This window comes from Megamonas sp. Calf98-2 (genome assembly GCF_900110235.1).
Lineage (GTDB): Bacteria > Bacillota > Negativicutes > Selenomonadales > Selenomonadaceae > Megamonas > Megamonas funiformis.
This window is the reverse complement of sequence record NZ_FOCY01000008.1, coordinates 11,383-68,301: the sequence shown is the minus strand read 5'-3', so window position 1 is coordinate 68,301 and position 56,919 is coordinate 11,383. Positions and strand designations below refer to the sequence as shown.

Sequence of the window (56,919 nt, the reverse complement as noted above, 5' to 3'; positions counted from 1 at the left end):
AGAATATGCTACGCCTATTAATGTAGGGAAAAAAGTGGCTGTAGTAGGTGGCGGTAATGTAGCTATGGATTCTGCTCGAACTGCTTTGCGTTTGGGAGCAGAAAAAGTATATATTGTTTATCGTGGAAGTGAAAAAGAATTACCAGCAAGACGTGAAGAAGTAGAACATGCCAAACAAGAAGGTATAGAATTTAAATTATTGAATAACCCTGTAGCTATCTTAGGAGATGAAAAAGGATATGTAAAAGCCATTCGTTGTATAAAAATGAAATTAGGCGAACTTGATGCTTCAGGTCGTAGACGCCCTGTGGAAATAAGTAATTCAGAATTTGATATTGATGTGGATATTGTGGTTATCGCTATTGGTCAAGGGTCAAATCCATTGATACAATCAACTACTCTAGATATGCAGACAAATAAGAGAGGTAATATCATAGCTGATGAAGAAACAGGAAAAACTACAAAAGAAGGTGTCTTTGCTGGTGGCGATATTGTAACAGGAGCTGCAACTGTTATTTTGGCTATGGGTGCAGGTAAAAAACTGCTAAAGCTATTGATGAATATTTGATAGAAAAACGCAATAAATGATAAATTTAAATAGATTGATTTTAGGGTAAAGATATGTTGAACTAAAATCAATCTATTTTTTTTAGAAAAATTTTTTGTTATAATGCTTTTATATTTGAATAGAATTTTTTTAGAGGTAAAAGATGAGTTTGATGAATTTTACAAGTATAGATTTTGAGACAGCTAATAAAAATCGTGATAGTGCGTGTAGTGTAGCTGTAGTTGTTATTGAAAATGGTAGAATGGTGGATAGTTATAATTCACTTATAAGACCGCCAGAAATGTTTTTTGAAGAAGGTAATATAAAAATACATGGCATTACTCCGCAAATGATAGAAAATGCACCTACTTTTGCAGATATATGGAATGATTTACGTATGTATTTAGATAATCGAATAATTATAGCACATAATGCTTTTTTTGATATGGGCGTATTGCGCAGTTGTATTTGGAAATATAATTTAGCTAAACCACAGTTTAAAACAGCATGTACTGTTCAAATTGCTAGAAAAGTATGGCCACAGTTACCAAATCATAAATTGAATACATTGGGAGAATTTTTTCAGATACAATTTAAACATCATGATGCTTTAGATGATGCAAAAGTTTGTGCAAAAATTCCTTTAGTTGCAGGCAGAACTGTAGGTGTGGATAATATGGATAGTTTATTAAGAAAAATAGGTTTAGAAGCAAAAATATTTAAATCATAAAAATTAAAAAAAAGTGTTGACAAAAAACATTTTATAGTGATATAATAAATCTCGCATTCGACGCGAGTGCCAAATGCGGAAGTGGCGGAATTGGCAGACGCGCTAGACTTAGGATCTAGTGTCTTTCGGCGTGCAGGTTCAAGTCCTGTCTTCCGCACCATTTGAAATTATAGGCTTTACAGATTTTCTGTAAAGCCTTTTTTGTTTTTTATAAATTATAAAGTTATATTAATTTAATAAATGAAATCGCATTTTTGAGGTATTATTGATTATTTTTGATTATAAGCATATAATTTAGATAGGATTTATTTCTAGTAAGAAAGGTTGAATTTCAATGAAAGTTTTATTATTAAATGGTAGTAGACGCGAAAAAGGTTGTACATATACAGCTCTTAGTGAAATAGCACAAACTTTAGAAAAACAAGGTATTCAAGCAGAAATAATTCATGCAGTACCAGAAACAGAAATTATTAAAAGTGTTGCAGAGAAAGTAAAAACTGCAGATGGTTTAGTAGTAGGTTCTCCTGTATATTGGGCATCTCCATCTGGAGAAATCATTTCTTTTATGGATAGATTATCTAGCTTAGCAGGTAAAGATTTATTACACAAACCAGCAGCTGCTATCGCTTCCGCTAGACGTGCTGGTACAACTGCAACTTTAGATGTACTTGCTAAATATTTTACTTATCATCAAATGCCAGTAGTTTCTGCAAATTATTGGAATGTAGTACATGGCAATACACCAGATGAAGTGAAAAAAGATGCAGAAGGTATGCAAATTATGCGTGTTTTAGGTAATAATATGGCATGGATTTTAAAATGCATTGAAGCAGGTAAAAATAATGGTGTACAAATACCAGAAACAGAAGCAAAAATAATGACAAATTTCATTCGTTAAAATAGAGTAAACAGAGTTATAACGATTTTTTATTTCGTTATAACTCTTTTTTTGTGGTAAAATATAAATATAGTAGCCGATAAAGAAGGTGTAAACATGGGGAAAAAATCATTATTGACTAAAGAGGATATTGATATATTAGAGTCTTGGACTGATGGATACTTTTACAAGATTTTTTATTATTTAGAAGATTTTGTTAAAAAAGGTATAGAGCAAAAATTGTTTACTTTGGAAGAAGCAAAGGAAGATTTAAATATTGCTTTATGGTATGCATATGCAGGCAATAATATTGATATATATGAATATTATTACAAAGTGATAAATTGGATGCCTTATTCAGAAAAAAATGCTAAAGGCTCAGGTGCATGGTATTATCGTTATTCAGTGGCTTTGACTTATTGCAGTGATTTGGAAAAAGCATATAGTTATGCACAAAAAGGTGTACAAGAAGAAGCTGATTATCCATGGGGTTGGTTGAATTTAGCAAAATTACAATATCATTTTGGCGAAAAAGAAAAAGCAATGGTTTCCATAGAAAAGGGCTTATCTCTTGTGCCGGATGATTATGAATTTAAAGTTTTACAAGAGGAAATAAAGGCAAATTGTAGCTTAGAAGAAATGCTATGTCATTATATAAAGCCAGAAGATGATGCATTTTTTAAAAATCGACAAATGTATAAACAGCATTTAAAAGAGAAAATGCAAGCTGTAGATGGAGTAATTTGTCATGAGGAGTCTTTGCAGAAGGTAAAAGAATTTTTAAAGGGCAATAAATGGCAAGAAAATAATCCTTATTGTACTTGTATGGTAAAGTTAGATGATATAACAGTAAAAATTGTTTTTACCATGAATAGAGCGATGTTATCAAAGATAAATATGGATTGGTTAATTAAAGAGTATACCGACATAAAAGATAATTTATTGACTTATGATAAATATGATGTTGAATATAAATTGCAGGAAATAGAGATAGATAGAGATTATCAAATAAAATTAACTTATTATAATAAAAAGAAAAAATTATCTTTAGTTTTGGCTAAAGATAGTAATAAAAAAGTTCAAGAAAATCATAATGAACATTTAAAAAATGATAAAGAAGTAGAAAATTTAGCTTTGACATTATATAAAAGAGATGAACAATTTTCTTATGTGGAATGTTGGTTTGAAGATGATAAAATCGTTAAACATTATGGTTTAGTTGGCGATAAGGGAGATATCAAAAAATATGAAAATTGTTCAATTGATGATTATAAATTATACTTAAATATCTTCGTAGGACGATATGAAAAATTAGGTTATATCTCATGGCGAGAATTCACGAAAAAGACTTTATTGATGAAAATCACTATAGAAGATAATGAACAAAATTTATGGAAAGAAGAAAATGAAGCGCCGATATATTTCCTTTATGAAATGGTACAAAAAGCTTTAGAAATTAATGTAGTGGGCTTTTTAAATGATTGGGGCTATAGAAGAAATGAAAAGAAAAATCTGTATGAAATCGACTTTTATTTTGATACAGTTGATAAAGATATAGCAGTGAATTTAGTAAAACATGTCATAGAAGTATTTTCAATGAATGCTAAATCAAAGGTAGAAGAAGTCATAGAATTAGTAGAAGTTAAAAATGGAGTTGTTTAATTTTTCGTTTATAATAGACAATGCCAAAAATATCTGCTAACGCCCAACCGATAGGGATAGACCACCAAATACCGATTACTCCGATAGAAGGTATGCTAGCAAGGTAATAGGCAAGTCCTACACGTGTGCCTAATGAAATAATGGTTAAGATTACAGACATGCTAGGGAAGTTAGTAGCACGATAAAATCCATATAATAAAAATAAAATGCCAATGCCAAAATAGAAGCTACCTTCTATGCGGAGATAATCCACACCGATATTGATAATTTCCGTTTCAGAACTATCAATGAAAATTGTCATTAGAGGGCGAGCAAAGATAAAGACGCCAACAGATATAATTAAACAAAATAGGAATGAGATTTTTATAGCAGATTTAATACCTTGTTGAATTCTATCTGTTTTTTTAGCACCGTAGTTTTGCCCAATGAAAGTAGAAAAAGCATTGCCAAAATCTTGTGCAGGCATATAAGCTAGTGAGTCTATTTTTACAGCAACGGTAAAGGCTGCCATTACTGTTGCACCAAAGCTATTTACAAGATTTTGTACGAGTAAAATTCCAAAATTCATTATAGATTGTTGTGTTGATGTTAATAATGAAGAATTAGAAATATCTTTTATCATGGCTAAATCAAATTTGCAATGTTCTTTTTGCGGAATTAATTCAGGGCATTTTTTTATAGTGTAGATTGTTAGACCTAAGGCACAAAAACCTTGAGCTATTACTGTTCCAAGAGCAGAGCCTGCCACACCCATTTGAAAATTAACGACTAAAATAATGGAAAGAATAATATTAAAAAGGGCAGAACTTGCTAAAAAGATAAGTGGTGTTTTTGAATTGCCAATAGCACGAAGTAGACAAGTGAAATAATTATAAACAAAAGAAAAACTAAATCCAATGAAAATAATATAAAGATATGTATAAGTCAAATCGAAAATTTCGCTAGGGACTTGCATAAAATAAATGATTTCATCAATGTAGATAAAAATAAAAATATTTATTATTATTGTAAGTATTAATATTAAGATGAAAGAAATAAAAATACTAGATTTTAATTTAAAATAATCTTTTTCACCATAAAATATCGAAAATAAAGCTCCGCTACCCATACAAAGACCTAATAATACTGAGGTCAAAAAAATGATTAAGGCATAGCTTGCACCAACAGCAGCTAAGGCATCTGTGCCAATAAAATGACCAACAATTAAAGTATCGGAGATATTATATAACTGTTGCATAAGATTGCCTAAAATCATAGGCAGTGAAAATTTTAACATAGTCATCGAAACAGACCCTGTTGTTAAATCATATTTCATAATAAAAGCACCTCGCTTAGACTATAAAGAAAATATATTGCATAAGTTAGAAAATATTTATATAATAAATATAACTAATTAATTGATTAATTTATATTAATACTTAGAATAATGAAAAAATAATTCAAAAGAAAAGAGGAAAACTAATGGAGGCTTTAGTTACGATTATTAATAAATCAGGAGTTCATGCACGACCAGCAGCAATGCTTGCTCAAATGGGACGTAGATATACGTCTAAAATCACATATACAGCAAAAGGTATCACTGCTGATGGGAAAAATATCATTCCTATAATCAATTTAGGATTATCTTGTGGTACACAAGTGCTTATAACTGCTGAAGGTGATGATGAACAAGAAGCTATTAAAGCTTTGAGTGAACTTGTAAATAATCGTTTTGGTGAGCATCAATAATAATATTTATAACACAAATATATTAAGAAGTTAAGAGTTGTCTTCGCTCTGAAATTATGCTAATATATCTTATACAATTTAATGTTTTGTAAAAGACAATGAAAAAGAGAGTATAGATATAATTGAGTTGTGCAGAGAGAAAATTTATAGCTGAAAAATTTTCCAACCCAGTATCTAGAAAGTAGCTTTGGAGTCCTCATACCGAAATAATATTAAGTATGAGCGCAGATACAGCGTTATGTAATGAAGTTTTATCTGAATTTTATGTAGTTGATTTATAAATTTAGATAAGAAAAATTAGGTGGTACCGCGAAGATATCTCTTTCGTCCTTTTATGAGGAATGAAAGAGATTTTTTTGTGTGATTTTTGCCTGATTTAATTGAATAACTTTAGTTTTTGTGTGAAAAATAGGAGGTATTTTTTGATGGAAGAAACAAATATTCCAAAGGTTTATGACCCGCAATCTTTTGAAAAAAAATGGTATCAATATTGGGAAGAAAATAAATTATTCCATGCAGAAGTAGATGAAACTAAAAAACCATTTAGCATTGTAATGCCACCACCAAATGTAACAGGTCAGCTTCATATGGGACATGCTATGGATAATACTTTGCAAGATATTTTAATTCGTTTTAGAAGAATGCAAGGATACAATACTTTATGGATGCCTGGTACTGACCATGCAGGTATAGCAACTCAAGCAAAAGTAGATGCACAACTTCGTGAACAAGGTGTATCTCGTTATGATATTGGTAGAGAAAAATTCTTAGAACATGCTTGGGCATGGAAAGAAAAATATGGCAATCGCATAAAATATCAAATTCGTACACTTGGTTCTTCTTGTGATTGGGATAGAGAACGTTTCACTATGGATGAAGGTTGCTCTCATGCCGTTCGTGAAGTATTTGTACAATTATATAAAAAAGGTTTAATTTATCAAGGTAAACGCATAACTAACTGGTGCCCACACTGCAATACAGCACTTAGCGATATTGAAGTAGAACATCAAAATGAACAAGGTCATTTATATCATTTAAAATATCAAGTTGAAGGCGAAGATAGATTTGTAGAAATCGCTACAACTCGTCCTGAAACTATGTTTGGTGATACTGGCGTAGCTGTTCACCCTGATGATGAACGCTATAGCGATTTAGTAGGTAAAACTTTAATTTTACCAATCGTTGGTCGTCGTATACCACTTTTTGCTGATAGTTATGTAGACCCACAATTTGGTACTGGTGCAGTAAAAGTAACACCAGCTCATGACCCTAATGACTTTGATATGGGTGCTCGCCATAATTTAGAACAGATTGTAGTAATTAATAATGATGGTACAATGGCAGAAAATACTGGTAAATATGCTGGTCTTGACCGTTATGAATGCCGTAAACAATTAATCGAAGATTTAAAACAACAAGGTTATTTAATCAGCATTGAAGAACATGAACATGCAGTAGGTCATTGTTCTCGTTGCTCAACAACTGTAGAACCACTTGTATCTAAACAGTGGTTTGTAAAAATGGAATCTTTGGCAAAACCTGCAGCTGAAGCTGTAAAATCTGGCAAAATTAAATTTGTTCCAGAAAGATTTTCTAAAATCTATTGCAATTGGTTAGATAATATACGTGATTGGTGTATCTCTCGTCAGCTTTGGTGGGGTCATCGTATTCCAGCATGGTATTGTGATGATTGCGGTGCAACTATCGTAGAAAATGAAGATGTAACAGTTTGTCCTCATTGTGGTAGCAAACATGTTCATCAAGATGAAGATGTACTTGATACATGGTTTAGCTCTGGTCTTTGGCCATTTGAAACTATGGGTTGGCCAGAACAAACAGCAGAATTAAAACAATTCTATCCAACAAGTGTACTTGTTACAGGATATGACATTATTTTCTTCTGGGTAGCTCGTATGGTAATGATGGGCTTAGAATTTGGTAAAGATATTCCATTTAAACATGTATTTATTCATGGTCTTGTACGTGATAGTCAAGGTCGTAAAATGAGTAAATCTTTAGGTAATGGTATTGACCCTGTTGAAGTAATTGAAAAATATGGTGCAGATACACTTCGCTTTATGCTCATCACAGGTAATACACCTGGTAATGATATGCGTTTTTATTGGGAACGTGTAGAATCTGCTCGTAACTTCGCTAATAAATTATGGAATGCTTCTCGTTTCATGCTTATGAATCTTGAAGGTTTTGACAAAACTTTTGTTCCAGAAGCTAGCGACTATACTTTAGCAGATAAATGGATTTTAAGCCGTTATGCTAAAACTTCTATCAGCATTACTGAAAACCTAGAAAAATTTGAATTAGGTGAAGCTGGTCGTTCTTTATATGACTTCATTTGGAATGAATTCTGTGATTGGTATATTGAACTTAGCAAAGCTCGTCTTTACGATAAAGAAAATGTTCGTCCACGTAAAGTAGCTCAATATGTTTTAGGTTATGTACTTGAACATACACTTCGCTTATTACATCCATTTATGCCATTTATTACAGAAGAAATTTGGCAACACATTCCACATGAAGGTAAGAGTATCATGGTAGCTGATTGGCCAACAGGTGAAGAAGCAAAACTTGATGATGCAAGCGAAGTAGAAATGACTACTATCATGGAAACAATCAAAGCTATCCGTAATATGAGAGCTGAAGTAAATGCAGCACCAAGCAAAAAAACAGAAGTAATTCTTCATTTAAGTGATGAAAGCTTAACTGATGTATTTGCTAAAAATAGTGGATATTTAGAAACATTAGCTTCTGCTAAAAATGTAACTATTTTAGCAAAAGATGATGCAAAACCAGAAAATGCAATGACAGCAGTAGTAAATGGTGTAGAAATTTATTTACCTTTAGCAGGTTTAATTGATGTAGAAAAAGAAACTGCTCGTTTAAATAAAGAATTAGCTACATTAGATAAAGAAGTATCACGTCTTGATAAAAAACTTTCTAACGCAGGCTTTATTGCCAAAGCACCTGCTGATATTGTAGAGAAAGAAAAAGAAAAATTAAAAGGTTATGAAGAAAAACGTGAAGCAGTAAAACAACGTTTGGCATATTTAGCAACTCTTTAATTTTAGATTTTTTTATGAAAGGCGTAATAAAATGAATTATCTAGAATCGCTAGAATATCTAGATGAGCTTAGTACCTTTGGTACTAAGCTTGGTCTAGGTCGCATTAAACAATTGGTAACTTATTTAGACAATCCACAAACAAGATATAAAACTATACACATAACAGGAACTAACGGAAAAGGTTCAACAAGTTCTATGTTATCTAGTATTTTAACAACATCTAATATTAAAACAGGTTTGTATATTTCACCTCATTTAGTATCATATACAGAACGTATTCAAATAGACGGAAATCCTATAAGCGAAGAAGATTTTGCTGATTGTATTAGTGCTGTTAAAACTTTTGTGGATAAAATGGTTGAAGATGGCGAAGAGTCACCTACACAGTTTGAAGTTATTACAGCAGCGGCATTTTTGTATTTTGCGATTAATAAAGTAGAATATGCTGTCATCGAAGTAGGATTAGGTGGATTATTAGATTCTACTAATGTGGTAAAACCAGAAGTTAGCGTCATCACAAATGTGGCATTTGAACATGCTCATCTATGTGGGGGAACTTTAGAAGGTATAGCAGAGCATAAAGCAGGTATTATAAAAGATGGTGTACCTGTGGTTACAGCAGCAAAAGATATATCATTAGATATAATCAATCAAACAGCTGAAGAAAAAAATGCTGATATTTTCATAGCAAATAATGATTTTTCAGCTATGTTTGTGAATTTTGATGGGCAGTATCAAGAATTAAAATTTAGTTCTGAATTATTAGGAGTTAATTTCAATTATAAATTGAAATTATTAGGTGACCATCAAATAGAAAATAGTTCTTTAGCTATTATGACCGCTAGTATCTTAGGTAATAATGATGAACGTATTACTAGAGAAAATATCATTGATGGTTTAGCATTAGCAAAATGGCCAGCACGTTTTGAAGTATTTAATTTTGATGGACAGATTTGCATAGTAGATGGCGCTCATAATCCAGCAGGTATGATGATACTTCGTCAAAATTTAGATAAATATTATCCAAATGAAAAAAGAGTTATTCTTTTAGGTATATTAAAAGATAAAGACATAGATACTATGCTTATTGATTTATTGCGTGATGATGATGAAATCGTTATAACTACTCCAAATTCAGAAAGAAAAGCTTCTCCTGAATATATTGCAAGTAAGATATCAAATCATCGTGTAGAGACTTTTAATAATATGCAAGAAGCTTTAACTTTAGCTCGTCAGTGGGCAGGTAAAGATAAAGTTTTATGTATAACAGGTTCTTTATATTTGACAGGTGAACTGAGAAATATTTTAGTCAATGAAGCATGATTTTAGTAAAGGTATTTTTAGCTTTTAGAGTAGTAGGTGTATAGGTGGATATATTTAAAAAAAATAGATTGAATAATGATTGTAAACGATTGATGTTTTACATTGTTATAGCTATGGCAACAATGTTACCTTTTTCCTATGTTATATCAAGTCTATTGTTAGTAGCTGGCTGGGGTGTTTTTGCCTATAAATCATTTAAGGGATTTTTTGAATGGAAACGTACAATACTTGATTTTCCCATTATGATTTTTGTGATTATATCTTTTTTATCCGTTTTAGTATCACCAGATTCAGCATTTAGTTTTTACAATTGCTATAATTTAGTTGGTCGATATGTACTTACATATTACTTAGTTGTGCAAAGTATAGATTTAAAAAATATAGGACAATTAAAAGTATTTTTAAGCTGTATAAGCTTATCTTTATTTATTGTTGTAATATATGGTTTTATGCAAGCATTTTTAGGTATAGGACTAACTTCTGAGCAAATAGTATGGACTGATGGAGCAATGTTTCCTGGATTAAAAACGAGAGTATTTTCCACATGGCAAAATCCTAATTTATTAGGTGGCTACTTTGATTTGATGTTAGGCTTGATGGCTGGAATGTTTTTATTGATAAAACATAAAATCGTTCGCATTGTAATCGCAATTTTATTCTGTTTAACAGCCTTTTGTTTGACCTTGACATATGCTAGAGGGGCTTGTCTAAGTATTGCCTTAGTAATCTTTGTCTATAGTATTTTATATAATCGAAAAGTATTATTAGCATTGATAGGATTAGCTGTCATCTTATTGCTTTCAGATGCAACTTTAGTGGATAGAATGACATCTATTTTTACGAAAATGGATACATCTTCAGAAATGCGTCTTGCTTTTTGGGAAAGTACTATAGCGATGATTTTAGACCACCCATTATTGGGTATAGGTTGGGGTTCATATTTTATGGTTTATCCTAATTATGATTATTATATGCAGGGGAATTTTATAAAAATTGTACATGCACATAATATGTATTTGAATTTTATGGCTGAAATTGGTTTATTTGGTTTTGCAAGTTATATGGTTTGTTTCTTTGGTGTAATTTACAAAGCCTTTAAAGCACACGTTATGAAATTAGATATATTGGTTAAAGCTATGTTTTTAGGCATAGGTTTAGGTTTATCTGCATTGGCATTAAATGGTTTTACAGATTATGTAATGTTTAATACAGAATTATCTATGCTTGTATGGCTATTTTCAGGAATTGTAGTTTCTGGATATAAAAATTAAATTAATAATATTATTTAAACTCAAGCCTTAAAGGAGTGAATGCAGTGAAAGAACAAACTATTTCTAAAGCAACTATTGATAGATTACCACTATATTATAGAACTTTGAGATTGGCTCAAGATGATGGCATGGATATCATCTCATCAGATGAATTAGGCCGTCGATTAGAATTAACACCGGAGCAAATTAGAAAAGATTTAGCTTTATTTGGTCAGTTTGGTAAAAAGGGAGTTGGCTATTATGTCAATGAACTTAAATTTAATGTAGGCAAGATTTTAGGGCTTGATAATCATTGGAATATTGCAATCGTAGGGATTGGTCATTTAGGTGTGGCTTTGGCTAATTATCAAAATTTTATTGCTTTAGGTTTTAATCTAGTAGCATTATTTGATAATGACCCCAATATTATTGGAAAGACAGTAAATCATGTAAAAGTAAAAAGCATTGATGAATTGCAAAGTTGTGCTAAAAATCTGAAGATAGATATTGGGGTTATTGCAGTACCTGCTCAATTTGCACAACAGGTCGCTGATAAATTAGTTAAAGCAAATATAAAAGGAATATGGAACTTTGCTCCTGTAAAAATGAGAGTCCCTGAAGATGTGAAAATTGTTAATGAAGATTTATCTGTGGGACTTAGTAGATTGTCGTATTATATTACAGGAAAATAGCTTTCTTTTCCTATAGTAAAACTTGACGCTTTTCCCTAGTAGTGGTATGCTTTTGTTAGTGATATGCGTTATTATTTATTAAAAGATGGAGTGTTGATTTTTTATAATTTTTATTTATTTTTTATTGAAAAATTATAAATAAAAAAATTTATTTCATAAATGATACAATAATCTTTGATTATCGTATTAGACAATGATATAATGGAACACGACATAATAATGCAACAATATATTTTGGTAAGGAGGAGAATTTTTAATGATTGACATTTTAGATCGTGTGCGTAATAAAGCTTTGCATGCGAAAATTGTCAGTGCACAAGAAGCTGCTGAGTTAATTAAACCAGGCATGAATGTGGGAACTAGTGGATTTACACCATCTGGTTATCCTAAAGCTGTACCTTTGGCTCTTGCTGAACGCATGAAAGAACACCCATTTAAAATTAATTTATATACAGGTGCTTCTGTAGGACCAGAACTTGATGGTGCACTTTGTGAAGTTAATGGTATCGATAAACGTATGCCATATCAAACTAACAAATTATTAAGAAATTTAATAAACTCTGGTGAAATCTCTTATAGCGATTTACATCTTAGTGAATCCGCTCAGTTATTACGTTATGGTTTCTATGGTAAACTAGATGTTGCTATCGTAGAAGCTTGTGCTATTACAGAAGAAGGTAATATTATCCCAACAACATCTATGGGTAATACAGCTTCTTTCGTTCAACAAGCAGATATGGTTATAGTAGAAGTTAATACTAGCCAACCATTAGAACTCGAAGGTATGCATGACGTTTATGTGCCTCTTGATCCACCACATCGTCTTCCAATTCCTATTGTTAAGGCTAACGACCGTATTGGTACACCTTACATACCTTGCACTCCAGATAAAATTAAATGCATTGTTCCTTGTGATATTACAGATAAAACTCGTCCATTTGGCGAAATTAGTGAAGCTGATCACAAAATGTCTGAATATATCATTGAACTTCTTCAAGATGAAGTTAAAAAAGGTCATATGCCTAAAAATCTCTTACCATTACAATCTGGTGTAGGTAATGTAGCAAATGCAGTAATCAGCGGTTTCGTTGATTCTGATTTAAAAGACTTATCTGTATATACAGAAGTTATCCAAGATGGTATGTTTGACTTAATTGATGCTGGTAAATTAAACTTTGCATCTGGTACAGCATTATCTCCATCTCCAGACGGATTAAAACGTTTCTATGAAAATATCAAAGAATATAGAAAACATCTTTTACTTCGTCCACAGGAAATTTCCAATAGCCCAGAAGTTGTAAGAAGAATTGGTGTTATTGCTATGAATACTGCTATTGAATGCGATATTTATGGTAATATAAACTCCACCCATATCATGGGTACAAAAATGATGAATGGTATTGGTGGTTCTGGTGACTTCGCTAGAAACGCTTACCTTACTTGCTTCTTTACAGCATCTACTGCTAAAAACGGTCTTATCTCTTCTATCGTTCCTATGTGCTCTCATGTTGACCATACAGAACATGATGTAGATATCATCGTTACAGAACAAGGTTTAGCTGACTTAAGAGGTCTTGCTCCACGCGAAAGAGCTCGTGAAGTTATTAACAAATGTGCTCATCCAGATTATAAACCTATGTTAATGGATTATTTGGAAAGAGCAGAAGCTGCAACAAAACATGCACAAACTCCACATATTATTAAAGAAGCTTTGTCCTGGCATGAAAAATTCATGGAAACAGGTTCAATGAAATAATAACCTTTTTAGGGAGGAATTTAAAATTATGAGCAATGAAAAAGAAAAAATCCAAGCTGGCTTAGCTGAATATAACGCTAGTGTAGAAAAGACAGTTGCAAGATTCCCAGAACGTGGACATCTTCCAGAACAACGTTTATATACTCCACTTGACATTGAAGGTACTGACTACACAGAAGAAATTGGTTTCCCTGGTATGTATCCTTATACTCGTGGTGTTCAGCCTACTATGTATCGTGGTCGTTTCTGGACAATGCGTATGTATGCAGGTTTCTCCACTGCTGAAGAATCCAACAAACGTTATCGTTATTTAATTGAATCCGGTGCTACAGGTCTTTCTTGTGCATTTGACCTTCCAACTCAGATTGGTTATGACTCTACTGATGATATCTCCGAAGGTGAAGTTGGTAAAGTTGGTGTTGCTATCGACTCCTTAGCAGATATGGAAATTCTCTTCGATCAGATCGATCTTGGTAAAGTTTCCACTTCTATGACTATCAACGCTCCTGCATCCGTACTTTTAGCTATGTACATTGCAGTTGCTGAAAAACAGGGGGTACCTGCTGATCAATTAAAAGGTACAATCCAGAACGATATTCTTAAAGAATATGCTGCTCGTGGAACATATATCTTCCCACCACGTCCATCTATGCGTCTTATCACTAACATCTTTGAATATTGCTCTAAATATGTACCAAAATGGAACACAATCTCCATTTCCGGTTACCATATTCGTGAAGCTGGTTCTACTGCTTCTCAGGAAATCGCATTTACTATTGCTGATGGTATCGCTTACGTTGAAGCAGCTATCAAAGCTGGTCTTGACGTTGATGCTTTCGCAGGTCGTCTCTCCTTCTTCTGGAATGCTCATAACAACGTACTTGAAGAAGTTGCAAAATTCCGTGCTTCCCGTCGTATCTGGGCTAAAGTTATGAAAGAAAGATTTGGCGCTAAAAAAGCTAAATCCATGATGCTTCGTGTTCATACACAAACAGCTGGTTCCATGCTTACAGCTCAACAGCCTAACAACAACATTATCCGTGTTGCTTTACAGACTGCAGCTGCTGTTATGGGTGGTACTCAGTCCCTTCATACAAACTCCCGTGATGAAGCACTTGCTCTTCCTACAGAAGAATCCGTAATGATCGCTTTACGTACTCAACAGATTGTTGCATATGAAAGTGGTTTAGCTGATGTTGTAGATCCACTTGCTGGTTCCTACTATGTTGAAGCTATGACTAACAGAATCGAAAAAGAAGCTTGGGATTACATCAAAAAAATCGACGAAATTGGCGGCGCAGTATCTGCAATTGAAAAAGGCTATATCCAGAAAGAAATTCAGGATAGTGCTTACAAATGGCAAATGGATGTTGAATCTGGTGCTAGAACAATTGTCGGCGTAAACAAATTCCAGATCGAAGAAAAACCAGTTGAAGGTCTTCTCAAAGTTGACGCTTCCGTTGGTGAAAAACAGAAAGCTAAAGTTGAAGCTATGAAAGCTAAACGTGACAACGCTGCTGTAGAAGCTGCTCTTGCTGACTTAGAAGCTGCTTGTAAAGATGAAAACGAAAATCTTATGCCTCATATCCTCGCTGCCGTTAAAACTTATGCAACTCTCGGAGAAATCTGTGGCGTAATGCGTAAAGTATTCGGCGAATATGAAGCACATGTAAATCTTTAATAAGTGAAGATATTTGGAGGTAAATATAATGATTAGAGTATTAGTAGCAAAACCAGGTTTAGATGGTCATGACCGCGGAGCAAAAGTTGTAGCACGTGCTCTTCGCGATGCAGGCTTTGAAGTAATTTATACAGGTCTTCGTCAGACTCCTGAACAGATTGCAGAAGCAGCTTTACAGGAAGACGTTAATGTAGTTGCTATGAGTATCCTTTCTGGTGCTCATCCACATCTTTTCCCTAAAGTTGTAAAACTTGTTAGAGAAAAAGGCATGAACGATGTATTAATCATCGGCGGTGGTGTTATTCCAGAAGGCGATATCCCAGCTCTTAAAGAAGCAGGTGTTGCAGAAGTATTTACTCCTGGTACACCAACAACTGACGTTATTGAATTCATCAAAGCTCATGTAAAAGAAGCTTAATTTTTAACAGTTAACGTTATTAATTAAATAATATAAAGAAAATCATCTTGTCTTTCTTAGTCTCTATAAGGAGACAAGATGATTTTTAATATAAATGTATTTGTGGCTTCTGTGCATAAGGGACAGGAGCTGACATCAAAGGTGGTGCTTATATGGATATAGCTCAAGAATTGTTAAATGGAAATCGTTTAGCATTAACTCGTGCAATCACAGCAATTGAAAATGAAACAGATGTTGCAGTAGAAATCATGAAAAAACTGTATCCACATACTGGGCATGCCTTTGTCCTTGGTATTACTGGCCCACCAGGTGCAGGTAAATCCACTCTTACCGATAGACTCGCAAGAGCTTATCGTAATCAGGGAAAAACAGTTGGTATTATAGCTATTGACCCAACTAGTCCATTCACAGGCGGAGCTATCTTAGGTGACCGTATAAGAATGAACAGCTTAACCCTCGATGAAGGTGTCTTTATCCGTAGTATGGGGACAAGAGGTAGCTTAGGCGGCTTATCTCATAAAACAGCTGATGCAATAAAAGCTATGGATGCTTTTGGCAAAGATGTAATTATTGTAGAAACTGTAGGGGTAGGACAATCTGAGGTTGATATCGTTAAAGCGGCTGATACTACTATGGTTGTAATGGTACCAGGCCTTGGTGATGATATCCAAGCTATAAAAGCAGGAATATTGGAAATTGGTGATATCTTCACTATCAATAAAGCAGATCTTGATGGTGCAGATAAATTATATACAGAGCTTAATATGATGCTAGACCTTGATGGAGAAACACCAGATTGGCGTCCTCCAGTTAAAAAAGTCATGGCTAGTAGAGGCGAAGGTATTAATGAATTAATAGATACAATTACTGAACATCAAAATTATTTAGTAGAAAGTGGAACATTAGCTATTAGACGTCATAAACGTGCTAAAAATGAGTTGTTGGACCGCTTGAGTGCATCTATTGGTTCTTATATAACAAAACATATTGTAGAAACTGGCGAATTAGATGCTTATGTAAAAGATATTGAAACTCGTCAGAATGACCCATATACAGTAGTTAATACTATTATGGATAATATGTTAAAAAAATAATTTAGATATAATATTTATATCAGGAGGGTTTTATCAATGAAAATCAACAGAGTTGACCATATCGGTATTGCTGTACCAAATCTTCAAGAAGCAAAAAAATTCTATGAAGAAGTTTTAGGTATTAAAATCACTAAAGAAGATGAAGTTATCGAAGATCAGAAAGTAAAAGTAAGCTTCGTTCCATGCGGTGAAGTTGAACTCGAACTTTTAGAATCCACAACTGAAGATGGCCCAATTGCAAAATATCTTGCAAAAAATGGTGGCCGTTCTGGTATTCAGCACGTTGCATTAAATGTTGATAACATTGAAGAAGCTATCGCTGAAATGAAAGAAAAAGGCGTTCGTATGATTGATGAACAACCTCGTTACGGCGCTGGCAATTCCAGCATTGCATTCGTTCATCCAAAAGCTAGCGGTATCTTAGTTGAACTTGCTCAGCGTTTAGATGAAACAAAATAATCTATATTAAATTTTTTAATAGATATAGATTTTATTAAGGAGGTATAACTTTGGCTACAGTTCAAGAACGAATTGACCTCATGAATGCCAAAAAGGAACATATTTTACAAGCAGGCGGTCCTAAACGTGTTGCAAAACAACATGCTAAAGGCAAAATGACTGCTCGTGAACGTATTGAAAAACTTTTTGATGAAGGTACATTTGTAGAATTAGATCAGTTTGTAAAACATCGTTGCACTAACTTTGGTCAGGAAAAGAAAGATTTACCTGCTGAAGGTGTAATTACAGGTTATGGTACAGTTGATGGACGTTTAGTATATGCTTACGCTCAAGACTTCACTGTTGAAGGTGGTTCTCTTGGTGAAATGCATGCTAAAAAAATCTGGAAAGTACAAGAAATGTCCTTGAAAATGGGTGCTCCATGCGTTGGTATCAATGACTCTGGTGGGGCTCGTATTCAAGAAGCTGTTGACGCTCTTTCTGGTTACGGCGGAATTTTCCAGAGAAATACAGACGCTTCCGGTGTTGTTCCACAGATTTCTGTAATCATGGGACCATGCGCAGGTGGTGCAGTATATTCTCCAGCTCTTACTGACTTTATCTACATGGTAAAAAATACTAGCCAGATGTTTATCACTGGTCCTGCTGTTATCAAATCTGTTACTGCTGAAGAAGTAACAGCTGAACAGCTCGGTGGTGCTATGACTCATAACACTACTTCTGGTGTTGCTCATTTTGCTGCTGAAAATGAAGATGATTGTATCGAACAAATTCGTTACTTATTAAGCTTCTTACCAAGCAACAACATGGATGATGCTCCAGAAAGACCTACAAATGATGATCCATCCCGTATGGATGAAGAATTAAACACTGTAATTCCAGATAACGCTAACATGCCTTATGACATGAAAGATGTTATTCGTTCCTTAGTAGATGATGGTGAATTCTATGAAGTTCATCAGCATTATGCTACAAATATCATTACATGTTTTGCTCATTTTGATGGACGTTCCGTTGGTATCATTGCAAACCAACCAGCTGTAATGGCAGGTTGCCTTGATATTAATGCTTCTGATAAATCAGCACGTTTCATTCGTTTCTGTGACGCATTTAATATTCCTATCGTTAACCTCGTTGACGTTCCTGGCTTCTTACCAGGTACAGATCAGGAATATGGCGGTATCATTCGTCATGGTGCAAAAATGCTTTATGCTTATTGCGAAGCAACAGTACCAAAAATTACACTTATCACTCGTAAAGCATATGGTGGTTCTTACCTTGCTATGTGCTCTCGTGAACTCGGTGCTGACCAAGTTATGGCTTGGCCTACAGCAGAAATTGCTGTTATGGGTCCTGCTGGTGCAGCAAACATCATCTTCAGAAAAGACCCTGATGTTGCAGCAAAAACAGCTGAATATGTAGCTGAATTCGCTACACCATACAAAGCTGCTGAACGTGGTTACATTGATATGGTAATTGAACCTAAAGAATCCCGCCCTCGTATTATCACTGCATTGAACATGCTTGCAAGCAAACGTGAAGCACGTCCTGCGAAAAAACATGGTAATGTTCCATTATAATAAGAGGAGAGAGTTTTAAGATGGCAAATAATAATGCTCCTATCAGTGAAGAAATAGTAGCTGCTATTACTGCTGCTGTAGAAATGATGGTTGGTCATAAAGTTATGGCTGTTCGTATTAAACGTAGCGATGCATGGGTTATGGCTGGCAGACGCGATGCTGTTTAATAAATCATCAATCAAATAAAAAAGATAATTCTTGGAGGAATACGTCGTGAAAAAATTTAACATCACTGTAAATGGTAACGCTTATGAAGTTGAAATTGAAGAAGTAAAAGCTGCTGCTCCAGTTGCTGCTGCACCAAAAGCTGCTCCAGCTGCTGCACCTGCACCAAAAGCTGCTCCAGCTGCCGCTGCTGCTGCACCTGCTGCTGGTGACAACACTGTTACTGCTCCAATGCCTGGTAAAATTGTAAAATTAGTAGCTTCCGTAGGTCAAGCTGTTAATGCTGGCGATGTTCTTTTAATTCTTGAAGCTATGAAAATGCAGAACGAAATCACAGCTCCAGCTGCTGGTACAGTTAAATCTTTCGCAGTTAACGCTGGCGATAGCGTAAAACCTGGTCAGACTATGGTTGTTATCGGTTAATTTTAATCGATAAATTACAAAGAAAGAACCCATTAGTTAAGCTAATGGGTTCTTTTTGTATTTGTATATAATCTTTATATTTATAAATGGAGAGATTATTATGGATATTGATAAAGTTTATAATCTGTTTTTTAGTCCAACAGATACAACAAAATTCGTATTACAGTTTTTGAGTGAGCAAATAAGTCCTAATTATAAAAACATAAATTTAACATCAAGAAATACAAATTTAGATGATGTATCTTTAGCTGAAAATGATTTAGTATTTTTAGGTGTTCCTTCATATGCAGGTAGAGTGCCTATTACTTTTAAAGAACGTTTTAGCAAAATTAAAGGTAATAATGCATTAGCGATAGTAGTTGTAACCTATGGAAATAGAGCACAAGAAGATACTTTAATAGAATTATTTGATATGGCTAAAGAACAAGGCTTTAGAATTTTAGCAGGTTCAGCAGTTGTAACAGAGCATTCAATAATTCATGACTTTGGCAAGGGTAGACCAGATAGAAAAGATAAATCTGAATTGATAAGTTTTATGCAAAAGGTAAAAAATAAACTTCAAGAAGATGTTTTATTAGTAGATGAAATACCAGGAAATAGACCTTATAAAGAGGTAAAACTAGCACCAATGGCGCCAGATTTTGTAAAAGAAAATTGTGTAGCTTGTGGTAAATGTGCAAGTGAATGTCCTACAGGTGCTATTGATAGTAAAACCTATAAATGTAATAGTGAAAAATGTATTTCTTGCTTACGTTGTGTAAAAGTTTGTCCGATAAATTGTCGTTTTGTGGATAATAGAGTATTGGAAAATTTACGTGTTCATTTGACTCCATTGTGTAGTGAACGTAAAGACAATCAATTTTATTTATAAAAAAATACTCTAGAGCAATATAAGCTCTAGAGTATTTTTGCATTAAAATTGATTAGTGTCAGTGAATACATCGTCCCAGAATGTATAAAGAAAAACTATAACGATTAGAAATAATAAAAATAAATCACCCATGATAAAATCTCCAATATAAAATATATTAAATTTTAATTATTATATTTGAGGATAAAGTAGCGTAAAGGCTTATAAATATTATATAAAATGGCAGCTTTTATCGGTAATAGAAGAACTGATTTTACGATACGCATGATATAAAAAGAAGTAGCAGCATCTTTATACATTAAAGTAAGCCAGATATTGTTGAGAATACAATCAACAAATAAGAAAATAGTTAAATTCATAAGCAATAATTTTTTTAAAGTGATAGTTTTTTTATAAAGAAATTTGCCATAAATAAAACTAGAGGCAATAGCACTTATAGTAAATCCAGGAAAATATAAACCTGGCATAAAAAGATTGCTACCGATAATATCTGCAAGAGCTGACATAATAATAGTTTTTGTTGTGCCAAAACGCATGGCATATAAACAAATCGGAATAAAAGCAAAATCTACGCGAATGAAAGTGGTTTGAATGGCAAAAACATAAGTAAATAAAATTGTTAAAGCCATGAAAATACCACCATAAACGATAGATGATAATGATGAGTTGTTGTACATGAGATTAAACCTCCTTGATATTGCGTTGCCACATAGGAGGAATATTCCTTCATGTAGCAGCGGGATGCGATATTTGTACCGCAAGAAAAACTTTTCGTTCAAATAGCAACTCCCCGTCTATTTGACACTTAACGCACAAATATCTACTCTGCTTATAAAGCTTATTATATAAGGCTTTATAGATTGATATTATTGAATTTGTTGCCTTTTTGTAGCCATTATCGAATTTCTTGCATATATTTAGAAAAAATTTTAGCTGCATTAAGCTTTTCTTTTTCTGTGATATGCAAATAGATTTTTCTAGTGATGATATCACTGCTATGTCCTAATCTTTCTTGAATTATTTCTAAAGGGATACCTGCTTCTGCCAATAAACTAGCATGTGTATGTCTAATTATATGCGGATGTATCATTTTTTTCAAGAGTTTGTGTTTATTTATTCGATAAAATATTGCTTGAATGTTTTTAGGTAATACAGGTATTTCTATATTATTTGTTGGATTGTATTTAGTGAAAACAAAATCTAAATCATCTTTCTTATTTTGTGTACCATATTGTATTCTAATTTCTAATTGTTTTATTTTCCATTCTTTTAGAATTTGTATTAATATATCATCAATTATAATAGTTCTAATACTTTCTTTGGTTTTTGGTGTATTTTGACGAATATATTTAGAATTATTTTCAGCAAATATAGAAGAATTTACATTTATTTTTTTATTTGCAAAATCAATGTTACTCCACAGCAATGAGCAGATTTCTCCTATACGCATTCCTGTATAAGCCAATACTATCAACAAATAATAAAAATATTCACTATTACGCCCATTATAATTTTTAGCATAAGAAATTAATGTATTCAGCTCGTCTTTAGTTAGATAAAGATTTTGAACATCTATTTTTACTTCTTCGTATTTAGGTATTTTTGAATTAGTGGTAGGATTAACTCTAATAATATTATATTGTTCAGCATTTTTAAAAATCATTTTGGCATAAGAGTTTATTATTTTTAAAGTATTTTTAGAGACATTTGTGGATAAATTATTTAAAAATTGTTGATATGTGTATAAGTTAATATCTTTTATTTTCATATTGCCAAAATATTTATTTAATTTAGCAATTATAGCTTGTATATTTCTTTTAGTATATAGCTTTAAACCGATACAATGCCCATTAAACCATTCATCAGCGTATTCACTAAATGTAATATCTGATTCAATAATATTTTCTCCTAATAACAATTTATTAAGTATAGGTTGTGCAGCAGCTCTAGCTTCTTTAGCTGTTTTAAATCCACTCTTAGAAACACGTTTTCTTTTTCCTGTAATAGGGTCGCGACCTGCTTCTAGTCTATATGTGTAAGTAGTACCTTTTTTTCCTTGTCTTTTATAGACCAATATTTTACCTTGTGTTGCCATATTTAACAAGTCCTTTCTATAGATACTTTTGTTTGGTTATTTTCTTTTGGCCATTAATTTTATGTTTACAATAGATTTATAAAATAGATATTTGTTCAATTTAGTGTAATATTTAAATTCGGTTTTCCGAACACAATAGGTAATAAATAAAGGCTATTAAATTAGCCTTTATTTTTATGATTATACTATTTTTTTATTTCATCTATTACTAATATAGGATTAGCTTTTCCCATTCCTTCACGTGGAATAAGTTTCATCTGTTTTGCGTCTTTAGGTACATCAAATATAATTTTTATATTTTGTGCAAATAAAGAAGGTTGAATTTGGGTTAAATACCATGGCAATTGAAAATTATCAATTATATTAGCTTGAAACATTGCTGTTTCATCCATACTATAAATTCTAGCCTTATCATCATAAAGAATAAAGAAATTATTAGCTCCTATTTGACGTTGTGTATTAGCATTATTTTTGGCATTTATATAAACAATTAAAAATATACCATTTGCTTGTTTATTTCCTATAGTAGTTTGAGTTTCAGTATGTGTAACAGAATATTCCCAATTAGCAAAGTTAGTATTAGTGTTAAGAGATATAGTATCTAATGCTGGATATCCATTATCAAAATTACCTTCATAAGTAACTTTATTATTAGAATATTGCTTTCCTTGTCCATTTGGTATACCAGCATTAAAGTCGCCTTCATAATATAATACATTGTTTATAAATAATTTACCTTTAATTGGTACGTTTTTGTTATATTGTTCTACTTCATATTTTGAAGGTTTATCTGTATAAAATGTTGTAGTTCCTTTTTGTAGTTCACCGTTTTTCCAAATACCTTCGAGTGTATATGAAATATTTTCTTGATTAACTGTTTCAAATTTGCCTTGCCCATTTGGTAAATTATTTTCAAGTTCTCCAGTATATTTACCTTGTTTTTGCATCTCTCCTATTGTAATAGTTATATCTTTATTTTCAACTTTTTCACTGCAACCAACAACGAATAAACAACAAAAACATACTAATAATATAAATAATGTACATTGTTTTTTCATATGTAATTACTCCTTATAATAATGTGCTTAAAATTTTATGAACTTCTCTAGGGTCAGGGTCTTTCTCTAAAATCACTTTAGTGATTAAATCAGCATCCAAGTCGCTGGAATGGGAAAGTAAATGTATAGCAAATTGATTTGCTTCTTTTTCCCTACGACTGGGTACATAGTAACTCATATCTGCATGTAGGTAATATCCATATCCTTTATGTAAGATTGCATGTCCTAATTCATGACAAACAACAATCTTTTGCGATTCATATGGCAAATTAGCGTTGAGTGCAATAAATTTTCTACGCAATACTCTAACTAAAAAGCCACGTATTGTATTTGGTAGTTTTAATTGTAGTACATCAATGTTCATATAACATGCAATTTCAAACGGATTACTTGTACCGCATTTTTTTACTAAATTTCTTACCCGTACCTTGTAATTATACATTTATACCGCCTACTTTTTGCGTTTATTTTTCTTCTTGGCTTTATAAAATATAAACTCTAACGCATTTTTTATCTCTTGGCGGTCTTCTTCACTTAGTTTCATTACTTCGCCATCGAACATTATTTCTGATTGATTTAGAAATTTTTCAAGGTCTGCGGGCTTCTTATAGTTTACCTCTTTCTTATTTATTATTTCGACATCAGTGCCTAAAATGTAATCCGCCGATACATTAAATAAGGCACATAATTCTTTTAGTTTTTTTGTAGGTTTTGAATATCCTGTTTCATAGTGAACATATGTTGTACGATTTATTCCTAAAAGTTTAGCTACTTCACTTTGTGATAAACCTTTTTTCTCACGTAATTCACGTATACGTTCTGCTGTTGTTGGCATTATATCACCTCTTTTTATAATTATATGTTAAATTTTTTAACCTGAATAGATGTTAAAAAAATGAACAAAATATATTGACAAGTTCAAAATATTAACATATAATAAAAATGTAGTTAAGATTTATAACAGATTAGGAGATGAAAAAATGTTTAATATAAAAGAATTGAGAAAAAAAAGAGGTATAACACAAAAACAATTAGCTAATAAATTAGGAATTGAACGTAGTAGAGTTTCACAATGGGAAATAGGTTATTGTTCACCAAAAGCTAGTGATTTACCTAAAATTGCAAAAGCTTTAAATTGTAGAATTAATGATTTTTTTAAAAATAAGTGTTAATTTTATGAACATCTAGCGTGTAGCACTGACCCAGCAATAAAAAATTTAATGGCAAAAAAATTACTTTCCCCTAAAAAGTAAATAGTATTGCTGGGTGCGTGGTACACGCTAGGAAAAAAGAAAGGGCGAATAAATATGTTAACTAAAAATTTCAAGAGCAATAAATTTTATGAAGTAACTCGTTACTGGTTTAAATATGGAAATGAAGAAGATGCTTTAGAAAACACAGTAACTGTTTGGGATACTTTTGAAAAAGCTATCGCTTATATAGAAAGATATGCTACTGGCTTAAAATTTGCTAGTGCTTTTATTGAAGAAATAGTCGTTAACAAAGAAATAACCGCTGATGATTATAAACATGGCGATTATGAATATGTATCTACTCAAAAAATTTATGATGTAACTGATGATTGTGTTGAAGATTTTACAAAAGAAAAAATTTGTTACTTTGAAAAGTCTGAACAAGCTGATGAAACGCTAGAACAAGAAACAGAAATAATTAAAACTATGGACGACTGGCAAAAAAGTGATTTAGAATTCAAAGACTTTGCTAAAGTTGGAGATGTAATTGATGAAGGTATAGTAAATTGGTTTGCTGAATGTGTACCACCCATAACGTATAACTCAGATTTAATACAATGTGGGGAAGCTTATGGTCATAGAGATAATCCACGAACAGGTAGATTTGAAGGAACATATATAACATTTGCTAAAACAGGTGATAAATGGATTTATAAAGGACATTGCTTCTTTGGAGAGCAAAAAAATATTGCTTAGTTAATTTTATTATAAGTAAAAAGAAGGTGTAAACAGTGCAATATTCTTTCCATGAATTTATTAAACAATGTAGAATTAATGCAAATTTTTCAGTAGATAAAGCAGCTTTTGAATTAAATATATGTAGACGAACTTTGAATTATTATGAAAATGGTACAGTAGCTGTTCCTGATGATGTTGCTTATTCTATGGCAATTTTATATAAAACACCTGTAATTAAGTATTTATGGTTAAAAAATAGTAAATGTGGAAATGAATTACCAAATATATGGGGCAATAATCTTTCCGAAAAAATATTGAGTTTAGCTGTGAATTTAAAAATTTCAAATGATTGTTTACATGAATTAATGACAATCGGTCTTGATGGTGAAATTAGTATAGAAGAAAAACCGAAGTATAACAAAATAATAAGTAAACTTCGGCTTTTATCAAAAGATATTTTATTATTAAGATTTTTACCAAACAAAAAAGCTGAACCGTTAAATAAACAGTCCAGCTAACAGATAAAACTTTGTAATTAAATTATAACAAATATATTGGTGCGTAGCAAGCCATAGCAGAGTTATCAACATAACAAAAATAATCTAAAGAGCAAATCTTATAACGACAATCTTCTTAACAAATTTTAATCGGCAGGGAGGTTTGCAAGTGGTTCTGCTATGGTGCTTGGTACGCACCAATGAAAGAGAGGTGAGAATATATGGACAATGAAAAAATTATAGCTGGATTAGATAGCAAAGATTTAAAAGATAAAGGTGTTAGTGCTATTGAAGCGTTATTTGCTCAAATAAGAGCAAAAGATAAACGTATTGCAGAATTAGAAGCTATTGTATCTGGTAAAGATGATTATAGCAAGTATTGTTCACCTGCTGGTATATCTACTGCAAAACAAATTGAAGAATTTACAGGTTTAAAACCTAGTATGGTTAGAGAGCTTGGATATCGTGGGGTATTTGAAGAAATAAGAGAAGGCAAAATGGTGCGATACAAATTTAGCAGTGTATTAGCATTTGTTCAAGAAAAACCAAAATTAAAGGTGATTTAGTATGAAATGTTGGCGGTGCGGTAAAAAATTGAATAAAGGGCAGGTGCATATATTGCATTTAATATGCGGTCTTGCTGTTCCAGTATGTGCTGATGACCGTCAATGTTATGCATTTATTCAAAGAATAAAAAGGAGAAGAAAAAAATGAGAATACGTACTGTAAAAAATAATCGAGGCAAGAAAACAAATTTATTTCCATGTAAAGCCAAAGATGTTCTTAAAAACTTATTAGAAATAAATAGTTTATTACTAAAAGAAGGTTATAGCAAAGATTGGCATTATAAAGCTAATGGAGAAGTATTTCCATTTTAAGAGGTGTATACAATGGATAGATTAACAATAAAAGAAGCAATTTCGTTTTGTAAACAAGGTAAAGAGGTAATATTACGTAATGATGATTATGAGGACTTAGTTTTAGTAGATTATGAAGATGGATATTTAAAAGATATTGCAGGTGATTATATAAATCCTTATAAAGATTTATTAAAAGGTGATTATTTTATAAAAAAAGTTGCTTGAAAGACAACAGGTCAAACAAGCAACCACATAAAAAAATATTTGTAATTTAAGTATAACAGAGGAAAGAAAAATGGTCAAAAAAATTGTATTTCCTAAAATTAATAATTTTACTTCTGAAGAAGTTAAACAAAAATTTTTAGAAATTCTAAAAAGTATTAAGTTAAATATTAAATATGTAAGATTAGTAAATATTAGAGAATCATTAACAGGTTTAAGATTTTATATAAAAACTAAAAACTTTTTTGCTATTGGTGAGTATGATTGCATTGCTAATATCACAATGGCTAGTAGACAAAGAATAAATACTAAAAACTATATAAGCTTCTTATATAAAAGAAATGATTTAGTAAATAAATTGTCATATTTTGTAAAGGTGGAATAAAAATGATTAAAAAAGCAAGTGAAATTATAAATACTGATAAAAAAATTAGATTATTAATTGCAGGGTATCCAGGTATAGGCAAGACGACTCTTGCTTTATCTGCACCTAAGCCCTTACTAATTGATGTTGATAGAGGGACTGACAGGGTAGAAGCAAGATATAGAACAGATTTTATTCAACCAAATACCTATGAAGAACTTTTAGAGGACTTAGTACCATTTAATTTAAATGATTATGAAACTCTTGTAATAGATACAGGCGGACAACTTATTAAATTGATGTCTGCATATGTAATAAAACAAAATGCTAAAAATGGTCAAAGGGACGGTTCACTTAGTTTAAAGGGATATGGAGCAGTAGGACGTGAATTTGCAAGATTTGTAGATTATTGTTATTACCAATTAAATAAACATGTGGTAATAGTATTCCATGCTAAAGAGGAAAAAGACGGAGATAATACACGTCTTAGAATTTTAGTAGAAGGACAAACAAAGGATAATGTATGGCAACCAATGGATTTGGGCGGGTTTATGGAAATGCAAAATAATGTTAGAACGATAGGTTTTACTAATTGTGAACGTTATTATGCTAAAGGAACACATGGTATACATGGTGTGCTTACAATACCAGAGTTAAACGGAAATCAAAACGGATTTTTAACAAACTTATTTCATCAAATAAATGAAAATATAAAAGCTGAAGCTAAAGAAGCTGAAAAAGAGAAAAAAGCATATAAAAAAATAATTGATACTATAAAAGAAGCAACAGAAGCAATAACAACACCAAGTGAAGCAATGGAAGTTTTAGATTTAATAAATAATCAAAAACATATATTGACTAGTGAGAAGGAAAGTAAATCTATATTGTTTGATAAAACAAAAGAATTAGGCTTTAAATGGAACAAATTGAAGGGAGAATTTACAGATGAAGTATCTGATGACACAAAGTCTGCTTAGTTCTTATTTATATCAGTTTAATTGTATTGATGATTATGCAGAGGAAGCTCACCAAAGCTTCCTCGATACACTTAATAAAATATATAGTCCACCAAGCGAAGCAATGCAACGTGGAATAGATTTTGAGAAATTAGTATATGAGTATACTAATCCTAAAAATATTATTGATATATCTACTGATGAAATAACTGCTGCTATAAATATTGCAGACTATATACAAGGTGGAAGCTTCCAATATGTAGCTAGTAAAAATATAAATATTAATGGTTTAGATTTAGTTCTATATGGAAGGCTAGACGCTTTAAAAGCTGGTGTTATCTACGATATTAAATACACACAAAAATATAGCGTTGGTAAGTTTATAGATAGTCCACAGCACCCAATGTATCTTGAATTAATACCAGAAGCAAAAGAGTTTATTTATTTAGTAAGTAATGGTAAATGCGTTTGGACTGAAAAATATACAAGAGAGGAAACGCCTTCAATTTATCCTATAATACAAAACTTTTTTGAGTATCTTAATAACATGAATTTAATGCAAGTATATAAGGATAAATGGAAAAGTAGGTATTAATTATGGAAATAATACATGGGAAAATCATAGATATCACACCAGAGGGGCTATTGATAAAAGCCCCTTACACCAATATAGATAGAGCTTGTTTGCGTAAGTATAGCATGGTAGATATTGGACTTAATGACGGTAGATATATAAGTAGTGAGCAAAGAAAAAAAGCTTACGCATTAATGAACGATATATCAGAGTGGAGCGGATATCTTCCCGAATATGTAAAAAGATTGATGAAAACTGAATTTGTAGTAAAACGAATGCAATCGTTAAATAAAGAAATATTCTCGCTGTCAAATTGCGATATGACCACTGCAAAGGAATTTATTACTTACTTAATAGATTTCATTATAGAATACGATATCCCTACTAAACAGCCATTAAGTGAATTATGTGAGGATATTAATAAATATATCTATATGTGTTTACTTCATAAAAAGTGCTGTATATGTGGCATTAAAGCGGAATTACATCATGTAACAGCTATTGGTATGGGTAGGGATAGAACAGAGGTATTTCAAATTGGTATTCCTGTATTGCCGTTATGTAGAAAACACCATACAGAATGGCATACATTAGGTAGTGATACTTTTAATGCTAAATATCATGTAGAGTCCGTTAAATTAACTAAAGAAATTGCTAAAAAATATAATTTAACTAAAAAAAATATGGAGGTAAGAAAAAAATGAGTAATGTAACTATTAATAAGATTAAATATCAGGAAAGTTCAGGTAAATTAACTATTGAATATATGAGGACAAATGAAAATAAAAAGCCATCATATCATACATCTATATTTAATGATGAACCTGCACCAGAATTTTTTACAGCATTAAAAAATTTAACTAAACCAACATTAAATATTTTAGGATTAGGAGCATTACTTATAAAACGTATAAAACCTTATGCAGTAAGTTTCAAGTATGCAGAAGATAAAACAATGTCAGCAGTTATTTCTAGCATGTTTTATGTGCCTTCTGCTGATAGAGAGATAGTAGTAAATACACCTCTTATGAAATGTCCTTCTGATGAGGTAGAAGCAAGTCAAGCTGGGTTCTTTAATCAAGAAGCGGTTGACGCTCTTTGGGCATTTGAACAAGAAGCACGCAAGTATTTAGATGGTAAGAGAAATCAAATTTCCTTATTTGGAGAAGATACTGAAGCTGAAACAATAACTGATGATGTATCTGTAGTTGATGTACCAAAACAAAATAATGTTGTACAAATGCCAACAGTGGCACAATAAATAGGAAAAGGTGCTTGCCATAAAGACAAGCACCTATCCACGAGGTAAAAAATATGGAATTAAAACCTTTATCTTTAATAATTTCTTTTCGTTCTAATTATGCAAAGAAATTAAATAATGATACGCAGGTTTTATATTGGGTATTATGGGATAAGTGGAATTATCTTAGGCGACCTAAAGAATTTAATATAGATAATAATACGTTGATGATAGAAGCTAAATTAAAAAATTATAGTCAGTTAAATGATAGCCGAAAAAAACTTATTGAAGCAGGATTAATAAAATATGTTCCTAGTAAAACAAGAGGTAAAAGTTCAACATATGTTCTAATAAAAAATTATGTTGAAAATGCAACACCAAACCTAAATCAAAACCTAATCCAAAACCCAAAACCAAACCCAAATACAAACCTAAAACAAAACCTAAATGAAACCCAAGAACTCAATAATAATGCGAACTCTTACGACCTCATAACAGAAAATACAAACCTAAAATCAAACCTAACTCAAAACCTAAATACAAACCCAATACCAAACCTAAAACAAAACCCTAATAAGAGTAATAGAGATATAGAGAATAATATATATATATATAATAACGCGCGTGATGATAACATTTCTCCAGCAGAAAGTCAAGTACTTATTTTCTATCAAAATCGAATCTGCTCTAATCTAGGAGGAACACCAGGAGCTAATGAAATAGCCTGTCTTAGAGAATATGCACAAGTTTATGGAGCAGAACAAACTATACAAGCTTTAAAAAAGGCATTGCAAAGCTCTAGAAAATTGCAAGGAATATACTTTGTTAAGTATGTAGGTGGAATATTAAGAGGTTGGGCAAATTTGAAAATAGCAGGTGGTGAATCTAATGGACAATTACAATCTAGCAACCTATCAAGAACTGCAACGCAGGCTCAAAGAAAGACAGGAACAGATATCAATTGGGCAGAGCTTGATTGATGGGAAATTGGTATGTAAAGAACTAGGAATAAAATATATACCATGTGAGTTTTCTAAAAATGAAATGGCATTAGTTGATGCTATGTATAGACAAGAAAAATGTAAGATTTGTAATAAGCATGGTATTGATTGCAAAAATTGTTTTTATGTAAAAGTAGATGAACAAGCTGGTAAATATTTTATAAGCTACAGTAATTGTGAACGCTGGAAAAATTATAAACAGCAAGAAAAAATAAATAGGCTTATGGAGCAAAGCAATGTGGGGAAACTTTTTGAAGGTAAGACCTTTAATAATTTTAAAATATTGCCAGCAACAGAGAATGCTTATAATGATTGTTTAGATTTCTGTACGAATTATATTCCTAAATGTAGGGGATTGAGGTTACACGGTAGATATGGGTGTGGTAAAACACATCTTGCAGCAGCTATATTAAATAATTTATTAAAACAAAATATACCAAGCATGATGATTGTTACAGCAAATTTATTTGATTGTATAAAACAAGGCTTTAATGACAAAGAAAAAGCTTTAATAGCAACGGAATTAGTAAATAAAGCTAAACAAGTTGATGTATTAATTCTTGATGATTTTGGAGCAGAAAAAGATAGAGATAGCAACGGAAATTTAAAAATGGTGGGTAGTTGGGAACGTGAAAATTTATTTTTGTTAATAAACACTAGATATGAAAATAATCTTACAACGATAATAACAACTAATTACAATATGCAAGAACTATTTGAATTATTTGGAGAACGAATAATGAGTAGAATTGCAGAAATGACAATATCTGTTGGAATGAAAGGTGCAGAAAATTATCGTATAAGATTAGCACAGGTGGTATAACTATGAAAAAGATATGTATCTGTGGTAAAGAGTTTGAGAGTAAAACAGGTAAAGCAAGATATTGTTCACAAAAATGCAGGTTTAAGGGATATTATCAAACACATAAAGAGTTATGGCATTTCAATAGCATTAAAAATGAAAATAAAATAGCAAAAAAAGAACAGAAAAAAATAGAAGCAGAGCAAAAAAGGATAGAAGCGGAAAATAAAGCTAAGAGGGAAAAACGTAGAAATGACATTAATCGTTTAATGGCAGAAACAGGATTAAAAAATAAATATGGTTTAGTAGCAAGTTTTTATGATACTAACAACTTAGAAGGACTATATAAATATGCTGATTATCTTAAATCTATAGGTGAGATTAAAGAAGATATAAACGAACCTAAAATAGTTAAATCACATGGTGGGAAAATTACAGGTGGATTTGATTATTTCATGATATCAACAAATTAGGAGCAAATTTCTATGGAAGATTTAGAGTCAATAAAAGATAAGCTTGAATATATAGACATTGCAATGAAGTTATTATTGCAATATGGAAAAAATAATCCAGATGTAGTTGATTTTCTTAGTAAAAATACAATGATTGCTAAAGATAAAGAAAATGGTTTTTGTGTAGTAATTAGTTTTAAAAAGATGAGGAATAATAATGAGTGAATTTATAAGTGGAAATGCTGGGATAATAAAAAAAGAGGATATTGTTTTTTTAGAAATATTAGAGCCTAATCCATTCTTTTTAAAAGATGAGTATAAGATATATGCTACTACTTATACTTTAGATAAAGGTGAACGTAAAGTATTGTTGGAAAGCAGAAAAAAGTATAAGGAAATAGAAAAGGAATTTAATAGGATAAAAAAAGAAGTTGAAAATACTGTAAAGAAAAAAATTTGTTGGAAACCAAAAGAACAGGAAACATATTATTATGTTGGTATTTCAGGTGATGTTATAGAAGATAAATGGGATGAAACAACAACTGATTATGCTTTTTTTATAACAGGTAATTGTTTTAAAACTAAGGAAAAAGCAACAAAACATATAACAGAAATATTAAATATTTATGGAGTTAAAAATAATGCAAAATAGACCAAAATATAATGCAAAAAAAACAATAATAGGCAATTTAAAATTTGATAGTAAGAAAGAAGCAGAATACTATTTAAAATTAAAAGCTAAACGTATTAATGGAGAAATAAATTGGATAAAGTTACAGCCAGAATTTTTGATTTTAAGAGGATTTACATTAGAAAATGGGGAGCGTACAAAAGGTATACGTTATGTAGCTGATTTTGAAGTTGAGTATGCTGATGGACATAGAGAAATAATTGATGTTAAAGGTGTAAAAACAGAAGCGTACAAAATAAAAAAGAAAATGCTCCTGGATATGTATCCTAATATTAATTTTATAGAGGTATAAATGATGAGGGAAATATTATTTAGAGGTAAAGATATAAATACAAATAAATGGTGTTATGGTGGATATGTTAGAAAAGTTTTATTTAAAAATACGAAAGATGAAAAAATAAGACATTATATATTTGATGGAGAAAATGCCGGACCAATAGTAATGCATGAAGTTAATCCAGAAACAGTGGGGCAAGCAATATGGCTTAAAGATGTAAACGGAAATGAGATTTTTGAAGGAGATATTGTGGAAGAAGTTAAACCAGAATGGGACGAACCTTCTCGTGCTGTTGCTGTTTTTGAAGATAATCAATTTGTATTTGGTTATAATACCGGAGCAATATTATCAGTTGAATTTTTTTATAATGAAATAAAAATAATTGGGAACATATTTGATAATGAAGATTTATTTGAAAAAATATATGAACAACATAAATTTAAATATTATCAAGAAATGAAAGAATTACACGGTGATTTAGAAAGTTTATAAGTGTAAAAAAATATAGAGAGTGTGAACAACTATGCAATGTGAACAACGATACTATGAGGCAGACATGGGATATATGTGTTGGATTAATAAGAAACCATGTAATAAAAATAACTGTACATTAAAACATAGATTTGCAAAAGAATTTTCTAAGAAGGTAGTAAAAAATATAAAGGCTGGTGAGTGAATGAGAAAGGAAGGGATAAATCCTCTTACAAATGATGGACAATATGCAGATACAACATATAAAAGAGCTGTTGAAAAAAGAAGCCGAGAAAACTTCTTTTATGCTTTTTGTCGTAGGGCTTTTAGACGAGCTAATGCAGAACTGATGAAACGTTTGCATATAAAAATTCTAAGAATTGATTTCTGGGATATGGAAACAGATAATAAAAAAGTAATGAAGGTAGGAAAATATGAATAATAATGGACCTAAGTTGGTAAGAATACCATTAAAGACAGAACAAGAATTTTATAAAAGAAATATTCCTATAATCAAAATTACAAGTATTATATTGTGCTTAATAGCAACTACAATATTTTTAATAGGATAAATCCACTAATTAGGATAGCTAAAATAAAGCTATCCTTTTAGTGTTTATATAGATGGAGGTATTGATTGATGAGAAAGATAAGCAGAATAAAAGTTAATAAGGCTAAAGAATATCTACAACAAGCTTATACAGCCAATGAAAAAATTATTCAATGTAATTATATTTTAGAACAATTACAAGCCTCACCAAGCAAGATGACAACTTCTTATAAAGAAAATATCGGTCATAGTGGTATAAATGATGTTAGTGGATATGTAGCAAAATTAATAGAACAAGAAGAAAAAATTGAAGCAATGAAACAAGAGTATCAAAGCAAACAGTTTGAGATAAGTAATTTTATATTGGGCTTGAGTTTTAAACCAGAAGATGAAATTCTTAGACGTTTGCTCATATTAAGATATTTGAACTTTAAGTCTTTTGATGAAATATATAGTATGCTTAACTACTCATATAATTATATAGTTCAAACTATGCATCCTAGGGCTTTGGAAGTTGTAGAAAAAGCATTGAATAAAAAGAGTGTGGTCAATAATGGTTAATCGTGGTCGATCGTGGTTAATAATGGTTGATAATGGTTTTAGATTTATGGTATATTATAATTGCAAACAAAAAAGATAAACCGTTGGTAAAAAATACCAGCGGTTTTATATTTTATAAGTTTATTTTGTATAAATATTGGTATATACCCATATATTTTAATAATAATATGTATTTTTATAATTTATATTAGAATAATAACCTTCATGTTGCAAAATCTATGTAATATGCTATACTAAATATAGGCAAAACATAGTGAAATAGTTCATATGAACAGCAAAACCCCATGAAGGTGCGAACTTCATGGGGTTTCTTGCGTTATATAGCTAACGCTGAAGCTAGGCTAGTTGCCACATAAAACCGAAAGAAGCTTATCTAACCCTTTGCAAATATAGTAGGCAACTATACTTGCCATGACAGCTTCTAAAAACATAGTGAAACGAAACATATGAACACCTCCTAACTGCTACCAGTATAGGAAGGGCAACGAGAAATATTATAACATATAAACATATTTAAAGCACCTATTTAGGTGCTTTTTTTATGCCTAAAAATAAGAAAGGAAGTATAGTTATGGACATTAAGATTATTTATAAACCAACAGATAAAATAGTCCCATATGAAAATAATCCTAGGCTAAATGATGAGGCTGTTGAACCAGTAGCAAACAGTATTAAACAATTTGGATTTAAAGTTCCAATAATAATAGATAGTAGTAATGTAATTGTTGCTGGTCATACGAGATTAAAAGCTGCTAAACAATTGGGCATGGATAAAGTACCGTGTATTATAGCTTCAGATTTAACGGAAGAACAAATAAAAGCCTTTAGATTAGCAGATAATAAAGTAAGTGAATTTTCTAGTTGGGATTATGAGAAATTAGAAGAAGAATTAGCTAATATTGCTAGTATCAATATGAGTGTTTTTGATTTTGATATGTCAGAATTAAATGATATTGTTGAGGATTTAGATGAAGATATAGTATGTGATTCAGAAGTAGAAAAAGTTTCATTAAGTGAAAAATTTTTATTTACACCAACATCTGTATTAAATACAAGATGTGCACAATGGCAAGAAAGAAAAAGAGCATGGTTTAAGTATGGAATTAAATCTGATTTATCAAGAGAAAATATTAAAACTACAGGTAGTGCAGCAGGTTCAGTACCTAGATTTTATGAATATAAAGAGAAATGTGAGAAGGAAATAGGTCGTAAATTATCAGTTGCAGAGTTTACAGATGATTATTTGCATAAGTACATGAAAGAAGATAGTTTATTGAAAGTTACTAATACTGGTGGAATGTTGAGTGTATTTGACCCTGTCTTATGTGAGTTAATGTATTATTGGTTTAGTTTTGATAAAGCAAAGATTTTAGACCCATTTGCAGGTGGTAGTGTAAGAGGTATTATTGCTTCAAAATTGAACAGGCAATATACAGGAGTTGATTTACGAAAAGAACAGATAGAAGCTAATATAAATCAAGGTGATGAATTATTATCCAAAGATGATATAAAACCTAAATGGATATGTGGAAATAGTTTAAATATAGCTAAACTTGCAAAAGGCGAATATGATTTTATATTTAGTTGCCCGCCTTATTATGACTTAGAAATATATAGCGATGATAAAGAAGATTTAAGTAATCAAACTTATGAAGATTTTTTATCTATGTATAGAAAAATAATATTTGATAGTGTGAGTATGCTCAAAGATAATCGTTTTGCTTGTTTTGTTGTTGGAGATATTAGAAACAGAAAAACTGGCATGTATAGAAACTTTGTATCAGAAACGATAGCTGCATTTAATAATGCAGGAATGGAATTATATAATGAAATAATTTTATTAACAACACTAGGTTCTCTACCAATTAGAATGGGGAGAGGTTTTTCGATAAGTAGAAAAGTTGGAAAAACACATCAAAACGTACTGGTTTTTTATAAAGGTGACCAGAAGAAAATAAGAGATTTATATGGTGATATAGATATTCTAGAAATATCCAATGAAGAGCTGGACATTTAATATTACTTACCTTAACATATCAAGCACAAGGAGATGATGATATGTTAGAAATAATGAAACAAAGAGCATTTGAAGCTAAATGTGCATACAAAAAAGGTTTGATTACAAGAGCAGAAGCAAAAACAGATATTGAACCATATATAAAATTATTTAATAATAAGAGCATAGAAATAGCTAAAAAATACAATATTAAACCAAAAAAAATAACATTTGCAGGTTTTATTAGATAGGTAGGTTTAGAAACCTACTTTTTTTATTTGGAGGGAGAGTGATGGGAAATGAAAATTTAAGACCATGGGAAAGACAAGATGGTGAAACTGAAAAGGCTTTTTCTGCATTTAAAGCCTATTTAGAAATGGAAGATAGAAATGTAACTTCGCTTGCTAAAAGGTTGTCAAAAAGTAGACAATTACTTGTCAATTGGAAGCAAAAATATAATTGGCAAGAACGTTGTATAGCATGGGATAAATCGTTGCAGGAGATAGAATATAAAACCGCTGTAAAAGAACGTAAGAAGATGGCTAAACGTCATATTGCGATAGCAATGTCTATGCAAGCAAAGGCAGTAGAAGCATTAAAGAAAATAGATGTATCTAAACTAAATGCAAGTGAAATTATTCGTCTATTTGATACTGCGGTTAAAATAGAACGTTTAAGCCGTGGAGAAGCTACATTTATAAATTCAAATCAAGATAATAAGGTTGATGAAGAAACTAATCCTATAAATACCATTCAAATATATATACCAGATAATGGCAGGGACTAAAAATGATTATAAAACCACAAAAAGGGAAACAAGAACAATTTTTATCTAGCAAAGCAGATATAGTTTTTTATGGTGGAGCTGCTGGTGGTGGTAAAACTTATGCTGCACTAATAGAGCCATTAAGACACATAAATAATAAGAATTTTTCTTGTATCATATTTAGACGAACATCTCCTCAAATTACCACTCCTGGTGGTCTATGGGATACAGCTCTTGAGATGTATACAGCATTAGGAGCAAAAGATATACGAAGTCCTAATAGATATTTTAGATTTCCTAGCGGTGCTAAAATTGTAATGAACCATCTTCAGTACGACAAAACTGTTTATGATTATCAAGGGGCACAAATTCCTTTGATTGAATTTGAAGAACTTACACATTTTAGCTGGAAACAATTTACTTATATGCTTACTCGTAATCGTTCAGCTATTGCGGGAATAAAACCATATATAAGGGCTACTTGTAATCCTGACCCTGATAGTTGGGTAGCAGATTTTATTAAATGGTATATAGACCAAGATACAGGATATGCTATTCAATCTCGTGGTGGTAAAATACGTTATTTTGTAATTGTAAATGATGAACCAATATGGTCTGATGATTCAGATGAGTTGTTGGAAAAATATAATATTGAGCCAAAAAGCTTTACATTTATTCCTTCATCAATATATGATAATAAGATTTTATTAGAAAATGACAAAGGATATTTAGCGAATTTAAAAGCTCAAGATACAGTTACTAAAGAACAATTATTAAATGGAAACTGGAAAATTAGACCAGCAAGTGGATTATATTTTAAACATAATCAGATATCTGTTGTAAATAATATACCAGATAAAATAGTAGCTATTTGTAGAGCGTGGGATTTAGCAGCTACAGAAGAAACTCCAACAAATAGAAGCCCAGATAAAACGGCTGGTGTTTTGATGGCACGTTTAAAAAATGGGCAATTTATTATTTTAGATGTCTTTACTGGTTGTTTGAATGCAAATGGAGTAAGGCAAGCTGTTAGACGTATAGCTATGCAAGATAAAATAAATTATAGATGTAATAATATTCATATTCCTCAAGACCCAGGTCAAGCAGGAAAAGAACAGGCTCATTCCTATGTTAGATTTCTTGCAGGGTTTAATGTTCAAATTGAAAGAATAAATGGTAGTAAGATTAATAGAGCAGAACCATTTGCAGCACAATGGCAACAAGGAAATATTTTTTTGTTGCGAGGAGATTGGAATAAAATGTATTTAAACGAACTATGTGCATTTCCTGATGGTATTCATGATGATTTAGTTGACGCTAGTTCAGACGCATTTAATTATTTAACTAAAGTTAGAAATCTTAGTGTATTTTAAGGTAGGTGATAAAAATAAAAAGGCTAGATAGCATGATTAATATAGTAAATGGAGTTGGAACGATACGTTATGACCCTAGTAGATATACTGGCATTATAAGAAAAATATTTATAACTTATAATATGTCGGAAAATTTGTTTATAGAAAATGGCATATTTAGAAAGATAATTACAGCCCCAGCAGATGAGGCACTTAGAGCAGGATTTTGTATAAAGACTTCTGATGATATAGATGTATCAGAAGCTGAAAGCAAAATCCTTTCTTTATATGAAGATTTAGCTTGTGAAGAAAAATTCGCAACTGCTTTATATTGGCATAGATGTTATGGTGGTGCAGTTATTTTTCCAGTATTTAAAGATTTATCTGAAGATCTGACAAAACCACTAGATGAAAATAATATTTATGGATTTGAAGAAATACGAGTTTACTCCGCAAAAGAAGTTATTCCATTAAAACAGAATGAAGATTTTAATAGTACTAATTATAAAAAGACTGAAACCTATTTGATAAGTGATGAAGCAACAGGAGCTTACTTTGAAATACATTATTCTAGATTAATTATATTTAATGGATTAACTGTACCTAACATTTTGAGAAATGAACGTAATGGTTGGGGCGGTATGGTATTAGAAAATATCTATGATACTTTAATTCTAAAGTATGACTTAGGTAATAAATTTGCTATTGATATTATGGAACGTATGGCACAAGGCATTTTAAAAATAGCTGGATTACTAAATAAGTTATCTATAGAGGGTGGAGAAGATGAAGTACGAACTTATTTACAAAATATAGATATGGTCAGAAATATCTTAAACACCTTAGCTATAGATAAAGATGATGATTATGATATAAAAAGCATTAGTTTAAGTGGAGTAAAAGATATTTTAGATAAAACGCAAACTATGTTATCTGCTGTAAGTGAAATACCTGTAACGATTTTGTTTGGTCGTTCTCCAGGTGGTCAAAATGCTACAGGAGATAGTGATTTTGAACAATATTATTCTATGGTTCAAAAATTACAACGTAGAGATTTAAAACCTCAACTTAGTAAATTTATATATTTTTTATCTAAATGCAAAGACTATCAAATAAAGTTACCGGATACTTGGTCTTTAAAATTTAATCCATTATCAATTCCAACAGAAAAAGAGCAAGCTGAAACAGATAAAATGAAAGCTGAAACAAAAGAAAAAAATATTTCTGCATTAACTTCACTTGTTAATATAGGTGGTTTAGATAATGTTGAGTTGCGAAATTATTTAGAAGAACAAGGTTTTAAATTGGACCGAACACTAGATAATGTAGGACGTGATGTTATTGAATAAAAGGCAATATGAATGTAGATATCCGTATCAATACGAAAGAGAATATAAAAAGCAACTGGTTAATTTAGTAAAAATATTAAAAAAATCTGTTGTATTAGAGCTTGATAATATTAAAACATTTATAAATCAAAATCGTTTAGATGGTTTGAGCGATACATTTAAGGATGTGATGGATAAAATAAAACAAAATTATTATGTTTTAATAGCAAAAGATTTTATAACTAGAAAAATAGAACAGATGTTTTTAAATATAAGTAGGTTTACTAAAAATGAATTAGATAAATCGTTTAAATCTAAAATAGGTGTAGATATTTTTACAGGAGAACCTAATTTACAAGAATTGATGAATTTATGGGTTGATGACAATGTAAATTTAATAACTTCGGTTGAAACACAATTTTTTGATAAAGTAAAGCAAATAATATTAGAAGCTATACAAAATGGTATGTTAACAAAAAATTTAGCTAATAGCATAAAAAAGATAACTGGAACAACAGAAAAGCGAGCAATATTAATAGCTGTTGACCAAATAGGGAAATTAAATGGTCAAATCACTAGAATGCGACAAGTTAAAGCTGGTATAAAAGAATATATTTGGCGTACTGCTGGAGATAGTAGAGTTAGACCAATGCATAAAGCTAGAAATGGGAAAAAATATAGATGGGATAAGCCACCTATAGATGGACATCCAGGAATGGCTATTCGCTGTCGTTGTGTGGCTATTCCAGTTATAGATTTAAATAATATAAATGGTGTTGCTATTACTTAGGAAGGAGGTGAAAATATGCAAAGATATGATAGATTTACTTTTAAAGCTACAAAAACAGATGAAGGATTTATTATTGACAAACCAATAATCGGCAGAACAGGTATTCTTCGCTATCAGAATGCAGATGGTTCAGAAAGAATTGAATATAGACCACCTGAGGAAGCTTTTAATGCTGATAGTTTAGCTAGTATTAAAGGAAAGCCTATAACACTAGGTCATGTGGCTATGGTTAATAATAAGAATTCAAAAAGTATACCGATTTTAGGTACTGTAATTTCTGGTGGTGAACAAGATGGAGATAATATTAGAGCAGATATTACTTTATATAATTTAGATACACCACATAGAGAATTATCTTGTGGTTATACATTAGACTTGGATGAAACACCAGGTATTACGCCTGATGGTAAACATTATGACGCAATACAAAGAAATATTAGGTACAATCATCTTGCAGTTGTGCAAAAAGGTAGAGCAGGCAATGCTCGTCTTAATATGGATGGTGACCAAATAATTGAAAGTGAGGATAAAAAACATATGGCAAAAGTTAGACTTGATAATGGCTTAGAATATGAATGTGCAGAAGAAGTAAAAATTGAACTTGAAACATTGAAAGCAAATAAGACAAAGGAAAAAGCTAATTTTGACGCATTGCAAGGAAAATATGACGCAATGAAAGTAAAAGTTGATAAATTAGAAAAAGATTTAGCAGATGAAAAAGCTAATAAAAGTGTTAACTTTGATGAAGCAGTAAAAGAACGTGTTAAAATGCTTGACATTGCTAAGCAATATAATTTAGATAAAATTGATACCTTAAGTAATAAAGATATTAAAATAGCTGTAATAAAAAAAGTTAATGGAGATTTTAATATTGATAATAAAAGTGAAGAATATATTGATGGTATGTTTGACGTATGCAGTGAACAGCAAATTAATATAGATAGTGCAAGTGCTTCTAAAAGAAGAATTATTAATGGAGATAATGATAATAAAATGAATTTTGATGATTTTGATTACATTAAGAAAATGGAAGAATTAAAACAAGCAGAAGCAAATGCATATAAAGGAGAATAATAAAATGAGTTGGTACAGTAGAGAACTAGATAAAGGTTTTGCAGGTATGATAGCTAATACTGCTATTAGAAATTGTGATAGCTATGCTGTTGAAGAAGAAAAAGGATTAAATCCTGGAGACGCTGTAGTTTTAGGTACAACTGAAAACTTAGTAAAAAAAGTAGATAGTGGTTCTGAAAGTAAAGTTATTGGAGTAGTTGTTCATAATCATAAAGAACCATCTAATCCTTATTATGAAAAAGGTGATAGTGTAGCAATTATGTCTACGGGTGATATTTATGTTGAAGTTGGTGAAGCTGTTACCGCAGGTGATGTTGCTTGTATTATGGCAAGTAGTTATAAATGGGGAAAGACAGGAACAGTTACTAATGCTAAATATTTAAAAGGTGCTGAAAGTGGCGGATTAGCTATATTACGTTTAAGTAATATGAATAGTACTTTTTCTCAACAAGGAGAAAAAGGAGAAAAAGGAGAAAAAGGTGATACTGGAGAACAAGGTCCACAAGGTGAAAAAGGAGATACTGGTGCGAAGATTACATCTATGGAATTAAATATTAATAATACAACAATTACAGGTACAGCTCATCTTGATGATGAAAGTACAGCCTCTATTACAGGAACTAATACAATAGGATAAGGAGATAAATTATGAATAGTAGAGATTATATTTTAAATGTAGAGAGATTAGATTCAGATGTAATATCACATGCTATACCAAATTTTGATGCTAATTATTCAGCTATTGCAGCTAGAATGCTTACACAAGTTAGAGCTAAAACTTTAGAAGTAACACATGGAAAATTGAATGCATTTACAGTATTTCCAGTGCAAACAGAAGTTAGTGCAGGTGCAACTACAGCATTACAACGTACTTATGATATGGTTGGTATGGCTAAAATAGTTGCTAATCCAGCAGATGATTTACCACTTGCTGATATATTTGTAGAAGAAACTAGCGTTAAAGTAAAACAATTAGGAATAGCATATCAGTATTCTGTTAGAGATTTACAACATGCAGTATTTTCTAATACTCCACTTAGCACAATGAAAGCAAGTGCAGCTAGAAAAGCAAATGATGTAAAAATTAATAAAATTGCATGGTTTGGAGATAAAGATAATGGTATCATTGGATTTTTAGATAATCCTAATTTATCTGAATATACATTAAAAAATGATGGCGAAGCCTCAGGAACAGCATTAAGTTCAAAAACAGCAGAAAAACAATTTCGAGATATGAATGAGTTTATTAATACAATTCAAGATAATACAGATGATACAGAACAACCTAATACAGTATTGCTGCCACCAAGTGCATATACTACATTGTCTAGTACTCTTTATACTACAGCAGACGGACAAACTACAAAAACTGTATTAGCAATGCTTAAAGAAAATCATCCGGAAATTAAACGTTGGGAAAAAATTGGAGAATTAAAGAACGCTGATAGTACAGGGGCAAAAGATATTATGATTGTGGGTTATTTTGACCCAGACTATATACGTTTGGAAATACCAAATAGATTTGAACAAATGCCAATACAAGCTAAAAATTTAGCTTTTACAGTACCATGTCATTCCGAAGTTATTGGTGTTACTGTATTTAGACCATATTGTTTTACTAAAGCGGTAGGAGTGTAAGATTATGTATTTGCAAAACACAGAAGCTAGAATTTTAAATATCGGTGAATTAAAATTAAAACCAGGATATCCTATAAAAATTGAAAAGGTACAGCTAGAAAAACTAAAAAAAAATTATCCTGAAATGGTAAATAAAATCGCAAATGGGAAAATTTTAATCTTGGATGAAAAAAAATCTCTCGAACAATCAAAAAGAATTAATGAATTGGCTGAAAAAAAAATAAAGGAAGCCACTAAAAATGATGAGTGAGGAATTAATAAATAAAGTAATAAATAAAATACGAGTAATTGCTCCTAAAATAGATATAGATGATGAACAAATAAAAGAATATATTGAACTATATTCAGATTTCGTATCTGAAAAATATTTTGGCAAGTTCTATGAGAAAGCACTTGCTTTTTTTATTGCACATTATATTACTTTAGATAATATAGCTAATAATGAGAATGGAGCCTTAGATAGTTCTATTATTGCAGGTAAAGTAATAAGTGAAAAAGAAGGAGATTTATCTAGAACATATGCTCAAAATAATATGGAAAATGAAAGTATTTTAAATAAAACCTATTATGGTATTAGATATTTAGATTTACAAAAAATGTGTAAACCTCTAGGGATTATGAGGAAAAAACCATGAATGTAAAAGATATTGATTTAGGTTGGGAAAAGATTATAAAAAATATGAAAACACTTGATAAAAAAGTATTAAAAGTGGGTATTCAAGAAGGTGATATGAGTGCTGATGGGAAAAATACAATGGCATATATTGGCAGTATTCATGAATATGGAGCAGAACATATACCACAACGCTCATTTATTCGTAGCACATTAGACGATAACTCATCTCAAATAGCTAATTTATCAGGACAGTTAGGGGCAAAAATAATTGAAGGTAAGCAAACTCCAGAACAAGCATTAAATTTAATTGGTTTAAAAGTTGCTGGCATGATACAAGAAAAAATTACAGATGGAAATTTTACACCTCTTTCACCTGCTACTGTACGAGCTAAAGGTGATAATAAGCCATTAATTGATACTGGACGCATGAGAGCAAGTATTAAACATAAATTGGAGTGATTATGTGTCGTTTAGAAGGTCTGTGGTTATTTTAAGAAAAGAAGGGTACTATGATGACAGTGGTAAATATATTACAAATGATAGTAACACATTAAAAATACTGGCTACAGTACAGCCTATATCTTTAGATGAATATACTAAAATATTTCCTGAAGGAACTAATACAAATAATGCTGTAAAAATTTATACAGATACTAAGTTATTAACAGATAAAAGCACGTCAGAACAAAATGCTGACGTGCTTTTATATATGGGAGAAAAATATAAGATTATTGCTTGTCATGCTTATCAGAATGGTTTAATAAATCATTATAAAGCTTATGCACAGGAGATAACAGATGAATGATGAACAGAATTTATTATTTCACGATTTAGTGGCAGAATTGTTGGATTTACAAAAAAATAAAGTGATTTATGCTTATCAGAATGCACCTAAACCCAAAGATACTTTTGCTTATATAAGATATGCTTCTATAAAAGATGAGGTACAATCTAGTTTTGAACGTACTAATCAGCCAGGAGTTAATAATATAATTGGACATAAATTATTAACATGTGAGATACAAGTATTTGCTGATAATAACAGAAATGCATGTACTATGTTATATAAACTGATTGATAAATTAAATAAACAATCAGTTATAAATAGGTTATTTAAAGCTAATATAGCTATTGTTGACTATAATTCAGTTCAGGATGTATCTGCCTTATTGAATAATACACACTTTACTACTAGAGCAAGTGTAGACATAATAATAAGATTTACTCCTACTTATTTAGATGATGTAGGATATATTGCAAATGTTAAAATTACAGGTAATACAGGTAAAGAATTACCAATAGAAATAATAACGGAGGAAATATAATGGCTAATTTAGATAGAATTGTTAATGTGCAAATTAGTCTTAATACTACAGGAATAAGTAAAGAAGGATTTAGTACATTATTGATTGTTGGAGAGCATTTAAATACATTAAGCCGTGTAACTACTTATACAAATGTAGATAGTATGCTTGAAGATGGTTTTAAGGCAACAGATAAATTATATTTGGCAGCAGCAGACGCTTTTTCACAAATACCACGACCTAATATTGTAAAAATAGGACGTAGACAAGTAGATGAAATCAATATTTCTGTATCTGATGTAAAAGATAATACAAAATATAAAATTACATTAGAAACTAAAAAAGGAAAACAAGATTATGAGTATTCTAGTTCAAGTGAAGCTAGTGCGACAACTATTATAGAAGGTTTGCAAACTTTAATGAATGCTCATGAAGAAATTACAGTTACAGCTGAATCAGAAAAATTAAAATTAGAAACTAAAGAGAAAGGAACAGCCTTTACAGTAAGTTTATCCTCTAATTTATCATGTGAACCAATACTTGCAACTGAAACCTTATCGGAGACAATGGCAGCTATAGTAGCTAGTGATAATGATTTTTATGGAATTGCTTTAGTTAGCAGAGAAAAATCAGATATTTTGGCTTTGGCACAATGGACCGAAACACATACTAAGTTATTTGGCTGTGTTGTTAATGAAAAAGAGGCTACGGATAGTGAAATAGATACAGATATTGGTAGTTTATTAAAGAGTAATAATTATTACAGAACATTTTGGTTATATCACACAAATGATGATGATTTTCCAGAATGTGCATTATTTGCTAGATGTTTTGCTATTAATCCTGGTGGTGAAACATGGGCGAATAAAAAATTAGCAGGTGTAATAGCAGATAATTTAACAGAAACAGAGTATCTTGCTATCACTAATAAAAATGGCAATACTTTTGAAAATTTTAGAAATGTAGCAATTACTCAAAATGGGAAAACATCTGCTGGCGAATGGATTGATGTAATACGTTTTAGAGATTGGTTACAAGAAGAAATAATGGTAAATGTTTTTAATGTGCTTATTAATAGAGATAAAATTCCATTTACAGATGGTGGTATAGGAATAATTGAAGCACAAATTAATTCAGCTTTAAAATTAGGTCAGCAACGAGGAGGTATAACTCCAGATGAATATGACGAAGATGGAAATATAAATAAAGGGTATGTTATAAATGTACCATTAGCATCTAATATTTCTGCTAATACTAAGGCACAAAGATTATTAGAAGATGTAACATTTACTGCACGTTTAGCTGGTGCTATACATGCTATAAATATAAGCGGTAGTCTTACGTATGAAAATTTAATTGAAAAAACTAATCAATAAGAGGTGAAATAAATTGAGTGATGGAGTAGTAACATATAATCCTAAAATGCTTGTAATAGTATATGGTTCAAGAGAAGTTGACGGATTTGCAGAAGATGATATGGTAACAATTAAACCTTTAGGAGAAGGAACACAAATTTACAGCGGTGCTGATGGCAGTGTTGGACGTAGTATGGACCCAAATCAAACATATGAAGTAACCATTGCATTGGCTACAACATCTAAGACAAATGATTATTTTAGTAACGTTTATAATTTGGATCGTTCTACAGGCAGAGGTATATTACCATTAACTATTAAAGATTTGTCAGGAACAACAGTATTTCAAGCCAATCAAGCATGGATTACAAATTTTCCTGAACATAAAAGAGGTAGAAAAATTGAAGCTCAAGAATGGGTATTTCATACAGGACAAGTTGCAAACCCAATGATTGGAGGTAATGATTGATAATGTGGACTGGTGGTAAATTTACAGAAGTTAAAATTGGTGATGATGTATTTACAGTAAGACAGTTTCCACCATTTTATGCTATTAGGGTATTAGGTGAGTTACAAAAAATTATTACTCCTGCATTAGGTGGCGTCTTGAAAGGTATTTCCGAAAATAATGGGGATATGGATACTGAAAATTTAGGAGATATGTTACAAATTATAAGTAATGGATTAGAAAAATTAGCTTATACAATAGACGGTGATAAATTAGAATTAGCATTAAAATTATTATTAGATGAAAAATATGTAGCAGTAAAAATTGAAAAATCTAATGGGAAAAAAGATTTTATTCGTCTTGATGAAGGAGCTATTAATGAAGTTTTTGAAGGTCGAATTATTGATATGATTGTTTTAGCAATAAAAGTTTTTAAGGTAAATTATTTGGATTTTTCGCAGCTCTCCAGCGTTCCGATTGGTGTCCAAAAAACGTTGGCAGAGATAAAACTCCCATCATTCCTGGCACAACAAGTGAATACTTCGGAAATGTAATTTTTATTTATAGAGCAATAGATAGTGGAATGGTTAATTTCTTAGATGTAAAGTATGGCAAAATAAGTCTTGCTGAAATCGTTGAAATTAACCATTTTTTAGATATGAAGTCAGATATTGAATATGCTAATATGCCATCATTAAAGAAAGGAGGTAAACAATATGGTAGTTCGAGAATTAATAGCTAAGATAGCTTATGAATTAGATAAAAATAGTGTAAATAAAGCAGATAATAGTATAAATAAAACAAAATCTAAATTATCGAAAATAGCTAATGTAGGTAGTAATGCGTGGAATAAAATTTCTAATAGTGCAAATAAGACCAGAATAAGTATTAATGGAATAGGAAAAGAAGCCATTTATACATCAGAACAACTTAGAAGAATGGGAGCATATCAAGATAAGTTGGGGCGTTGGCATGGTTCTAATGGTAAATATTTAAAAATAAATGCAGATACAACTCAAGCAAGAGCTAATATTTTAAGTCTACAAGGTAGTATGCATTCTTTGATAAATGGAGCAAGAATGCTTGGACAAGCAATTATAGCTGCTTTTGCGATAGACCGAATAATAGCTTTTACACAAGCAATACAAAAATCTGCTGATGAGATGATGAATTTAGATGGTAGACTTAGAACCATTACTTCTACAGATGAAGAAAGATTTAATATTGAAGATAGATTATATGTGTTATCACAGCAAAATAGGCAAGGCATGAAAGAAATGGGAAATTTGTATTTTAAAATTGCTAATGGCACTAAAAAATATGGATTTAATACAGAAGATTTTATGCGTGCTACAGATATTGTATCTAAATCTTTAACTATTGGTGGAGCAAGTACAGCGGAAGCACAATCTACAATATTACAATTAGGACAAGCGCTAGGTAGTGGCTTTCTAATGGGAGATGAATTGAATTCTTTGAATGAAAATGCTCAACCGCTAATGCAAAAAATTGCTGAATACTTTGGTAAAGATATTGGAGAATTAAAAGAAATGGGGTCAGAGCGTGAACTAAAATCTGAAGATATAATGCGAGCTATCTTATCTGCTGGTGCAAAAATGGATGAAGAATTTTCTAAAATGCCTACGACTATTGGTCAGTCTTTGCAACAAATAGAAAATCTTTGGAATAGATTTACACAGCGATTAGAACGTGGAACAGGTGTATTTAGTTTTATTGCTAAATCTATGTCTAATAATGTTATGTATATTTCTAACATTGTAAATGATTTGTTTACCTTAATGGATGATTATGATGGAAGTCAGGAATGGTTAGATAGATTTCAAGATAGCTATCCTATCTTATTTACACTATATGAAGGATTTTCTTCTTTAAAAGATATAGTAATGGATATCGTAGAAGCTTTTAAACCATTCACTAATGAATTAAATAATTTTGATATATATGATATATTTTTTGGAATTAAAAATGCTTTACAAGAAATATTTAGTGGACTATTGCCAACAATAGAGCCATTTTTGCAGGCAATAGCAAGATTAGCTTCAGATATATTACCATTACTAAAAAATAGTTTTATAACTATTGCACCACTTATTGCAACAGGATTTGCTATTATAGCTAGTATATTGGGGTCTATAATAGAAATTTTTACTTCAATAATAAATTTTATAGCAGATCTTATAGAAGAAAATCAGGAATTTGCTCAATTACTTGTTAATATTGGAGTAATAATTCTAACATATATTTATGGTGGTTTTATTGCAGTAGCTGGTGCTATTGGATTTGTTATTCAGGCTATTCAATGGTGTTATGAACAATTAATTATTCTTAAGAACATAATTATAGAAAGTTTATATAATGCTTTTATATATGCTTTACAAGCAGTTTCATTATTTTTCTCAAGCATAGCCCAGTTTTTTGGTAATTTCATTGCAGAAACATTTATAGCAGTTGGACAATTTATTTCAGCTTTTGGAAATGCAATAAATTCAGTTAGAAATTTCTTTAGTGGTTTAGGCTCTTTTGCAATAAGTATATTGCAGCAGATAGCAAATGCTATTCAAAATTGGGTATTAGATAAAATTGAATGGGCTAGTAGTAAATTAAATAGTTTGCAAAGTTTTGCAGATACTGTTTTAGATGGTATAGGTAATGCTGTATCTTCTGCTAGTTATGAATACACAATGAATAATAACTTTAATGTTAAAAATTCTGATGAGGCAGTTAATATGGTAAGTGGATTAGATTTCCCAACATTATATCCAGGCTATTAATGAGGTTTTGTTATGTATATCGGAAAAATACCAGGTATATTGCCTGAAAAAAAGAATAAACAACAAACATATCCTGCACTTATGCCTAAATTAACAGAACCTGCTAAAATAGGAGATTTATCTGTAGATGTACTTTTAGAAACAGAAACTAATTTTGATAGTGAGGTAACAGAGAACCCTGTCGAAGATGGTTCTATAATTGCTGACCATGTACAAAGAAAACCAATGTCTTTAAAAATGCAGGTAGTATTTACGCCTACTCCAATTAGTTTTGGTACTGTTGATAATAATAGGTTACAAAATGTAGCAAATTCTTTAATGAAAATATATTTAAATCGAGAACCGATAACTATAAAAACTGTAGATTCTATTTATAATAATATGGTAATGGTACGAGCACCATTACCAAAAACAGTAAAAAATGGTATTTGTTATAAAATGGAACTTGAATTTAAATATGTACAAATTGTTACACAAAGAACAGAAGATATTCCTGAAGAATACGCTAATAATGACGCTCAAGGCAAAGCAGGTACTACTGAAAAAGATGGGGGTACAGCAACACAAAGTAATTTAGGTACAGGTATGACAACAATTCAAAATACATCTACAGTAAAAGTAAATACTATACAAGCTGATTATAGTGTTGCTGGAGAAATTCAAACAGGTTTAGAAGTAAGTGTTAATACAGCAATTAATACAATAATTTCATCATTATTATAGAAGGAGTGATATAGTGGTAAGTATTTCTGTTACAGATAGTAATGATTTTGTGGAGACAGTTACTTTAGATGATAAAGTATACAAATTACATTTTGCATATAATGGTAACAGTAAAGATTGGACTATAGATATTAGAGATAGTAATAATGTTGATATAGTAAGAAGTATAAAAATTGTTCCTAATTTTCCTTTATTAGCACAATATAAACGACATGATTTGCCAAAAGGTGAATTAATAGCTGTAGTAAATAATAATAAACAAGTGATAACTAGAAAAGATTTTATTAATAATAGTGCAATATTGATTTATATACCTAAGGAGGAAGTAAATGAGCTTTTGGAAACGGCAGTATAAAGTTATTTTTCCTGAGATAGGTTATGAATTTGCTAATACCTTAAGAGTTAAGTTTACTGTAGAAAAAGACTTAACCAAACAAACGAATAAAAGTAGTTTAGAAATTTATAATTTAAGTGATACAACAAGAAAAGCTATTGAAAAGCCTGATATAAAATGTGAGATATTAGCAGGTTATGAAGGCAATGGTGGAGTAACAAAATTATTTATAGGAAATGTAATACAAGCATATTCTAAGATTAATGGATTAGATATAATTACAAAATTTGATTTAAGTGATGGACAGGTTGCCATTAGAGATAGCATTATGAGCATATCTTTTCCGCCTAATACACCTGGTGATACTATAATAAATGCTATTGCTAGAAATATGGGATTATCTATAGTATTTGGAGAAGGTGCGACTTTTGGTACTTTTAAAAATGGATATTCTTTCATTGGTAAAGGTGCTGAAGCATTAAGTGAAATATGTTATGGTAGTGGCTGTACATGGTCAATACAAAATAATATTTTACAAATAATTTTAGATGGTGGAATAGTTGCTAATAGAGGAATTGTTTTTTCAGCGGATAGTGGACTAATTGGAAGCCCTGAAAGAATTGTAAAATCTAATTATAAAACTGATAAAGAAACACCAAAACGCAAAAGAAAAAGAAAAGAGAATAAGGACCGTGCAGAAAAACAAGCAGGTTGGAAGATAAAAACTTTATTATCACCATCAATAAATCCTGGAGATGCTGTAAAAGTTGAAAGTAAATTTATAACAGGTTGGTTTAGAGTAGAGGCTATTCGTCATACTGGTGATATTAGTTCTAATGAATGGTATAGTGAAATTGATTTGATTGAAAGGTTGACTTATATATGAGCCAAACATCAAATGAAATTCGTAATGTAGTAGATAATTGGGTAGATGAGAAAATAAGTAATATACATACTGCGTTAAATGGAAAAATAATTTCATATGACGCTAGTATAAATAGAGCTATTGTGCAACCTAGTGGAACTTATAAAACAGAAGATTATCGAGAGTTTGCATATCCTATTATTTATAATGTTCCGGTAGTATTTCCTACAGGAATGGGAGGTAATTCAGGAGTTACATTTCCTATATCTTCTGGTGATGGCTGTTTAATAATTTTTGCGGAAAAACAACTGGATGATTTTGTAAATAATAGTAATACTTCTGATGATTTGAGAAAACATTCATTAAATGACGCAATTTGTATACCTGGATTATATACAAATGCAACAAAAAGTAATATTAAACATGCAAATAGTGTGTGTTTATTTAATGGTCCAGCTATGATTCAGATAACTGAAAATAGTTTTAGTGGTATATTGAATGGTACTGATTTTAAATTTGCTGATGGCGATTTAATAGTAAATGGTATAAGTCTTCTCCATCATACGCATGGAAATGTTGAAAATGGTGGTGGTAGTACAGGAGAAGCACAATAAAAGAAGGTGATTTATTGGCTTATGATATAGCTTTAAATACAGCTAATAATGATTTAGTAATAAAAAATAATGATTTAATATTAATAGATAACGCAGAGCGAATAGCCCAACAAGTGCTAATTACTCTGCGTTTTTGGTTGAATGAATGGTTTTTAGATACTAGACAAGGAATACCTTATTTAGAATATATTTTAGTTAAAAATCCAAATAAAAATCACATAAAGCAAATTTTTTCTGAAAAGATAATGAATATTGAAGGTGTAAAGGAAATATCATCTATGAATTTAGATTTCTCAATGATACGGAGAGAATTATCTATAAACTATGAAATAAATACAAAATATGGATTAATAACAAATGAGGTGATATTGGGATATGGTAACAACAGTTGAATATGGGTTGACAAAAGAAGGTTTTAAACGAAAAAGATTACCAGAAATAATTGATAGTTTAAATAAACGTGTTGCAGATAAATTAGGAATAGCTATTCAAACAGATAGTAATTCTATATTTGGTCAAATTCATGGGATTTATGCATTTGAACTAGCGGATTTATGGGAATTAGCTGAAAATGTTTATTTTGCTATGTATCCACATACAGCAACTGGTATATCATTATCAAATGCAGCAGCTTTAAGTGCTATTAGACCTATACAAGCTGAACAAACTATTATAATTTGCGAATGTACAGGTCTGAATAATACTAGGCTTCCTGTTAATTTACAAATTCAAGATGAAAATACTAATACTTATACAATAAAAGAAGAAAGTAAAATATCTTCAGATAATGCTAGTAAAATTGAATTAACTATAGATAATGTAGAAAATGATAAAACCTATTTTATAACAATAGATGGAGAACAAAAATCTTATACTGCAAAAATATCTGATAATGTATCAAATGTTTTAACAAATATATATAATCAATTTTCTAAAGAAAATTTAAATTTTAATTTAAGTAATGATTTGCTTACTATTAGTAGTAATGATAAAACTAAGATATTCAGTATTAATACTAATTTAATAATAAAAAATGTAAGTAGTCCTATTTATTTTGTGTCAGATATATATGGAAGTATAAATCCTACATTAGGTAGTGTAAAAAATATAAATACATTTATTACAGGTTGGAATAGCGTAAGTAATATAAAAAATATAGTTGGAAGGGACGCAGAAACGGATGTAGAACTTAGGCAACGTTGGTCATCTTCGGTGTATAGTAAAGCTTCTGTAATGTTGGAGGCAATACAAGCTAATATATATAGTAATGTAGCTGGAGTAACTGCTTGCTTGGCATATGAAAATGATAGTGATACGGTAGATAGTGAAAATAGACCACCACATAGTATAGAAATAATTGTTGAAGGTGGCAGTGAAGATGATATTGCAAAAGAAATATATAATTATAAAGCTCCAGGAATAAATACTTTTGGTGATATAGAAAAAACAGTATTGGATAATCAAGGGATTAGTCATCTTATACGTTTTAATAGACCTAAGCAAGTTAAGATATGGCTTAAAATTACTATTACCAAAAATACTGAACAAACATGGGGAGAAAATACTCCAAATGAAATTAAAGAAATTATTTTACAAGAAGCAAGTAAAATAAATATTGGAGAAGATATTATATTACAAAAATTTATAGGTGCTATTTATAATAATATTAATGCTATAGCATATATAGATATAAAAGCTACTACAGGAGAAACACCTAAGGAATATAACAATAATAATATTGTGATTTCTGCTCATGAGAATGCAACATTTGACATCTCTCAAATAGAGGTGATTATAAATGAATAGATATGAAAGTATGATGAACCATTTGCTTGTACAATTTTCTAATACGAAAGTTTTACAAGCAATTTTTTGTGCAATTTCAGATGAATTACAGTTATTAGATGATACTTTTAATAATTTAAAAGAAAAGCGATGGATAGATACAGGTGAAGGTGTACAGTTAGATGGTATAGGAGAAATTGTGGACCGAAACAGGTTAATAAATAATGCTATTACTATAAATTTTTTTGGATTTGAAAATCAAATTAATACTACTGGTTTTAATCAAGCTCGTTTTAGAGAATATAGCGAACCTTATTTATCCAGTACATCTTTGTCTGATGAAGAATATAGATTAATTCTTTGGGCTAAAGTTAATAAAAATAATTCTTTATGTTATATGAATGACACTATAAAATCTATACAGTTTATTTTTAAAACGGACATTGCTATAGTACAAGACATTTATAATGCAAAATTTATTGTTGGTATTGGTAGAAAACTAACAAAAAATGAAATTCTATTTGCAAATGCTTTAGATTTAATAGTTAGACCTGCTGGAGTTAGTTGTCAAAGTATGACACACTTTGATAAAGATAATGTTTTTGGATTTTATAATCAAAAATTTGCTAAAGGATTTGGTCAAGCTCCATTGTCTGAAATATTTAGTAATAACTTAATTAAGAAAGGATATGTAGTATGAGTGAATTGGATTTTCAAAAAATATTTGCTTCTGGGGCAAGTTCTCAAATTGATTGGACAGATGATAATTATTTAAAAGGTTGGGGATATTTAGGGAATGTTCCACCATCATATCAATCGTTTGATTCTCTTCAAAGATTAAACGATTTAAAATTTAAATATTTATATGATGAGTTTATGGGAATAGAAACAAACACAGAAGAATTAATTAGTAATCATAATGAGAATAGTGAAGCACATAAGACATTATTTGATAAGAAATTAGATAAAAATGGTGGAACAGTTACAGGAAATTTAAATGCTAGTGGTTATAATATTACTGCTACTAAATTTATAGGTAATCTTCAGGGTAATGCGGATAGTGCAACAAAGGCAAACCAAGATAAAAATGGTAAAGATATTACAGGATATCTTTATAAAACAGAAGATCTAACATTAAATTCAAATGCTGAAATTTTAACAGTAGGAAATATTTCAGAAATACTCAATTCTTTTTGTACAAAATTTAAAAATATACAAGGTACTGCATCTTATGGTGAAAACTCTCCAACAACATTAAAATCATTAAATGATAATAAGGCACCAAAAACTAGCCCAGCATTTAGTGGAACACCAACAGCTCCAACTCCTGGAGTTGATACAAATAATACACAACTTGCTACTTGTGGATTTGTTAGAAATGCTATAGCAAAGTATGCACCTATGTTAGATACAATGAAAAAAATATATCCAGTTGGAAGTATTTACATGTCTACTGTATCTACTAATCCAGCTACGTTATTTGGCTTTGGTACATGGGAAGCAATGCCAGCAGGTCGTGTGTTATTAGCACAAGGTAAATCTTCTTGGGGAACAACCTATAATGCAGGAAGTATTGGCGGGGAGGCAACTCATCAACTCACTGTGGGAGAATTACCTGCTCACAATCACACAGCGTCCACTAATACAACTGGAAATCATACTCATCAATTTCAATTATATGGACCAAATGGAAATACAAACATGAATTTTCCTAGCGATTTTGATACAAATTATGCTAGAAATAAAGGAACTACTTTAAGCGCAGGAAATCATAGTCATACCATAAATATTAATAACACCGGCTCAAGCCAATCACATAATAATATGCAACCATACTTAGCTGTATATATGTGGAAAAGAGTAAGTTAAGCTGTACGTTTCCAGATGTATACTGCAATATATGGTTGTAAATTATTGTGAGCCTGATTAGAGCCAGTATTGTTAATTGTTACAGTATGAGTATGATTACCACTAGACCCAGTATTTATAGTTTTTTCTCTATCACTAGAACCATCTGGTCCATATCCGGTTGTGCCATAAAATGTCCTATATGTGTGGGCATGTGAACCTGTAGTATTTGTAGAAGCAGTATGTGTATGCTGTGGCAATTCCCCCACAGTGAGTTGATGAGTTGCCTCCCCGCCAATACTTCCTGCATTATAGGTTGTTCCCCAAGAAGATTTACCTTGTGCTAATAACA

Annotated in this window: 70 protein-coding genes, 1 tRNA gene, 2 pseudogenes, 1 riboswitch and 1 other annotated feature (1 of these 75 only partly in view); of the genes and pseudogenes, 66 read left to right on the top strand and 7 right to left on the bottom strand. The window is 30.9% G+C overall.

Annotation, left to right across the window (positions count from 1 at the left end; all coding sequences use genetic code 11):
- From BMX03_RS03830 to BMX03_RS03810, 5 genes and pseudogenes are all read left to right on the top strand, one after another.
- Positions 1–588: pseudogene (locus tag BMX03_RS03830) on the top strand (FAD-dependent oxidoreductase); it begins 578 nt to the left of the window's first position.
- Between the two features lie 122 nt (positions 589–710).
- Complete coding sequence (locus BMX03_RS03825) at positions 711–1,277, top strand: 3'-5' exonuclease (RefSeq protein ID WP_091693928.1); 567 nt, start codon at positions 711–713, stop codon at positions 1,275–1,277.
- A gap of 75 nt (positions 1,278–1,352) precedes the next feature.
- A tRNA-Leu gene (locus BMX03_RS03820) sits at positions 1,353–1,437 on the top strand.
- Positions 1,438–1,611: 174 nt separating this feature from the next.
- Complete coding sequence (locus BMX03_RS03815; RefSeq protein ID WP_075554732.1) at positions 1,612–2,175, top strand: flavodoxin family protein; 564 nt, start codon at positions 1,612–1,614, stop codon at positions 2,173–2,175.
- Positions 2,176–2,271: 96 nt separating this feature from the next.
- The gene (locus BMX03_RS03810; protein WP_091693925.1) at positions 2,272–3,816 is read left to right on the top strand and encodes a tetratricopeptide repeat protein; all 1,545 of its coding nucleotides are present in this window, start codon (positions 2,272–2,274) and stop codon (positions 3,814–3,816) included.
- Here the strand turns inward: BMX03_RS03810 and BMX03_RS03805 are convergent.
- Positions 3,797–5,131: an MATE family efflux transporter gene (locus BMX03_RS03805; RefSeq protein ID WP_015562076.1), complete on the bottom strand. Its 1,335-nt coding sequence runs from the start codon at positions 5,129–5,131 to the stop codon at positions 3,797–3,799. The two genes, BMX03_RS03810 and BMX03_RS03805, sit on opposite strands and share 20 nt — an antisense overlap.
- 146 nt (positions 5,132–5,277) lie before the next feature.
- Between BMX03_RS03805 and BMX03_RS03800 the strand changes: the two genes are divergently transcribed.
- From BMX03_RS03800 to BMX03_RS03740, 14 genes are all read left to right on the top strand, one after another.
- Entirely contained in the window at positions 5,278–5,544 is a 267-nt protein-coding gene (locus BMX03_RS03800; RefSeq protein WP_008539944.1) for an HPr family phosphocarrier protein, read from the top strand.
- A gap of 89 nt (positions 5,545–5,633) precedes the next feature.
- Positions 5,634–5,879 (top strand) — a binding site (T-box leader).
- Positions 5,880–5,969: 90 nt separating this feature from the next.
- Positions 5,970–8,624 (top strand): valine--tRNA ligase, encoded by a 2,655-nt coding sequence (locus tag BMX03_RS03795; protein WP_091693922.1) that lies wholly within the window; start codon positions 5,970–5,972, stop codon positions 8,622–8,624.
- 31 nt (positions 8,625–8,655) lie between these two features.
- Positions 8,656–9,948, top strand: coding sequence for a bifunctional folylpolyglutamate synthase/dihydrofolate synthase (locus BMX03_RS03790; RefSeq protein WP_022227902.1), 1,293 nt, complete (start codon positions 8,656–8,658; stop codon positions 9,946–9,948).
- A gap of 44 nt (positions 9,949–9,992) precedes the next feature.
- The gene (locus BMX03_RS03785; RefSeq protein ID WP_091693919.1) at positions 9,993–11,219 is read left to right on the top strand and encodes an O-antigen ligase family protein; all 1,227 of its coding nucleotides are present in this window, start codon (positions 9,993–9,995) and stop codon (positions 11,217–11,219) included.
- A 44-nt stretch (positions 11,220–11,263) separates the two neighbouring features.
- Positions 11,264–11,890 (top strand): redox-sensing transcriptional repressor Rex, encoded by a 627-nt coding sequence (locus BMX03_RS03780; RefSeq protein ID WP_008539948.1) that lies wholly within the window; start codon positions 11,264–11,266, stop codon positions 11,888–11,890.
- Between the two features lie 256 nt (positions 11,891–12,146).
- Complete coding sequence (locus BMX03_RS03775) at positions 12,147–13,646, top strand: acetyl-CoA hydrolase/transferase family protein (RefSeq protein ID WP_008539950.1); 1,500 nt, start codon at positions 12,147–12,149, stop codon at positions 13,644–13,646.
- Positions 13,647–13,674: 28 nt separating this feature from the next.
- Positions 13,675–15,327, top strand: a complete 1,653-nt coding sequence (locus tag BMX03_RS03770; protein ID WP_008539952.1) for an acyl-CoA mutase large subunit family protein — start codon at positions 13,675–13,677, stop codon at positions 15,325–15,327.
- 28 nt (positions 15,328–15,355) lie between these two features.
- Entirely contained in the window at positions 15,356–15,745 is a 390-nt protein-coding gene (locus BMX03_RS03765; protein ID WP_015562071.1) for a cobalamin B12-binding domain-containing protein, read from the top strand.
- Between the two features lie 152 nt (positions 15,746–15,897).
- Positions 15,898–16,839: a methylmalonyl Co-A mutase-associated GTPase MeaB gene (gene meaB / locus BMX03_RS03760; protein WP_075554727.1), complete on the top strand. Its 942-nt coding sequence runs from the start codon at positions 15,898–15,900 to the stop codon at positions 16,837–16,839.
- Between the two features lie 36 nt (positions 16,840–16,875).
- On the top strand, positions 16,876–17,298 hold the full coding sequence (mce, locus tag BMX03_RS03755) for a methylmalonyl-CoA epimerase (protein ID WP_018999831.1): 423 nt from the start codon (positions 16,876–16,878) through the stop codon (positions 17,296–17,298).
- 50 nt (positions 17,299–17,348) lie between these two features.
- Entirely contained in the window at positions 17,349–18,878 is a 1,530-nt protein-coding gene (locus tag BMX03_RS03750) for a methylmalonyl-CoA decarboxylase subunit alpha (protein ID WP_008539956.1), read from the top strand.
- 20 nt (positions 18,879–18,898) lie between these two features.
- The gene (locus tag BMX03_RS11120; protein ID WP_008539962.1) at positions 18,899–19,045 is read left to right on the top strand and encodes a hypothetical protein; all 147 of its coding nucleotides are present in this window, start codon (positions 18,899–18,901) and stop codon (positions 19,043–19,045) included.
- Between the two features lie 46 nt (positions 19,046–19,091).
- Positions 19,092–19,466: a biotin/lipoyl-containing protein gene (locus BMX03_RS03745; protein ID WP_008539964.1), complete on the top strand. Its 375-nt coding sequence runs from the start codon at positions 19,092–19,094 to the stop codon at positions 19,464–19,466.
- A 100-nt stretch (positions 19,467–19,566) separates the two neighbouring features.
- Positions 19,567–20,337: a 4Fe-4S binding protein gene (locus BMX03_RS03740; protein ID WP_022227898.1), complete on the top strand. Its 771-nt coding sequence runs from the start codon at positions 19,567–19,569 to the stop codon at positions 20,335–20,337.
- A gap of 164 nt (positions 20,338–20,501) precedes the next feature.
- Here BMX03_RS03740 and BMX03_RS03735 read toward each other — a convergent pair whose 3' ends face one another.
- From BMX03_RS03735 to BMX03_RS03710, 5 genes are all read right to left on the bottom strand, one after another.
- Positions 20,502–21,014: a folate family ECF transporter S component gene (locus BMX03_RS03735; protein WP_008539967.1), complete on the bottom strand. Its 513-nt coding sequence runs from the start codon at positions 21,012–21,014 to the stop codon at positions 20,502–20,504.
- A gap of 55 nt (positions 21,015–21,069) precedes the next feature.
- Positions 21,070–21,167: riboswitch (THF riboswitch) on the bottom strand.
- Between the two features lie 65 nt (positions 21,168–21,232).
- On the bottom strand, positions 21,233–22,432 hold the full coding sequence (locus tag BMX03_RS03725) for a site-specific integrase (protein WP_091693913.1): 1,200 nt from the start codon (positions 22,430–22,432) through the stop codon (positions 21,233–21,235).
- 185 nt (positions 22,433–22,617) lie between these two features.
- Positions 22,618–23,490, bottom strand: a complete 873-nt coding sequence (locus BMX03_RS03720; RefSeq protein ID WP_091693911.1) for a DUF4352 domain-containing protein — start codon at positions 23,488–23,490, stop codon at positions 22,618–22,620.
- A gap of 13 nt (positions 23,491–23,503) precedes the next feature.
- Entirely contained in the window at positions 23,504–23,932 is a 429-nt protein-coding gene (locus tag BMX03_RS03715; protein WP_091693908.1) for an ImmA/IrrE family metallo-endopeptidase, read from the bottom strand.
- 9 nt (positions 23,933–23,941) lie between these two features.
- A complete protein-coding gene (locus BMX03_RS03710; protein ID WP_091693905.1) occupies positions 23,942–24,325 on the bottom strand; it encodes a helix-turn-helix domain-containing protein in 384 nt (127 codons plus the stop codon).
- A gap of 145 nt (positions 24,326–24,470) precedes the next feature.
- On the opposite strand from BMX03_RS03710, the gene BMX03_RS03705 reads away from it, so the two are divergent.
- The 47 genes from BMX03_RS03705 to BMX03_RS03485 all read left to right on the top strand — a co-directional run bounded on the left by BMX03_RS03705 (position 24,471) and on the right by BMX03_RS03485 (position 56,588).
- Entirely contained in the window at positions 24,471–24,662 is a 192-nt protein-coding gene (locus BMX03_RS03705; RefSeq protein WP_091693902.1) for a helix-turn-helix domain-containing protein, read from the top strand.
- 135 nt (positions 24,663–24,797) lie between these two features.
- Positions 24,798–25,439: a hypothetical protein gene (locus tag BMX03_RS03700; protein WP_091693899.1), complete on the top strand. Its 642-nt coding sequence runs from the start codon at positions 24,798–24,800 to the stop codon at positions 25,437–25,439.
- A gap of 35 nt (positions 25,440–25,474) precedes the next feature.
- Entirely contained in the window at positions 25,475–25,939 is a 465-nt protein-coding gene (locus BMX03_RS03695) for a helix-turn-helix domain-containing protein (RefSeq protein ID WP_091693896.1), read from the top strand.
- Positions 25,940–26,139: 200 nt separating this feature from the next.
- Entirely contained in the window at positions 26,140–26,484 is a 345-nt protein-coding gene (locus BMX03_RS03690; protein WP_091693894.1) for a hypothetical protein, read from the top strand.
- Between the two features lies 1 nt (position 26,485).
- Positions 26,486–26,632 (top strand): hypothetical protein, encoded by a 147-nt coding sequence (locus tag BMX03_RS11115; RefSeq protein ID WP_167625246.1) that lies wholly within the window; start codon positions 26,486–26,488, stop codon positions 26,630–26,632.
- On the top strand, positions 26,629–26,796 hold the full coding sequence (locus BMX03_RS11110; protein WP_008538035.1) for a hypothetical protein: 168 nt from the start codon (positions 26,629–26,631) through the stop codon (positions 26,794–26,796). Before BMX03_RS11115 ends, BMX03_RS11110 begins: the two co-directional genes overlap by 4 nt.
- 12 nt (positions 26,797–26,808) lie before the next feature.
- Positions 26,809–27,003, top strand: a complete 195-nt coding sequence (locus BMX03_RS03685; RefSeq protein WP_008538033.1) for a hypothetical protein — start codon at positions 26,809–26,811, stop codon at positions 27,001–27,003.
- A 70-nt stretch (positions 27,004–27,073) separates the two neighbouring features.
- Entirely contained in the window at positions 27,074–27,385 is a 312-nt protein-coding gene (locus BMX03_RS03680; protein WP_008538032.1) for a hypothetical protein, read from the top strand.
- Between the two features lie 2 nt (positions 27,386–27,387).
- Positions 27,388–28,341, top strand: coding sequence for an ATP-binding protein (locus BMX03_RS03675; RefSeq protein WP_091693891.1), 954 nt, complete (start codon positions 27,388–27,390; stop codon positions 28,339–28,341).
- Positions 28,310–28,915, top strand: coding sequence for a hypothetical protein (locus BMX03_RS03670; protein WP_091693888.1), 606 nt, complete (start codon positions 28,310–28,312; stop codon positions 28,913–28,915). The genes BMX03_RS03675 and BMX03_RS03670 overlap by 32 nt, the downstream gene beginning before the upstream one ends.
- A gap of 2 nt (positions 28,916–28,917) precedes the next feature.
- The gene (locus tag BMX03_RS03665; RefSeq protein WP_091693886.1) at positions 28,918–29,598 is read left to right on the top strand and encodes a putative HNHc nuclease; all 681 of its coding nucleotides are present in this window, start codon (positions 28,918–28,920) and stop codon (positions 29,596–29,598) included.
- Positions 29,595–30,155, top strand: coding sequence for a hypothetical protein (locus tag BMX03_RS03660; RefSeq protein WP_091693883.1), 561 nt, complete (start codon positions 29,595–29,597; stop codon positions 30,153–30,155). The genes BMX03_RS03665 and BMX03_RS03660 overlap by 4 nt, the downstream gene beginning before the upstream one ends.
- 53 nt (positions 30,156–30,208) lie before the next feature.
- The gene (locus tag BMX03_RS11105; RefSeq protein ID WP_091693880.1) at positions 30,209–31,114 is read left to right on the top strand and encodes a hypothetical protein; all 906 of its coding nucleotides are present in this window, start codon (positions 30,209–30,211) and stop codon (positions 31,112–31,114) included.
- On the top strand, positions 31,023–31,958 hold the full coding sequence (locus BMX03_RS03650; RefSeq protein ID WP_091693877.1) for an ATP-binding protein: 936 nt from the start codon (positions 31,023–31,025) through the stop codon (positions 31,956–31,958). Before BMX03_RS11105 ends, BMX03_RS03650 begins: the two co-directional genes overlap by 92 nt.
- A gap of 2 nt (positions 31,959–31,960) precedes the next feature.
- Positions 31,961–32,410, top strand: a complete 450-nt coding sequence (locus BMX03_RS03645) for a hypothetical protein (RefSeq protein WP_091693874.1) — start codon at positions 31,961–31,963, stop codon at positions 32,408–32,410.
- Positions 32,411–32,422: 12 nt separating this feature from the next.
- A complete protein-coding gene (locus BMX03_RS03640; RefSeq protein WP_091693870.1) occupies positions 32,423–32,614 on the top strand; it encodes a hypothetical protein in 192 nt (63 codons plus the stop codon).
- Positions 32,607–33,041, top strand: a complete 435-nt coding sequence (locus BMX03_RS03635) for a hypothetical protein (protein WP_091693867.1) — start codon at positions 32,607–32,609, stop codon at positions 33,039–33,041. Before BMX03_RS03640 ends, BMX03_RS03635 begins: the two co-directional genes overlap by 8 nt.
- Positions 33,031–33,372, top strand: a complete 342-nt coding sequence (locus BMX03_RS03630; RefSeq protein ID WP_177159350.1) for a DUF1064 domain-containing protein — start codon at positions 33,031–33,033, stop codon at positions 33,370–33,372. Before BMX03_RS03635 ends, BMX03_RS03630 begins: the two co-directional genes overlap by 11 nt.
- A 3-nt stretch (positions 33,373–33,375) precedes the next feature.
- Entirely contained in the window at positions 33,376–33,849 is a 474-nt protein-coding gene (locus tag BMX03_RS03625) for a YopX family protein (protein ID WP_177159349.1), read from the top strand.
- A gap of 184 nt (positions 33,850–34,033) precedes the next feature.
- On the top strand, positions 34,034–34,270 hold the full coding sequence (locus BMX03_RS03620; protein ID WP_091693859.1) for a hypothetical protein: 237 nt from the start codon (positions 34,034–34,036) through the stop codon (positions 34,268–34,270).
- A gap of 198 nt (positions 34,271–34,468) precedes the next feature.
- Entirely contained in the window at positions 34,469–34,939 is a 471-nt protein-coding gene (locus tag BMX03_RS03615) for a hypothetical protein (protein ID WP_091693857.1), read from the top strand.
- Positions 34,940–35,510: 571 nt separating this feature from the next.
- Entirely contained in the window at positions 35,511–36,956 is a 1,446-nt protein-coding gene (locus BMX03_RS03610) for a DNA methyltransferase (protein ID WP_218138522.1), read from the top strand.
- 41 nt (positions 36,957–36,997) lie between these two features.
- Positions 36,998–37,186, top strand: a complete 189-nt coding sequence (locus BMX03_RS03605) for a hypothetical protein (protein WP_091693854.1) — start codon at positions 36,998–37,000, stop codon at positions 37,184–37,186.
- 41 nt (positions 37,187–37,227) lie between these two features.
- Positions 37,228–37,722, top strand: a complete 495-nt coding sequence (locus BMX03_RS03600; protein WP_091693851.1) for a hypothetical protein — start codon at positions 37,228–37,230, stop codon at positions 37,720–37,722.
- A 2-nt stretch (positions 37,723–37,724) separates the two neighbouring features.
- Positions 37,725–39,074, top strand: a complete 1,350-nt coding sequence (gene terL / locus BMX03_RS03595) for a phage terminase large subunit (protein ID WP_008538009.1) — start codon at positions 37,725–37,727, stop codon at positions 39,072–39,074.
- Between the two features lie 32 nt (positions 39,075–39,106).
- On the top strand, positions 39,107–40,402 hold the full coding sequence (locus tag BMX03_RS03590) for a phage portal protein (RefSeq protein ID WP_091693849.1): 1,296 nt from the start codon (positions 39,107–39,109) through the stop codon (positions 40,400–40,402).
- Positions 40,395–41,171 carry a phage head morphogenesis protein gene (locus tag BMX03_RS03585; RefSeq protein WP_177159348.1) on the top strand — a complete coding sequence of 259 codons (777 nt, stop codon included), beginning with the start codon at positions 40,395–40,397 and terminating at the stop codon, positions 41,169–41,171. The genes BMX03_RS03590 and BMX03_RS03585 overlap by 8 nt, the downstream gene beginning before the upstream one ends.
- Positions 41,172–41,186: 15 nt before the next feature.
- Positions 41,187–42,245 (top strand): DUF2213 domain-containing protein, encoded by a 1,059-nt coding sequence (locus BMX03_RS03580; RefSeq protein ID WP_008538006.1) that lies wholly within the window; start codon positions 41,187–41,189, stop codon positions 42,243–42,245.
- 4 nt (positions 42,246–42,249) lie between these two features.
- Positions 42,250–42,882, top strand: a complete 633-nt coding sequence (locus BMX03_RS03575) for a structural cement protein Gp24 (RefSeq protein ID WP_091693843.1) — start codon at positions 42,250–42,252, stop codon at positions 42,880–42,882.
- 11 nt (positions 42,883–42,893) lie between these two features.
- On the top strand, positions 42,894–43,883 hold the full coding sequence (locus tag BMX03_RS03570) for a major capsid family protein (protein WP_091693840.1): 990 nt from the start codon (positions 42,894–42,896) through the stop codon (positions 43,881–43,883).
- 4 nt (positions 43,884–43,887) lie between these two features.
- A complete protein-coding gene (locus BMX03_RS03565; RefSeq protein ID WP_008538003.1) occupies positions 43,888–44,133 on the top strand; it encodes a hypothetical protein in 246 nt (81 codons plus the stop codon).
- On the top strand, positions 44,123–44,518 hold the full coding sequence (locus BMX03_RS03560; protein WP_008538002.1) for a DUF4054 domain-containing protein: 396 nt from the start codon (positions 44,123–44,125) through the stop codon (positions 44,516–44,518). Before BMX03_RS03565 ends, BMX03_RS03560 begins: the two co-directional genes overlap by 11 nt.
- Positions 44,515–44,958 (top strand): phage virion morphogenesis protein, encoded by a 444-nt coding sequence (locus BMX03_RS03555; protein WP_008538001.1) that lies wholly within the window; start codon positions 44,515–44,517, stop codon positions 44,956–44,958. The genes BMX03_RS03560 and BMX03_RS03555 overlap by 4 nt, the downstream gene beginning before the upstream one ends.
- Positions 44,959–44,962: 4 nt before the next feature.
- The gene (locus BMX03_RS03550; protein WP_008538000.1) at positions 44,963–45,304 is read left to right on the top strand and encodes a hypothetical protein; all 342 of its coding nucleotides are present in this window, start codon (positions 44,963–44,965) and stop codon (positions 45,302–45,304) included.
- On the top strand, positions 45,297–45,824 hold the full coding sequence (locus tag BMX03_RS03545) for a phage neck terminator protein (protein WP_008537999.1): 528 nt from the start codon (positions 45,297–45,299) through the stop codon (positions 45,822–45,824). Before BMX03_RS03550 ends, BMX03_RS03545 begins: the two co-directional genes overlap by 8 nt.
- Positions 45,824–47,179, top strand: coding sequence for a DUF3383 family protein (locus BMX03_RS03540; RefSeq protein ID WP_008537998.1), 1,356 nt, complete (start codon positions 45,824–45,826; stop codon positions 47,177–47,179). The genes BMX03_RS03545 and BMX03_RS03540 overlap by 1 nt, the downstream gene beginning before the upstream one ends.
- A gap of 13 nt (positions 47,180–47,192) precedes the next feature.
- Positions 47,193–47,627: a phage structural protein gene (locus BMX03_RS03535; RefSeq protein WP_091693838.1), complete on the top strand. Its 435-nt coding sequence runs from the start codon at positions 47,193–47,195 to the stop codon at positions 47,625–47,627.
- Positions 47,628–47,629: 2 nt separating this feature from the next.
- A complete protein-coding gene (locus BMX03_RS03530) occupies positions 47,630–48,160 on the top strand; it encodes a phage tail assembly chaperone (RefSeq protein WP_008537996.1) in 531 nt (176 codons plus the stop codon).
- Positions 48,161–48,322: 162 nt separating this feature from the next.
- A complete protein-coding gene (locus tag BMX03_RS03525) occupies positions 48,323–50,398 on the top strand; it encodes a tape measure protein (protein WP_091693835.1) in 2,076 nt (691 codons plus the stop codon).
- A 12-nt stretch (positions 50,399–50,410) separates the two neighbouring features.
- Positions 50,411–51,121, top strand: coding sequence for a phage baseplate protein (locus BMX03_RS03520; protein ID WP_008537992.1), 711 nt, complete (start codon positions 50,411–50,413; stop codon positions 51,119–51,121).
- 13 nt (positions 51,122–51,134) lie between these two features.
- On the top strand, positions 51,135–51,476 hold the full coding sequence (locus BMX03_RS03515) for a phage baseplate plug family protein (protein ID WP_091693832.1): 342 nt from the start codon (positions 51,135–51,137) through the stop codon (positions 51,474–51,476).
- The gene (locus BMX03_RS03510) at positions 51,451–52,341 is read left to right on the top strand and encodes a phage protein (protein ID WP_008537989.1); all 891 of its coding nucleotides are present in this window, start codon (positions 51,451–51,453) and stop codon (positions 52,339–52,341) included. Before BMX03_RS03515 ends, BMX03_RS03510 begins: the two co-directional genes overlap by 26 nt.
- Positions 52,338–52,934: a Gp138 family membrane-puncturing spike protein gene (locus BMX03_RS03505; RefSeq protein ID WP_091693830.1), complete on the top strand. Its 597-nt coding sequence runs from the start codon at positions 52,338–52,340 to the stop codon at positions 52,932–52,934. The genes BMX03_RS03510 and BMX03_RS03505 overlap by 4 nt, the downstream gene beginning before the upstream one ends.
- Positions 52,935–52,948: 14 nt before the next feature.
- Positions 52,949–53,326 carry a contractile injection system sheath initiator gene (locus tag BMX03_RS03500; protein ID WP_008537986.1) on the top strand — a complete coding sequence of 126 codons (378 nt, stop codon included), beginning with the start codon at positions 52,949–52,951 and terminating at the stop codon, positions 53,324–53,326.
- Positions 53,310–54,740, top strand: coding sequence for a hypothetical protein (locus BMX03_RS03495; RefSeq protein WP_091693827.1), 1,431 nt, complete (start codon positions 53,310–53,312; stop codon positions 54,738–54,740). Before BMX03_RS03500 ends, BMX03_RS03495 begins: the two co-directional genes overlap by 17 nt.
- Positions 54,733–55,419, top strand: a complete 687-nt coding sequence (locus BMX03_RS03490; RefSeq protein WP_091693824.1) for a baseplate wedge 1 family protein — start codon at positions 54,733–54,735, stop codon at positions 55,417–55,419. Before BMX03_RS03495 ends, BMX03_RS03490 begins: the two co-directional genes overlap by 8 nt.
- Positions 55,416–56,588: a phage tail protein gene (locus BMX03_RS03485; protein WP_091693821.1), complete on the top strand. Its 1,173-nt coding sequence runs from the start codon at positions 55,416–55,418 to the stop codon at positions 56,586–56,588. Before BMX03_RS03490 ends, BMX03_RS03485 begins: the two co-directional genes overlap by 4 nt.
- Here BMX03_RS03485 and BMX03_RS03480 read toward each other — a convergent pair.
- A pseudogene (locus tag BMX03_RS03480) lies at positions 56,585–56,919 on the bottom strand (hypothetical protein); the annotation flags it as partial. The gene BMX03_RS03485 and the pseudogene BMX03_RS03480 sit on opposite strands and share 4 nt — an antisense overlap.

What these genes read in the sequence shown, in the direction of transcription:
- BMX03_RS03725 (WP_091693913.1), bottom strand. Translation starts at nt 22,432, where the DNA reads ATGGCAACACAAGGTAAAATATTGGTCTATAAAAGACAAGGAAAAAAA.
- BMX03_RS03600 (WP_091693851.1), top strand. Translation starts at nt 37,228, where the DNA reads ATGGGAAATGAAAATTTAAGACCATGGGAAAGACAAGATGGTGAAACT.
- BMX03_RS03620 (WP_091693859.1), top strand. Translation starts at nt 34,034, where the DNA reads ATGAGAAAGGAAGGGATAAATCCTCTTACAAATGATGGACAATATGCA.
- BMX03_RS03660 (WP_091693883.1), top strand. Translation starts at nt 29,595, where the DNA reads ATGAGTAATGTAACTATTAATAAGATTAAATATCAGGAAAGTTCAGGT.
- BMX03_RS03645 (WP_091693874.1), top strand. Translation starts at nt 31,961, where the DNA reads ATGAAAAAGATATGTATCTGTGGTAAAGAGTTTGAGAGTAAAACAGGT.
- BMX03_RS03640 (WP_091693870.1), top strand. Translation starts at nt 32,423, where the DNA reads ATGGAAGATTTAGAGTCAATAAAAGATAAGCTTGAATATATAGACATT.
- meaB (WP_075554727.1), top strand. Translation starts at nt 15,898, where the DNA reads ATGGATATAGCTCAAGAATTGTTAAATGGAAATCGTTTAGCATTAACT.
- BMX03_RS03675 (WP_091693891.1), top strand. Translation starts at nt 27,388, where the DNA reads ATGATTAAAAAAGCAAGTGAAATTATAAATACTGATAAAAAAATTAGA.
- BMX03_RS03795 (WP_091693922.1), top strand. Translation starts at nt 5,970, where the DNA reads ATGGAAGAAACAAATATTCCAAAGGTTTATGACCCGCAATCTTTTGAA.
- BMX03_RS03590 (WP_091693849.1), top strand. Translation starts at nt 39,107, where the DNA reads ATGATTAATATAGTAAATGGAGTTGGAACGATACGTTATGACCCTAGT.
- BMX03_RS03765 (WP_015562071.1), top strand. Translation starts at nt 15,356, where the DNA reads ATGATTAGAGTATTAGTAGCAAAACCAGGTTTAGATGGTCATGACCGC.
- BMX03_RS03630 (WP_177159350.1), top strand. Translation starts at nt 33,031, where the DNA reads ATGCAAAATAGACCAAAATATAATGCAAAAAAAACAATAATAGGCAAT.
- BMX03_RS03510 (WP_008537989.1), top strand. Translation starts at nt 51,451, where the DNA reads ATGAGCTTTTGGAAACGGCAGTATAAAGTTATTTTTCCTGAGATAGGT.
- BMX03_RS03775 (WP_008539950.1), top strand. Translation starts at nt 12,147, where the DNA reads ATGATTGACATTTTAGATCGTGTGCGTAATAAAGCTTTGCATGCGAAA.
- BMX03_RS03685 (WP_008538033.1), top strand. Translation starts at nt 26,809, where the DNA reads ATGGATAGATTAACAATAAAAGAAGCAATTTCGTTTTGTAAACAAGGT.
- BMX03_RS03545 (WP_008537999.1), top strand. Translation starts at nt 45,297, where the DNA reads ATGAATGATGAACAGAATTTATTATTTCACGATTTAGTGGCAGAATTG.
- BMX03_RS11105 (WP_091693880.1), top strand. Translation starts at nt 30,209, where the DNA reads ATGGAATTAAAACCTTTATCTTTAATAATTTCTTTTCGTTCTAATTAT.
- BMX03_RS03770 (WP_008539952.1), top strand. Translation starts at nt 13,675, where the DNA reads ATGAGCAATGAAAAAGAAAAAATCCAAGCTGGCTTAGCTGAATATAAC.
- BMX03_RS03735 (WP_008539967.1), bottom strand. Translation starts at nt 21,014, where the DNA reads ATGTACAACAACTCATCATTATCATCTATCGTTTATGGTGGTATTTTC.
- BMX03_RS03490 (WP_091693824.1), top strand. Translation starts at nt 54,733, where the DNA reads ATGAATAGATATGAAAGTATGATGAACCATTTGCTTGTACAATTTTCT.
- BMX03_RS03805 (WP_015562076.1), bottom strand. Translation starts at nt 5,131, where the DNA reads ATGAAATATGATTTAACAACAGGGTCTGTTTCGATGACTATGTTAAAA.
- terL (WP_008538009.1), top strand. Translation starts at nt 37,725, where the DNA reads ATGATTATAAAACCACAAAAAGGGAAACAAGAACAATTTTTATCTAGC.
- BMX03_RS03525 (WP_091693835.1), top strand. Translation starts at nt 48,323, where the DNA reads ATGGTAGTTCGAGAATTAATAGCTAAGATAGCTTATGAATTAGATAAA.
- BMX03_RS03715 (WP_091693908.1), bottom strand. Translation starts at nt 23,932, where the DNA reads ATGTATAATTACAAGGTACGGGTAAGAAATTTAGTAAAAAAATGCGGT.
- BMX03_RS03605 (WP_091693854.1), top strand. Translation starts at nt 36,998, where the DNA reads ATGTTAGAAATAATGAAACAAAGAGCATTTGAAGCTAAATGTGCATAC.
- BMX03_RS03540 (WP_008537998.1), top strand. Translation starts at nt 45,824, where the DNA reads ATGGCTAATTTAGATAGAATTGTTAATGTGCAAATTAGTCTTAATACT.
- BMX03_RS03720 (WP_091693911.1), bottom strand. Translation starts at nt 23,490, where the DNA reads ATGAAAAAACAATGTACATTATTTATATTATTAGTATGTTTTTGTTGT.
- BMX03_RS03665 (WP_091693886.1), top strand. Translation starts at nt 28,918, where the DNA reads ATGGAAATAATACATGGGAAAATCATAGATATCACACCAGAGGGGCTA.
- BMX03_RS03710 (WP_091693905.1), bottom strand. Translation starts at nt 24,325, where the DNA reads ATGCCAACAACAGCAGAACGTATACGTGAATTACGTGAGAAAAAAGGT.
- BMX03_RS03810 (WP_091693925.1), top strand. Translation starts at nt 2,272, where the DNA reads ATGGGGAAAAAATCATTATTGACTAAAGAGGATATTGATATATTAGAG.
- BMX03_RS03580 (WP_008538006.1), top strand. Translation starts at nt 41,187, where the DNA reads ATGCAAAGATATGATAGATTTACTTTTAAAGCTACAAAAACAGATGAA.
- BMX03_RS03740 (WP_022227898.1), top strand. Translation starts at nt 19,567, where the DNA reads ATGGATATTGATAAAGTTTATAATCTGTTTTTTAGTCCAACAGATACA.
- BMX03_RS03790 (WP_022227902.1), top strand. Translation starts at nt 8,656, where the DNA reads ATGAATTATCTAGAATCGCTAGAATATCTAGATGAGCTTAGTACCTTT.
- BMX03_RS03670 (WP_091693888.1), top strand. Translation starts at nt 28,310, where the DNA reads ATGAAGTATCTGATGACACAAAGTCTGCTTAGTTCTTATTTATATCAG.
- BMX03_RS03825 (WP_091693928.1), top strand. Translation starts at nt 711, where the DNA reads ATGAGTTTGATGAATTTTACAAGTATAGATTTTGAGACAGCTAATAAA.
- BMX03_RS03615 (WP_091693857.1), top strand. Translation starts at nt 34,469, where the DNA reads ATGAGAAAGATAAGCAGAATAAAAGTTAATAAGGCTAAAGAATATCTA.
- BMX03_RS03625 (WP_177159349.1), top strand. Translation starts at nt 33,376, where the DNA reads ATGAGGGAAATATTATTTAGAGGTAAAGATATAAATACAAATAAATGG.
- BMX03_RS03520 (WP_008537992.1), top strand. Translation starts at nt 50,411, where the DNA reads ATGTATATCGGAAAAATACCAGGTATATTGCCTGAAAAAAAGAATAAA.
- BMX03_RS11110 (WP_008538035.1), top strand. Translation starts at nt 26,629, where the DNA reads ATGAGAATACGTACTGTAAAAAATAATCGAGGCAAGAAAACAAATTTA.
- mce (WP_018999831.1), top strand. Translation starts at nt 16,876, where the DNA reads ATGAAAATCAACAGAGTTGACCATATCGGTATTGCTGTACCAAATCTT.
- BMX03_RS03610 (WP_218138522.1), top strand. Translation starts at nt 35,511, where the DNA reads ATGGACATTAAGATTATTTATAAACCAACAGATAAAATAGTCCCATAT.
- BMX03_RS03635 (WP_091693867.1), top strand. Translation starts at nt 32,607, where the DNA reads ATGAGTGAATTTATAAGTGGAAATGCTGGGATAATAAAAAAAGAGGAT.
- BMX03_RS11115 (WP_167625246.1), top strand. Translation starts at nt 26,486, where the DNA reads ATGAAATGTTGGCGGTGCGGTAAAAAATTGAATAAAGGGCAGGTGCAT.
- BMX03_RS03570 (WP_091693840.1), top strand. Translation starts at nt 42,894, where the DNA reads ATGAATAGTAGAGATTATATTTTAAATGTAGAGAGATTAGATTCAGAT.
- BMX03_RS03495 (WP_091693827.1), top strand. Translation starts at nt 53,310, where the DNA reads ATGGTAACAACAGTTGAATATGGGTTGACAAAAGAAGGTTTTAAACGA.
- BMX03_RS03650 (WP_091693877.1), top strand. Translation starts at nt 31,023, where the DNA reads ATGGACAATTACAATCTAGCAACCTATCAAGAACTGCAACGCAGGCTC.
- BMX03_RS03530 (WP_008537996.1), top strand. Translation starts at nt 47,630, where the DNA reads ATGTGGACTGGTGGTAAATTTACAGAAGTTAAAATTGGTGATGATGTA.
- BMX03_RS03555 (WP_008538001.1), top strand. Translation starts at nt 44,515, where the DNA reads ATGAATGTAAAAGATATTGATTTAGGTTGGGAAAAGATTATAAAAAAT.
- BMX03_RS03505 (WP_091693830.1), top strand. Translation starts at nt 52,338, where the DNA reads ATGAGCCAAACATCAAATGAAATTCGTAATGTAGTAGATAATTGGGTA.
- BMX03_RS03560 (WP_008538002.1), top strand. Translation starts at nt 44,123, where the DNA reads ATGATGAGTGAGGAATTAATAAATAAAGTAATAAATAAAATACGAGTA.
- BMX03_RS03485 (WP_091693821.1), top strand. Translation starts at nt 55,416, where the DNA reads ATGAGTGAATTGGATTTTCAAAAAATATTTGCTTCTGGGGCAAGTTCT.
- BMX03_RS11120 (WP_008539962.1), top strand. Translation starts at nt 18,899, where the DNA reads ATGGCAAATAATAATGCTCCTATCAGTGAAGAAATAGTAGCTGCTATT.
- BMX03_RS03700 (WP_091693899.1), top strand. Translation starts at nt 24,798, where the DNA reads ATGTTAACTAAAAATTTCAAGAGCAATAAATTTTATGAAGTAACTCGT.
- BMX03_RS03575 (WP_091693843.1), top strand. Translation starts at nt 42,250, where the DNA reads ATGAGTTGGTACAGTAGAGAACTAGATAAAGGTTTTGCAGGTATGATA.
- BMX03_RS03800 (WP_008539944.1), top strand. Translation starts at nt 5,278, where the DNA reads ATGGAGGCTTTAGTTACGATTATTAATAAATCAGGAGTTCATGCACGA.
- BMX03_RS03815 (WP_075554732.1), top strand. Translation starts at nt 1,612, where the DNA reads ATGAAAGTTTTATTATTAAATGGTAGTAGACGCGAAAAAGGTTGTACA.
- BMX03_RS03565 (WP_008538003.1), top strand. Translation starts at nt 43,888, where the DNA reads ATGTATTTGCAAAACACAGAAGCTAGAATTTTAAATATCGGTGAATTA.
- BMX03_RS03690 (WP_091693894.1), top strand. Translation starts at nt 26,140, where the DNA reads ATGGACAATGAAAAAATTATAGCTGGATTAGATAGCAAAGATTTAAAA.
- BMX03_RS03705 (WP_091693902.1), top strand. Translation starts at nt 24,471, where the DNA reads ATGTTTAATATAAAAGAATTGAGAAAAAAAAGAGGTATAACACAAAAA.
- BMX03_RS03680 (WP_008538032.1), top strand. Translation starts at nt 27,074, where the DNA reads ATGGTCAAAAAAATTGTATTTCCTAAAATTAATAATTTTACTTCTGAA.